Genomic DNA, 56,397 nt, shown 5'->3' with positions numbered 1-56,397 from the left:
GCCACCGCCATGCTGATGGCGGCGGCGCTGGCGGCCGTGGCCGGCCCGCGTCCGGCGCTGGCGCAATCGTCGTCGGCGGTGCTGAGCGACGCCCTGGCGGCCGAGTTGCAGCGGCCGCTGACCCCGCCGGAGGCCTGGGCCGTCACCCAGGCGGTGCGCGACCATGTGGGCCGGCTGCGGGAGGCGCGTCTGGCCCTGGCGGCGCGGGCGGGCGAGGCAGTGGGGCTGGCGGCCGAGACAGTCGTCGACCTGCTGCCGCCCCTCGGCCGCGGCCCGCAGAGCGTCGAGCCGCCGCTCGCCCCGGCCCTGGCCGACCGGCTGGCGCGGGCGCTGTCGCCGGCGGAGCAGGAGGCCGTCGCCGCGGCGGAGGCGGAACGGATGGCTGCCCTCGACCCCCACCGGCGCGATCTCGCCCGCCGTCTGGCCGCCCTCACCGGGGTTCCGGCCGCGCAGGTGCTGCCGCTGCTGCCGGCCTGCGGCCTGTAGCACCGAGTGCAGGCGCCGACGCCCCAGGCGTGCGCGTGGGGCATGCACGGGCGTAAGACCTTTGTGGAAATTTTAGCCGAAATATTGCATGCTGCCGCGCGACGGTAACGGCCGCTGCGGGGGCAGTGGCGCCGGGCGTTTTCGGGCAGGTACAGGGTCATGAAGTCCTTTCTGGCGCGCACGGTCCGCACGCTCAGCATCGGCCAGTTCGTCTTCTTGCTGTCCATGGCGGCAATGGCGCTGGCGGTGGTGGTGGTGCTGGTGATGTCGACCGTGGTCGAACGCCGCGCCGTGGGCGATCTCGCCCAGGAAGAGGCCCGCCAGACCTCGGAACTGATCTTCCAGTCGCTCTATGCCGCCATGCGCAAGGGCTGGACCAAGGACGAGATCGGCGACATCGTCGCCCGCCTGAACGAAAGCCAGCCGGGGACCGAGATCCGGGTGTTCCGCGGCACGCCCGTCATCGCCCAGTACGGCGACCTGCCCGGCGAGGCGCTGCTGCGCGACAACGACCCGCTGGTGGCGGAAGCCTTCCGCACCGCCGAGCCGGTGCTGCGCACGGAAGAACACCACATCCGCTACATCTATCCGGTGCTGGTGCGGGACGAGTGCCTGAGCTGCCATGTGGCCAACATCGGCCAGGTCAACGGGGTGGTGGACATCAGCTATCCCATCACCGACCTGAAGGTTTCCGTCGGCTTCGTCATCAAGTCGGTAATCATCTACTTCACGCTGATCCTGACGACGCTGTTCCTGGCGCTGTACTTCAAGCTGCGGGTCTTCGTCGCCCAGCCCATTTCCGACTTCGTCGGCGTCATCGACGACATCATCGCCCACACCGACCTCAACCGCCGCATCGCCCAGGGCACCCACCTGCGCGAGGTCAACAGCCTGTCGAACCACTTCAACCGGCTGCTCGGCACCATCCAGGAATACCAGGACAAGCTGGAGGAGTTCAGCCAGCGCGACCCGCTGACCAAGCTCTACAACCGCCGCAAGTTCGAGGATTTCCTGCGCATGGAGGTGGCGCGCGCCCACCGCCACGGCCACCAGTTCAGCCTGATCATGCTGGACCTGGACGACTTCAAGGGCATCAACGACACCTACGGCCACCCGGTCGGCGACCTGGCGCTGAAGGAACTGGCGAGCATCCTCGACCGCCGCATGCGCCGCACCGACGTGGTGGCGCGGCTCGGCGGCGACGAGTTCGCGGTGCTGATGCCCGAGACGACGCCCGATCAGGCCCGCATCGCCGCCGAGAACCTGTGCCGCGCCCTGGCCGATACGGTGATCCGCCTGCCGGTGGGGGCGGCCCATGCCCATGCCAGCTTCGGCCTCGTCTCCTACCCCGAGAACGGCTCGACGGTGGAGAAGCTGACCATCGCCATGGACGTCGCCATGTACAAGGCCAAGCGCCTGGGCAAGAACCGGGTGGCGACCCTCGACAGCGGCGAGGAAGATGCCGTCATGGCGGTGTTCCAGAAGGGCCGCATGCTGCAGGAGGCGCTGGCCGCCGATGCCATCGAGCCGGTGTTCCAGCCCATCCACCGGGTCGCCGACGGCGGCCTGTTCGCCCTGGAGGTGCTGGCGCGGGTGCGTACCGCCACCGGGCTCAAGCCGGCCGCCGACTTCATTGAGGCGGCGGACGAGCTGGGGCTGACGCGGGAAATCGACGAGCGGGTGTTCGACAAGGGCCTGCGGGTGCTGGCCGCCCACCCCGACCGCCAGATGAAGATGTTCTTCAACCTGTCCGGCCGCTCCCTGGCCGCCGCCGACTGGATGCAGGCGGTGCCCGACAAGGCCCGCGCCGCTGGGGTGGAGCCGAGCCGCATCGTGTTCGAGATCACCGAGCGCGAGGCGCTGCCGCACTTCGACCGGCTGGTGAAGATCATCGACAGCATGCGCGGCCACAAGGTCGGCTTCGCCCTGGACGACTTCGGCAGCGGCTTCTCGTCGTTCGTCTACCTGAAGTTCCTCGACGTCGACTATGTGAAGATCGAGGGCAGTCTGGTGCGCCACCTGTGCAGCGACCCGCGCGACCGCGTGATGGTGCGCCACATCCACGCCATGGCCAAGGAATTCGGCATCAGCACCATCGCCGAGTTCGTGGAGGATGCCGACACCCTCACGGCGCTGGCGGCGATGGGAATCGATTTCGCCCAGGGCTGGCATATCGGCGCCCCTGATGTGGCTGCCGCGACGTGTGGATGAGAGTTATTTTCAGTCGTTGCGGTACAGTAATCGTGCATCGGCCCCCGGCTGCTTTCGCTATACTGGTGCCATTGTTACGCTTCGTTGTGGCCGCCGTTTCTTTCCATCGTATTTTTGCCTCTCCTTGATCGATCTTATACCAAAGGGTAGTATATTCCCAAATTGCTTTCGGGAATAATAGCTTCGGGTGGGGGAATGAGGCCGATCGCGCCGACGGGGGCGCGGGCGGATGGAACGCTTACGGGGGGCTCCTTCGCAAATGACCGACAGACCTGTCCGGATTCTTATTGCCGACGATCATCCGCTGGTGCGGCGGGCCCTGGGTGCGACGCTGTCGCAACTGGGTAACGTGACGTTGGACGAGGCCGGAACCCTTGATGAAGCCGTGGCGCGGGTGACTGCCACGCCGGACCTTGACCTGGTGGTCTTCGACCTGCGCATGCCCGGGGCCAGCGGCCTGCAGGGCCTGACTCAGGTGCGGACCATCGCGCCGACCGTGCCGGTGGTGGTGCTGACGGCGGATGAAAACCCGCGGCTGGCGCTGAAGGCGCTGGAGCAGGGGGCATCCGGCTTCATTCCCAAGACGGCGCCGGAAGCGGTGCTGCTGGCCGCCATCCGGCTGGTGCTGCAGGGCGGCATCTACATTCCGTCCATGGTGGCGGAGCACGCCGCCCATGCCGACGGCCACGGCGGCCACGGGGCGTCCCGCTCGCCCCGCCACAGCCTGACGGCCCGCCAACGCGACGTGCTGGCCCTGGTGCTGGAAGGCCTGAGCAACCGCGAGATCGCCACCCGCTTCAACCTGTCGGAAGCGACGGTGAAGGCGCACGTGACGGCCATCCTGCGGGCCTACAACGTCACCAGCCGCGCCAAGCTGATCCGCGCCGCCAATGCCGAGGACGGGGCCGACATGATGCTGGGCGAAGGCTGACCGCGCCGCCGGCCCCCCCGGCCGGCTCCGCAAAGACACCGGGCCGCCGGCTCCCCGGCCGGCCCCGCAAACGACACCGGACCGCCGGCCCCGCAAACGACAACGGGCCGCTCCCCAGGAGCGGCCCGTTCCGTTTGCGCGGCGGCGATGCCGGGGCGCTTACTTCTTCACGCTGTCCCAGCCGGCGGTGAAGCCGGAGAGCGAGGCGTCCTCGCCCATCTTCTTGCCGGCGGCGGTGATGAAGTTGACGTTCATCGCCTTGCCGCCCTTCATGCGGCTGATCATCTGGTCGTTCAGCGGCACGATGGCGCGGCACAGGCCCGGCGTGCAGATCTGATAGGGCACGCGCACCTCGCTGCCGCCATCGACGGCGAAGCCGGCACCCGGCGGGATCAGCACGCCGGTCGGCAGGTCGGCGAGGATCGCCGGTTCATTGTTCGGGCCGAAGTAGCCGACCTTCAGCGACATCATGGGGCGGCCGCTCTGGGCGTCCTTGACGTTCTGGAAGATGAAGCATTCGGTGCCGGCGCCGCCGGGCAGCGTTTCGCAGGCCCCGGTCCAGCTGCCGTAGGTCTGCCCGATCTGGGCATTCCCCTGGGCGCCGCCCTGGGTCTGCGCCACGGCAGGCGCAGCGGCAAGCGCCACCCCGAGAATGGCCGCCGCCCCCACGACGGTGGCGCGCATGCTCGGAACACTCAAACGGAAACTCATTCAGGGCTCCTCTCGCCTTGGCGAACGGCCGCTCGGCGCACCCCGCGCCCGGCCGGTATTCTCCCATCTCCCGCCTTCGGTATCCCCACCCGATGGCGGGCCGCCGAAGACGCGGCACCATACCACCAGCAAAGCCAGGATGCACGGGCTGCCTATGACTAGTCCGTGAACATGGCGGATTGAAGGCGGCAGCGGGTGGGGAGCGGGCGCCTCACAGCACCGTCGCCGCCCGCGCCGCCTGGCCGTAGAGGCCGGAAAGGGCGCGCAGCTTGCCGGCCTGTTCGCCGATGGCGCGGGTGTCGAGGCCCATGGTCTGGAAGCTTTCCACCAGGCATTCCTCCCGCACCTGGCGATAGGCGTCGCAGGCGGTGTGGCCGGCCTCGGTGGTGCGGAACCAGGCTTCCTTGCCGCGCTTGGTGCGCTCCACCAGCCCGGCGGCCTCCAGCTTCTTCAGGCTGTAGCTGACCAGGTGGGTGTCCTCCACGTTCAGGGTGAAGCACACGTCGGCCAGCCGCTTGTCGCGGTCGCGATGGTTGACCGAATGCAGCACCAGCACGTCCAGCTGCGACAGGTCGGGGTAGCCGGCTGCCGCCATGCAGCGCACCATCCAGCGCGAGAAGGCGTGGTAGGCGATGATCAGGCCGAACTCGAACTCCGACAGTTCGGCGGCTTTCTCGCTGACCAGATGGGCGGAGGAGACGATGCGGCGCGGCTTGGCGTCCATGGGAACTCCTTTCTGTCGACGGCGGTCGGGGCGGCGAGGGCAGGGCGCCGGCGCCCTTGCTGGTCCATGCCCCGGCTGTTATCTCTCGAACCAGAGATGGAGGACCAGCACCATGTCCAAATCCGCCCTGTATGACCAGGATTTCTATGCCTGGGCCAACGAACAGGCCGCCCTGCTGCGGGCCGGCAAGCTCGCCGCCGCCGACATCGAGCACATCGCCGAGGAAATCGAGAGCATGGGCAAGGCCGAGAAGCGCGAACTGGTCAACCGGCTGACGGTGCTGCTGCTGCACCTGCTGAAGTGGCAGTTCCAGCCGGTGCGGCGGAGCAACTCGTGGCGGGCCACCATCCGCGTCCAGCGCCTGGAACTGGCCCGCCACCTGAGGGACAACCCGAGCCTCAAGCCGAAGGTGCCGGAGGCCATCGCCGACGCCCATGTCACCGCCGTGATCCAGGCCGCCGACGAAACCGGCCTGCCGGAGTCCGCTTTCCCCGCCACCTGCCCCTGGTCGTTCGAGCAGGTCATGGATGCCGAGTTCTGGCCGGACCATTCGTGACGAGCATCCTGCCTCAGGCCCTGGAGGACCAGCACCATGTCCAAATCCGCCCTGTATGACCAGGATTTCTATGCCTGGGCCAACGAACAGGCCGCCCTGCTGCGGGCCGGCAAGCTTTCCGCCGCCGACATCGAGCACATCGCCGAGGAAATCGAAAGCATGGGCAAGGCCGAGAAGCGCGAACTGGTCAACCGGCTGACGGTGCTGCTGCTGCACCTGCTGAAGTGGCAGTTCCAGCCGGTGCTGCAAGGGTTGTCGTGGCAAACCACCATCCGCCTTGAGCGATTTGATATTGCAGACCTGTTGAACGATAACCCGAGCCTGTCAGCTCAGGTCACAGAGGTCATGATGCGCGCCTACAGAAGGGCTCTCGGCGAGGCCCAACTGGAGACCGGCCTGCCGGAAACGACCTTCCCCGCCACCTGCCCCTGGACCTTCGAGCAGATCATGGACGCCGAGTTCTGGCCCGACCCCTCGTGATCCCTGCGGCCCGGCAAGGGAAGGGGCGGCCCGCGAAGGGCCGCCCCGTTTCACGTCAGGCCTTGCCGTAACCGCCGCCGCCCGGCGTCATCACCACCACCACGTCGCCGGGGTGCATCTCGGTCTGGTCGGTGGAGCCCAGCTCCTGGGTGCCGCCGGCCGCCCGCTCGATCAGGGTGCGGCCAGGGGCGCCGGGCTCGCCGCCGTCCATGCCGTAGGGGGCGACCCGCCGGCGGTTGGAGAGGATGGCGACGGTCATCGGCTCCAGGAAGCGCAGCCGCCGCACGGTGCCGTCGCCGCCGCGGAAGCGGCCGGCGCCGCCCGAGTCCTGGCGGATGCCGAAGCTCTCCAGCAGCACCGGATACCGCCACTCCAGCACCTCGGGGTCGGTGAGGCGGCTGTTGGTCATGTGGGTGTGGACGGCGGAGCAGCCGTTGAAGTCCGGCCCCGCCCCGGCGCCGCCGCAGATGGTTTCGTAGTACTGATAGCGCTCGTTGCCGAAGGTGAGGTTGTTCATGGTGCCCTGGGCGGCGCCCATTACCTTCAGCGCGCCATAGAGCGCATCCACCACCACCTGGCTGGTCTCCACGTTGCCGGCCACCACGGCGGCCGGGTAGACGGGGTTGAGCATGCAGCCTTCGGGGATGATCAGCTCCACCGGCTTCAGGCAGCCCTCGTTCATGGGGATGTCGTCGTCCACCAGGGTGCGGAAGACGTACAGCACCGCCGCCCGCGCCACCGAGTTGGGGGCGTTGAAGTTGTTGGGGCGCTGGTCGCTGGTGCCGGTGAAGTCGACGGTGGCGGAGCGGCTGGCCGCATCCACCGAGATCTTCACCCGGATCACCGCGCCGTCGTCCATTTCATAGGCGAAGTCGCCCGAGGTCAGGCGGCCGATGACGCGGCGGACGCTTTCCTCGGCATTGTCCTGCACGTGGCCCATGTAGGCCTTCACCACGTTCAGGCCGAAGTGCTCCACCATGCGCTTCAGTTCATGCAGACCCTTTTCGTTGGCGGCCACCTGGGCGCGCAGGTCGGCGATGTTCTGGTGCGGGTTGCGGGCCGGGTACTTGCCCGACTTGAGGACGGCGGTGATCTCGTCTTCCAGGAAGCGGCCGTCTTCCACCAGCTTCAGGTTGTCGAGCAGCACGCCTTCCTCGTCCACCGTCGTGCTGTCGGGCGGCATGGAGCCCGGCGTGATGCCGCCGATGTCGGCGTGGTGGCCGCGGCTGGCGACGAAGAACAGGATCTCCTCGCCGGCGTCGTCGAACACCGGGGTGATGACGGTGACGTCGGGCAGGTGGGTGCCGCCGTTGTAGGGGGCGTTCAGCACGTAGACGTCGCCCGGCTTGAGCACGGCGCCGTTCTCGCGGATGACGGTGCGCACCGACTCGCCCATGGAGCCCAGGTGCACCGGCATGTGCGGCGCGTTGGCGACCAGATTGCCGCTGGCGTCGAAGATGGCGCAGGAGAAGTCCAGCCGCTCCTTGATGTTCACCGAATAGGCGGTGTTGGCCAGCGTCGCGCCCATCTGCTCGGCGATGGACATGAACAGGTTGTTGAACACCTCCAGCATCACCGGGTCGGCCTCGGTGCCGATGGAGACGCGCTTCGGCCGCGGCGTGACGCGGGTGAGGACGAGGTGGTTGCGGGTGTTCAGCTCGGCCGACCAGCCCGGTTCCACCACCGTGGTGGCGGTGGATTCGATGATGATGGCGGGGCCCATGACGCGGTCGCCGGCGTGCAGGCTTTCGCGCAGGTAGACCGGCGCGGCGTGCCAGGCGCCGCCGCTGTAGATCTTCACCTCGTCGGCGGCGGCGGGCTGCGGCGCGGCGTCGGCGGGGCGGCTGATGACCGGGTCTTCCGCCTGTTCGGTGGCGCCGATGGCCTCGACCGAGACGGCCTCGACGATGAAGCCGCGGCCGGCGATGACGAAGCCGAACTGCTGGCGGTGGTTGTCCTCGAAGGCGGCGATCATGGCGGCCTTGTCGGCGGCCTCCACCACGATGGCGGTGTCGGTGCCTTCATAGCGCAGGTGGACGCGGCGGATGACGGTGGTCTGCCGTTCCTCCACGCCCTGGCCGGCCAGTTCGGCGCGCGCCTCGGCCTCCAGTTCGTCCTGGGTGGCGGCGATGTCGGCCATGGCGGCGTCGGACAGCTTCACCTCCAGCGACCGCTCGCGCATGGCGCGCAGGTCGGCGAGGCCCATGCCGTAGGCCGACAGCACCCCGGCGTAAGGATGGATGAAGACCGAGTTCATGCCGAGCGTATCGGCCACAAGACAGGCGTGCTGGCCGCCGGCGCCGCCGAAGCAGGCGAGCGTGTACTCGCTGACGTCGTAGCCGCGCTGCACCGAGATCTTCTTGATGGCGTTGGCCATGTTCTCGACGGCGATGGTCAGGAAGCCTTCCGCCACCTCTTCCGGCGTGCGCTTTTCGCCCAGCTTGGCCTCGATCTCGGCCGCCAGTTCGGTGAACTTGGCCCGCACCACGTCGCCGTCCAGCGCCTCGTCGGCGTTGGGGCCGAACACCTTGGGGAAGAAGGCGGGCTGGATCTTGCCCAGCATGACGTTGCAGTCGGTGACGGCCAGGCGGCCGCCGCGGCGGTAGCAGGCCGGGCCGGGGTTGGCGCCGGCGCTGTCGGGGCCGACGCGGAAGCGGCTGCCGTCGAAGAACAGGATGGAGCCGCCGCCGGCGGCGACCGTGTGAATGCTCATCATCGGCGCGCGGATGCGCACCCCGGCCACCACCGACTCGAACGAGCGCTCGTAGACGCCGTCGTAGTGCGACACGTCGGTGGAGGTGCCGCCCATGTCGAAGCCGATGATCTTCTCGAACCCGCCCATGGCGGCGGTGCGCACCATGCCGACCACGCCGCCGGCCGGGCCGGAGAGGATGGCGTCCTTGCCCTGGAACAGGCGGGCGTCGGTCAGGCCGCCGTTGGACTGCATGAACATCAGCCGCACGTCGCCCAGCTCGCCGGCCACCTGATCGACATAGCGGCGCAGGATCGGCGACAGGTAGGCATCGACCACGGTGGTGTCGCCGCGGCCGACCAGCTTCATCAGCGGGCTGGCGCCGTGGCTGGTGGAGACCTGGGTGAAGCCGATGCGGCGGGCGAGGTCGGCCACCTGCTTCTCGTGGCTGGTGTAGCGGTAGCCGTGCATGAACACGATGGCGCAGGCGCGGATGCCGGCGTCGTAGGCCGCCTTCAGCTCGGTTTCCGCCTGTTCCAGATCGAGCGCCGTTTCGACGGTGCCGTCGGCGCGCACGCGCTCGTCAATCTCCGCCACCCGCTCGTAGAGCATTTCCGGCAGCTGGATGTTGCGGTCGAACAGCCGCGGCCGCGCCTGATAGCCGATGCGCAGCGAATCGGCGAAGCCGCGGGTGGTGACCAGCAGGGTGCGGTCGCCCTTGCGCTCCAGCAGGGCATTGGTGGCCACGGTGGTGCCCATCTTCACCGCCTCGATGGCCTCCGCCGGCACCGGCGCGGCCGCATCCAGGCCGAGCAGGTCGCGGATGCCCTTTAGCGCCGCGTCCTTGTACTGCTCCGGGTTCTCCGACAGCACCTTGTGGGTCACCACCGAACCGTCCGGCCGGCGCGCCACGATGTCGGTGAAGGTGCCGCCGCGGTCGATCCAGAACTGCCAGCGGCCGGTGGCGGGCGGGGCGGCGACCGGGGCGGCGGCGGACGTGGGGGAGGCGGTCATGACCGGACGGGGCTCCTGCTGATGAGCGGTGGATCGTTGACAGGATCGTCATAAGACGTGGACATTTTGTCAACGATTTCTCATTATGGGCGGGACGCGCAAGAGAGGAAGGCATTTCCACCCATGCACGCAGCGACGTTTCGCGGCGCCGGTTCAGCGGATGAGGAGGGGCAGTTCTGCCGCCTCGTCCCACAGCCATGCGTCGCCGTCCCGCCGCAGCTCGGGGAAATGGCCGGGCACGATGCGGTCGGCCATGTCCAGGATGCGGCGGATGGAGGCGGTGCCGTTCTCGGCGGTGTCGAAGGCCATGTCGCAGCGCCGGGCCATGACCTCCTTCACGTACTTGATGGCGTCGCCGGCCAGCACCACGGTGCCCTTCGAGTCGGTGTCCAGCACCAGCACCTGCAGGCCCGGCGTGTGGCCCGGTGCGGCCATGTGGCGGATGCCGGGGGCCAGTTCGCCGTCGCCGTCGACGAAGTGCAGGTCGTGGCGGCGCAGCTGGTCCTGGATCAGCCAGGGGATGAGGATGTCGTCGGGGTGCGGCGCGGCGGCGTAATCGAACTCGCGCCGGCTGACGATGACGCGGGCCTGCGGGAACAGGTCGATGTTGTTGGCGTGGTCGAAGTGCAGGTGGCTGAGGAACACCACCTTGATGTCGGCCGGCGTCAGCCCCGCCCGCTGCAGGCCCTTCAGCAGACCGATGCGGTTGGAGAAATGGCCGCAATCGAACAGCCACGGGCCGTCAGGGGTGTGGATCAGGGTGACGTTGGCGAGCGCCAGGAAGCCTTCGCGGAGCTTCAGGTTGTTGCCCTTGACGATCACCTCGTAGTCGATGCCGCGCGCCATCGCGTCCGGTCCTTTCAGATCATGTCCTGTCGCTACAAAACCCTAGCATTGACTCGGATATTGCGGGCAGGCGACAGTTTTTTCCACCCCTCTAACATCAGCACAAGAAAGAGGTCGAACATGTGGAGTGCTCTCGCTGGGCGGACCCGGTCGCTGGCCGCCGCCGCTTCCCTTGCTGCCATTCTGGGCGCCGCGCCGGCGCTGGCGCAGTCCGCGTGGGACATGCCGACGCCCTACCCCGACAACAACTTCCACACCCTGAACATCCAGAAGTTCGCCGCGGACGTGGCGGAAAAGACCGGCGGCCAGTTGACCATCAAGGTCCATCCCGCCGGCTCGCTCATCAAGCACCCGGAAATCAAGAACTCGGTGCGCTCGGGCGTGGTGCCCATCGGCGAGTTCCTGATGTCGCAGGCGCAGAACGAGAACCCCATCTTCGGCGTCGACAGCGTGCCCTTCCTCGCCACCGACTATGAACAGTCGGGCAAGCTGTGGGAGGCTGCCCGCCCGGCCATCGAGGACGCGCTCGGCAAGCAGGGCCTGAAGGTGCTCTACACCGTGCCGTGGCCGCCGCAGGGCATCTACTCCAAGCAGCCGCTGGCCCAGATGTCGGACCTCAAGGGCATCAAGTTCCGCGCCTACAACAACGCCACCGAGCGGGTGGCGCTGCTGGCCGGCGCCGTGCCGACCCAGGTGGAGGCGCCCGATCTGGCCCAGGCCTTCGCCACCGGCCGCGTCGATGCCATGATCACCTCGCCGTCCACCGGCGCCAACACCAAGGCGTGGGACTACGTCTCGCACTACTACGACACCCAGGCCTGGCTGCCGCGCAACATCATCGTGGTCAGCGACAAGGCGTGGCGCCGCCTGGACGAAGCCACCCAGAAGGCCGTGCTGGACGCCGCCGCCGAAGCCGAAGCCCGCGGCCTGGAGATGAGCAAGGAAGAGACCGAGGCCAAGACCAAGGAACTGGCCGACAACGGCATGACGGTCGAGGCCCCGTCGGACGCGCTGAAGCAGGGCTTCGCCCACATCGGCGAGACCATGACCTCCGAATGGGCCAAGAGCGCCGGTGCCGACGGCGCCAAGGTGCTGGGCGCCTACCGCGCCAGCAACAACTGACGCCGGCCTGACCGCCGCCGGCCGCGCGCCCGTCCCCCCGGCGCGCGGCCGGTCGGCTCCGGCTGCCGTTCCGGCTTTCCGTTTCCCCGCAGCACAGGACCCCCCGGCCCATGCGCAAGGCCCTGGACACCCTCTATCTCGCAAGCGGCGTGCTGGCGGCGCTGTTCCTCGTGGCGATCGCGCTGGTGGTGCTCGCCCAGGTGGTCGCCAACATCATCAGCAAGCTCAGCCAGTGGATCACCGGCGAGGCGATGGGCCTGCTGGTGCCGTCCTACGCCGACTTCACCGGCTGGTTCCTGGCCGCCTCCAGCTTCCTGGCGCTCGCCTATACCCTGCGGGCCGGCGGCCACATCCGGGTGGAGCTGCTGATCCAGGGCGCCCGCCCGGCGGTGCGCAAGGTGATCGAGCTGTGGTGCTGCACGGTCGGGCTGGTGGCCTCGGCCTATTTCGCCTGGTGGGCGGCCTCGCTGACGCTGGAAAGCTGGCAGTTCGGCGACGTGTCCTTCGGCATGGTGCCGATGCCGCTGTGGATCCCGCAGTCGGGCATGACCCTCGGGCTGATCGTGCTGACCATTTCCTTCGCCGATGAGGTGGTGCGCATCCTCACCGGCCGCATGCCGAGCTTCGATCAGGCGGAGGCGGACCTCGCCGACTCCTTCGACGAAACCCCCGCCGACCGCTGAAGGGCACCGCCTGTCATGAACGAGATTCTCCTGACCCTGTTCCTTGTCGGCGCCCTGTTCGTGCTGCTCGGCTCCGGCGTGTGGGTGGCGCTGTCGCTGCTCGGCGTCGGCTGGATCGGCCTTGCGCTGTTCACCTCCGCCCCGGTCGGCCAGGTGCTGGCGACCACCGTGTGGGGCGCCAGCAATTCGTGGGCGCTGGCGGCGCTGCCCCTGTTCATCTGGATGGGCGAGATCCTGTTCCGCTCCCGCCTGTCGCAGGACATGTTCACCGGCCTGGCGCCGTGGATGAACCGGCTGCCGGGGCGGCTCTTGCACGTCAACGTCATCGGCTGCGGCATCTTCGCCGCCGTGTCGGGATCGTCGGCGGCGACGGCGGCCACCATCGGCAAGATGTCCATCCCCGAGCTGCAGAAGCGCGGCTACGACCCGATGATGACCATCGGCACCCTGGCCGGGTCGGGCACCCTCGGCCTGCTGATCCCGCCGTCGATCATCCTCATCGTCTACGGCGTCGCCATCGACGAGAGCATCGCCCGCCTGTTCATCGCCGGCATCGTGCCCGGCGTGCTGCTGGTCAGCCTGTTCATGGGCTACATCATGCTGTGGGCGCTGGTGAAGCCGTCGAGCGTGCCGCCGCGCGAGCCGTCGCTGCCGTGGCGGGAGAAGCTGCGCCGCACCCTCGGCCTGATGCCGGTGGTGCTGCTGATCGCCGGCGTCATCGGCTCCATCTACGCCGGCCTGGCCTCGCCCACCGATGCCGCCGCCGTCGGCGTGGCGCTGGCGCTGCTCATCGCCTGGCTGAGCGGGTCGCTGACGTGGGAGAGCTTCAAGGATGGCCTGATGGGCGCCACCCGCACCAGCTGCATGATCGCCTTCATCCTGGCCGGCGCCGCCTTCCTGACCGTCGCCATGGGCTTCACCGGCATCCCGGCCAAGCTGGCGGCGTGGATCGGCGGCTTCGGGCTGAGCAAGTTCGAGCTGCTGGCGGCGCTGACGGTGTTCTTCGTGGTGCTGGGCTGCTTCCTCGACGGCATCTCGGTGGTGGTGCTGACCACCGCCGTCATCATGCCGATGGTGCAGCAGGCCGGCATCGACCGCATCTGGTTCGGCGTCTACCTGGTGCTAGTGGTGGAAATGAGCCAGATCACCCCGCCGGTCGGCTTCAACCTGTTCGTGCTGCAAGGGCTGACGGGCAAGAACATCCTCTATGTCGCCAAGGCGGCGCTGCCGTTCTTCCTGCTGCTGGTGCTCGCGGTGGTGCTGGTGGCGGCGGTGCCGGAGATCGCCACCTTCCTGCCCAGCATCATGATGGGCTGACGGGCGCCCCATGGGCAGGCTCGCCGACGTTCTGGTCCGTCAGTCGCGCTGGTTCCTCGCCGGCAGCGTGTTCGCCGGCCTCGCCCTGCCGGACCTGGCGGCGGCCCTGCGGCCGCTGCTGCCGCCGGCGGTGGCGGTGCTGCTGGTGCTGTCCATGCTGCGGATGGACTGGACGGCGGTGCTCGCCTACGGCCGCCGGCCGGGGCGGGTCGGGCTGGCGCTGGCCTGGGTGCTGATCGGCGCCCCGGCGGCGGTGGCCCTGGCGGTGGCGGCGCTGCCCATCTCCCCCGGATTGCAGGCGGCGGTGATCCTGATGGCGGCGTCGGCGCCCATCATGTCGTCGCCGGCGCTGGCGGTGCTGCTCGGCCTTGATGCCTCGCTGGCGCTGGTGGTGGTGGTGGGGTCGACCCTGCTGATGCCGCTGACGGCGCCGTGGGCGGCCGACCTGCTGGCCCACCTGCCGCTCGACATCCCGACGTGGGAGCTGATGGTCCGTCTGGCCGGGCTGGTGGCCGGCAGCGTGGCGGCGGCGCTGGTGCTGCGGCGGCTGCTCGGGCGGGCGCGGCTGGTGGCGTGGGGGGCGGGCATCGACGCCGCCTCCGTCGTCTTCCTGGTGCTGTTCGCCATCGCCATCATGGACGGGGTGACGGCCGAACTGCTGGCCAACCCGGCCCGCACCCTGCTCATCATCCTCGGCAGCTTCGCCGCCAACCTCGGCCTGCAGGCGGCGGGGGCGGTGCTGTTCTGGCGCACCGGCCGGCAGGCGGCGCTGACCGTCGGGCTGGTGAGCGGCAACTGCAACATGGCGCTGCTGCTGGCGGTGCTGCCGGCCGGCGTCGATGCCGACGTGCCGCTCTACTTCGCCCTCGGCCAGTTCCCCATCTACATCCTGCCGGCGCTGCTGACCCCGCTCTACCGCCGGCTGCGGCTGCCTGCCCCTTGACAGCGCCGCCCGGCGACCCTGCATTCGTGGGGAGAGCCCATCGTCCGCAACCACAGGATCGGCAGCCATGGCCTATGCTCCCTCCTACCTCATGCAGGTCGTGATCATCGGCCTGCTGCTGGCCGTGCTAGGCGTGGTCGGGATGGGGGCGTGGTGGTCGGCGGGCGGCGAGGGCAGCCCCCTGCACGCCGATACCGGCAACGCAACGCTGGTGGCGCTGGGCGGCGAGGTCTACGCCACGCACTGCGCCTCCTGCCACGGCGCCAATCTGGAAGGCGAGCCGGAATGGCGCACCCGCAATGCCGACGGCACCCTGCCGGCACCGCCCCATGACGAGAGCGGCCACACCTGGCATCACCCCGACCAGCAGCTGTTCGAGATCACTAAATACGGCATCGAGCACTTCGCCCCCGCCGGCTACCGCTCCAACATGCCGGCCTTCGAGGACGTGCTGAGCGACCGCGAAATCTGGGCCGTGCTCGCCTACATCAAGGCCCAGTGGCCGGAGGAAACCCGCCGCATGCAGGAGGCCCGGAACCGGCAGTAGGGGGGCGTCCATGGGGTCCGCAACTAAAAGGCAAGTATCCTGCGGCATTATGCACGCGCAATTTTTTTCAAGCCTGCTGGAACCGTACCGTGCAGGAAGTGTTTCATTGTCCGCATCCAGGCAGGGGACGCCGTCTGGTCGCAGCGCTCGGGCGGTTCCGTCGCGGTCTCAGGGGAGGCACCGTCGGCCCGGGCGTCATCAACAAAAAACCCAGGCGTCATAAAAGGGTCCCTGTTGCGCGTTATGGTGCGGCAGCAAACCAGCCAAGTCCGGGGAGGACAGTGCCGTGAGTGGGCGTTATGGAAAGGCCGGGACGGAACCGCCGCTGCATGAACTGATGGCCGACGAGGTGGTGCGGCTGGTCATGCGGCGGGATGGTCTTACGCCTGCGATCGTGTGGGCGCATGTGGAATGCGCACAGGCCCGTCTGCGCGCCCGCGAGGCGCGGACGGCGGAGCCGGTGCGCCGCTGCGCCTGACACGCATCGCGCTCAGGATGGCAACGGACAACCGGGTCGGTGTTTCACCGGCCCGGTTTTTCGTCAGTAGTGGGCGTCGCCGGTCACCTTGCCGCGGAACACCCAGTAGGAATAGGCGGTGTAGATCAGCGTCACCGGCACCAGCACCGCCAGCCCGACCAGCACGAAGATCTGCGCCGACGGCGCGCTGGCGGCGTCGTAGATGGTGATGTCGGGCGGAATGACGTAGGGCCACAGGGTGACGCCAAGGCCGTAGTAGCTCGCCAGGAACAGGCCGAGGGTGGCGAGGAAGGGCACCTTGTCGTTGCGGGTGCGGGCGGACCGCAGCAGCACCCCGGCCAGCACCAGCCCGGCCAGCGGCGCCGGCGCCACGAACAGGATGCGCGGCCATTCGAACCAGCGGCCCATGATCCACTCGTGCAGGAACGGCGTCCACAGCGACACCACCACCGCAATCACCAGCACCAGGATGGTCAGCGGCGCCACCAGGGTCCAGGCCCAGTCGCGGGTGATGCCCTCGGTCTTCAGGATGGTCCAGCCGGCGCCGAGCAGCGAATAGCCGCACACCAGACCGACCGCGCACAGGAACGAGAAGGCGGAGAACCAGCCGAAGGCATCGCCGCTGAACTGCCGCCCCGTCACCTCCACCCCCTGGATGAAGGTGCCGAGCACCAGCCCCTGGGCGATGGTCGCCAGCAGCGAGCCGGCAAAGAAGCCGGTGGTCCACCAGCCCTTGGACGGCCCGCCCTGGGCGCGGAACTCGAAGCACACGCCGCGGAAGATGAGCCCGATCAGCATGAGCATGAGCGGGATGTAGAAGGCCGGCAGCAGCACCGCATAGGCCAGCGGAAAGGCGGCCAGCAGGGCGGTGCCGCCCAGCACCAGCCAGGTCTCGTTGCCGTCCCACACCGGCGCCACGCTGTCCATCATCAGGTCGCGGCAGTGCTCCGACGGCGCCAGCGGGTAGAGGATGCCGACGCCCAGGTCGAAGCCGTCCAGCAGCACGTACATGAAGACACCCAGCACCAGGATGCCGGCGGCGATCAGGGTAAGGTCGAGACTGTCCATGATCCGGGCTCCTTTGGCGGGTCAGAAGCCGCCCTTGTGGGGGCGCGAGCTGTCGGCGCCGAAGGCCGCCGGCTGTTTCTGGCCGAACACCGGCGCCTTGCCGAGGGGCTCCAGCTCCGGCGGCGGGCCCTTCACCACCAGCTTGCGGATGAACCAGATGCCGGCCGGGAAGATGACTGCATAGGCGACGATGAACAGCCCGAAGCTGAAGGCGACATCGCCGCCGGTGAGCGTCGGGGTGACGCCATCGGCGGTGCGCATCAGGCCGTAGACCACCCACGGCTGGCGCCCGGCCTCGGTCACCACCCAGCCGGCCAGAATGGCGACGAAGCCGATGGGCAGGCACCACTGCGACAGCGCCAGATACCACCCGGTGCCCCACGGCCCGCGCTTGCCGAAGCGCAGCACGGTGCCGGCGACGGCCATGAAGATCATGAACAGGCCGATGCCGACCATCAGCCGGAATGAAAAGTAGACCAGCGGCACGTAGGGCCAGTCGGTCCGCTCGAACTGGTCGAGGCCGACGACGCTGCCGGTCAGTGAATGGGTGAGGATGATGCTGCCGAGGTAAGGCACCGCCACGTCCCACGCCATGGCGCCGCGCTCCATGTCCGGCCAGCCGAACAGGCTGAGGGACATGGGCTCGCCTTCCGGGTTGGTGTGGAAGTGGCCTTCCATGGCGGCCAGCTTGGCCGGCTGGTGTTCCAGGGTGTTGAGGCCGTGCAGGTCGCCAATCACCGCCTGGGCCGGCGCCAGCACCAGCAGCAGCCACAGGGTCATGGACATCATGGTGCGGCTTTCCGTGACCGATTCCTCGCGCCGCAGCTTCCAGGCCGAGACCGCCATGACGCAGAAGCCGGTGGTCAGCATGGCCGCCGTGACCATGTGCAGCAGGCGGTAGGGGAACGACGGGTTGAAGATCGCCTGCCACCAGTCGGTGACCGCGAAGCTGCCGTCGGGCAGGATCTCGTAGCCGGTGGGCGTCTGCATCCACGAGTTGGCCGCCAGGATCCAGAAGCTCGACGCCAGGGTGCCGAGCGCCACCATGACGGCGGCGAAGGTGAACACCGGCTGCGACACCTTGTTGCGGCCGAGCAGCAGGATGCCGAGGAAGGTCGCCTCCAGGAAGAAGGCGGTCAGCACCTCGTAGGTCAGCAGCGGCCCGAGCACGTTGCCGGTGACGTCGGAGAACCGGCTCCAGTTCATGCCGAACTGGTAGGACATGACGATGCCCGAGACCACGCCCATGCCGAACGACACGCCGAAGATCTTGATCCAGAAGCGCGACAGCCGTCCCCAGACATCCTTGCCGGTGATCAGGTGCAGCACCTCCAGCAGGGCGATGTAGATGGACAGGCCGATGGTGAAGGCGGGGAACAGGATGTGAAACGAGATCACGAAGGCGAACTGGAAGCGCGACAGCAGCAGCGGGTCGAGTTCCATGACGGCTCCTCGGGGCGCACGGCGGGCAAGGCGGGGGCGGAAGCGGGCGGATGACGTTGTCCGATGCCGCAACGCGGGATGGCGCCCGCCGGTTGCAGCGGCAGGGGCGGCCGCGCGCGACAGGCAGCAGCCGCCGCGCCGGCGGCGCCATGCCCCCTCGTCGCGCCGGCGCCCGTGGGTGCGGCATCCCCTTCACCCCGCCGCGCCGGTGGCGCGGCATCCCCTTCACACTGCTGCCGTTTCCAGGCATGATCCGGCCTAGGGCGTAAGCCGATGGGCGAAGGACCTCACGATGAGCCATTCCGGCGAAAAATACCTGCGGCGGATGACCGGGCAGATCCTGGATGCGCTGGTGGCCGGCGTGGTGCCGAAGGCCAAGGACGGCCATGTCGACGTCGCCACCCTGCGGTCGCTGGCCGAGGCGCTGAAATCCAACCCGGAGTTCGACGCCTTCTACCACCAGGCCTATGTCCACCTGGCCGACGAGGTCGAGCGTGACGCGCGGCAGGAACTGCGCCGCAACGCCCTCGGCCGGCTGATGGTGCATCCGCTGGCCGGGCTGTTCAACGACGAACGGCTGGACCGCTCCATCCTTCCCAACCTGTTCCACTTCTTCCAGCTGTCGCTCGGCGAGCAGCTGGAGCATTACGCCGAAACCTGCAGCGAGATCGTCCAGCTGATGAAGCTGGAACGGGGCGAGGACTTCGCCTGGGACCAGTTCTATGCCGATCCGCAGGCGCGGGCCGTGCAGGCCAAGGTGCTGTGGACCATCGTCAAGGCGTTCAAGAACTTCGACGCCCGCCGCGACTGGTTCATCAAGCTGATGCAGTACCACCCGTCGTCCATCAGCCTGGGCGCCCACATGTTCATCGCCGCCCCCAAGCCCATGGGCGGCGAGGCGCCGCCGCCCTTCGGCAACGAGGAATTCTGCACCCTGTTCCACGCCCTGTTCTCGCCGCTGCACGACCTGCCGGCGGAAGAACGGGCCAAGCTCGCCACCATCCTGGACGACTTCGACCAGAAGCGGTTTGACCGCTTCATGCTCGACCTGGCCGCCTGCCGCCTCTGATCGGCTGCAACCGGCGGGCGCGGAAGCCCGTTCTTCCACGCGCATCGCAGCGACGCCCGCGCCGTCGCCTGCGGCGCCGGGAGGAAAGGAGCGCACATGCTGAGCCTGTCCAAGGACATGGTGGCCCTCGGCCGGGCGGCCACCGACAAGGCCGATGCGATCCGTCAGGCGGCGGCGATCCTGGCGGCAGCCGGCAAGGTCGATGCCGCCTATGCCGACAGCATGCTGGCGCGCGAGGCGCAGACCGCCACCTACCTGGGCAACGGCATCGCCATCCCGCACGGCCTGCGCGGCGACGCCGGCATGATCCGCGACACCGCCCTGTGCGTGGTGCAGTTCCCCGCCGGGGTGGAGTGGAACCCGGGCGAGGTGGTGCATCTGGCGGTGGGCATCGCCGCCCGCTCCGACGAACATATCCAGGTGCTTGCCAACCTCACCGACGTGCTGACCGACGAGGCGGCGGCCCGCCGCCTTGCCACCACCAGCGATCCGCAGGACGTGCTCGACCTGCTCAACCGCAGTGGCGACGACGCCTCCGGCGGCGGCGGGGCAGGGGCGGGCGGGGCCGAGGCGGCCCTGGCGGAACTGGCGGGCTACGGCGCCGCCGACAGCGTCACCATCTCCGGCCGCCATGGCCTGCACGCGCGCCCGGCGGCGGTGTTCGCCGGGCTGGCGAAGCAGTTCGCCGCCGACGTGCGGGTGGTCCACGGCGCCAAGGTCGCCAACGGCAAGAGCCTCGCCTCGCTGCTGACGCTCGGGGCCGACAGCGGCGCGTCCATCCGCATCCTGGCCGATGGCGCCGATGCCGAACAGGCGGTGCGGGAACTGGCCCAGGCGGTGCGCCAGGGGCTGGAGGAGGACGAGCCGCCGGCCGATGACGATGCCGGCGCCGCAACGCCGCCGTCGCCCGCCGCGCCACCGGTGGACTTCGCCGGCGACGTGCGGCAGGGCGTCGCGGCCTCGCCGGGGCTGGCCCTCGGGCCGCTCCACCGCCTGCGGCGGGCGGAGATTGCCGTGCGCGACGAAAGCCGCGGTGCCGGCCGCGAGACGGCGGCGCTGGAGGCGGCCATGGCGGAGGCGCGCGGCCAGTTGCAGGCGCTGCACGCGGCGGTGTCGGCCCGCTCCGGCTCCAAGCAGGCGGCGATCTTCCTGGCGCATCAGGAATTCCTCGACGATCCCGACCTGGCGGCGGAGGCGGCGTCGCTGATCGACGGCGGCCAGTCGGCCGGGCGGGCGTGGCAGATCGTCACCGAACGGCGGGCGGCGGAGCTGGCGGCGCTGGGCGATGCCACCCTGCGCGAGCGCGCCAACGACATGCGCGACGTCGGCGCCCGCGTGCTGCGTATCCTGGCCGGCCAGACCGGCGCCCAGACCGCGCAGCCGCTGCCGCCGCATCCGGTGGTGCTGGCGGCGGAGGATCTGGCGCCGTCGGATACCGCCACGCTCGATACCGACCGGGTGCTCGGCATCGCCCTGACAGCCGGCGGCCCCAACAGCCATTCCGCCATCCTGGCGCGGTCGCTGGACATTCCCGCCATTGTCTCGCTCGGTCCGGCGCTGGAGGGCGTCGCCGACGGCACCGAGGTGGTGGTGGACGGCGATCACGGCCTGCTGCTGGTCGCCCCCGACGCCGACGACCGCACCAAGGCCGAAGCCGCCCGCGGCGAGCGTCAGGCGGCGCGGCAGAAAGCCAAGGCGGCCGCCTACCAGCCGGCCTTCACCACCGATGGCGGCCGGGTCGAGGTGGTCGCCAACATCGGCCGCACCGACGAGGCGGCGCGGGCGGTGGAGGCGGGGGCGGAAGGCATCGGCCTGCTGCGCACCGAGTTCCTGTTCCTCGGCCGCGAGGATGCCCCCGGCGAGGACGAGCAGGCCGAGGCGCTGATGCGCATGGTGGAGGCCCTGAACGGCCTGCCGCTGGTGGTGCGCACCATGGACATCGGCGGCGACAAGGACATCCCCTTCCTGCCCATGCCGCCGGAGGACAACCCCTTCCTCGGCCTGCGCGGCATCCGTCTGGCGCTGACCCGGCCGGAGGTGTTCCGGCCGCAGCTGCGGGCCATCCTGCGGGCGGCCAGGGCGGCGCCCGAGGGGGCGGTGAAGGTCATGTTCCCCATGGTCGGCATGGTGGAGGAATTCCGCGATGCCCGCGCCCTGCTGGAGGAGGAACGGGCCGCCCTGGGAGCGCCGCCGGTGGAGGTGGGCATCATGGTGGAGGTGCCGTCCGCCGCCCTGATGGCGCCGGTCTTCGCGCCGGAGGTGGACTTCTTCTCCATCGGCACCAACGACCTGACCCAGTACACCCTGGCCATCGACCGCCTGCACCCGACCCTGACCCGCAAGGCCGACGGCCTGCACCCGAGCGTGCTGCGGCTGATCCGCACGGTGGTGGAGGCGGCGCACGCCCACGGCCGCTGGGTCGGCGTGTGCGGCAACATGGCGGCGGAGCGGGTGGCGGCGCCCATCCTCATCGGCCTTGGCGTCGACGAACTGTCGGTCAGCCCGCCGGCGGTGGCGCCCCTGAAGGCGCAGGTGCGCGGCCTGTCGCTGGCCGAGTGCCGCCGCCTGGCCGAGCGGGCGCTGGCCTGCGCCACCGCCGCCGAGGTGCGCCGCCTGGCCTGACGCAAGGAGTACGCATGTTCACCGCCACCGACCGCGTCTGCACCGTCACCCTGAACCCCGCCATCGACCAGACGGCCGGGCTGAGCGGCTTTCGCCCCGGGCGCGTCAACCGCATCGCCTGGGACCGTGCCGACCCCGGCGGCAAGGGCGTCAACGTTGCCGGCTTCCTGGCCGAGTTCGGCGTCGGCGTCAGCGTCACCGGCCTGATGGGGCAGGAAAACACCCGCTGCTTCACCGACCTGTTCGCCGCCAGACGCATCACCGACCGCTTCGTCGGCCTGCCGGGGCGGGTGCGCACCAACATCAAGCTGGTGGACGAGGCGGCCCATGGCGAAGGGGCGGTGACCGACCTCAACTTCCCCGGCCCCGCCGCCACGCCGGAAAGCCTGGAACAGTTGGGCGCCGCCCTCGACGTGCTGGCGGAGGACCATGCCATCTTCGTGCTGGCGGGCTCGCTGCCGGCGGGGGTGGACGACGACATCTACGGCCGCCTGACAACACGGCTGAAGGCGCGCGGCCGCACGGTGGTGCTGGACGCCAGCGGCGCCGCCCTGCGCCACGGCATCGCCGCCCGGCCGGCGCTCATCAAGCCCAACATCCACGAACTGCGCGATCTGGTCGGCCCGGTGGACGACGAGCCGGCGGCGGTGGCGGCAGCGGCCCGCCGGCTGGTGGGGCAGGGCATCGACTGCGTGGTGGTCTCCCTCGGCGGCGCCGGCGCCGTGCTGGTGGAGGCCGACGAGGCGGTCCATGCCGCCGCCCTGCCGGTGGAGCCGGTGTCGACCGTCGGCGCCGGTGACGCCATGGTGGCCGGGCTGGTGCTCGGCTGGCTGCGGGGCCTCAGCCTCGGGCCACGGGCGCGGCGCGCCACCGCCTGTTCCGCCGCCGCCCTCACCACCCTCGGCCCCCGCCTGCCGCCGCCGGCGCAGGTGGAGGCCCGCATGACCGAAGTCCGCCTGTCGCCCTTGCCTGCCTGATATCCCTGAGGGAGAGCCGTCATGGCCCGCATCGTCGCCGTCACCGCCTGCCCGACGGGCATTGCCCATACCTACATGGCGGCCGAGGCCCTGAAGAAGCAGGCCAGCCTGCTCGGCCATGCCATCGTGGTGGAAACCCGCGGTTCCGGCGGCACCGGCGGCGAGCTGTCGGCAGAGCAGATCGCCGAGGCCGATGCCGTCATCCTGGCCGCCGACATGACCGTGCCCACCGATCGCTTCGCCGGCAAGCCGATCTACGTCAGCTCCACCGCCGCCGCCATCCGCGACCCGCGGCAGGTGATCGAGGCGGCGCTGGGCGAGGAAGCCCACGATGCGCCCCCCCCCCCCCCCCCCCCGGCCCCGCCCCCGAGGGCGCCGCCGCCGCCTCGCCCGCCGCCGGCCGACGAGGCGCGGGCGCAGGTGATGGCCGAGCGGGGCGAGACGCCGGAACCGGTGCCGCCGCCGCCGGCGGGGGAGGGCAGGCGGCTGGTGGCCATCACCGCCTGTCCGACCGGCATCGCCCACACCTTCATGTCGGCGGAGGCGCTGCGCCAGGCGCTGGTCGGCATGGGGCACGGCATCAAGGTGGAGACCCAGGGCTCGGTCGGCGCCAAGAACACCCTGACCGACGAGGACATCGCCGCCGCCGACGCGGTGATCATCGCCGCCGACACCAACGTCACCACAGACCGCTTCGCCGGCAAGCCGCTCTACATGACCTCCACTGCCGCGGCGCTGAAGAACGGCCCGGCGGTCATCGCCGCCGCCCTGCAGACGCCGGCCGGATCGACCGCCGGCGGCGCCGGGGCGGCAGCGGGGGCGGCAGCGGGCGCGACGGCCGGGGGCGCCGGCTATCAGCAGGAGGTGCAGCGGGCCAAGCAGCAGCTGTCGGCGCAACGCTCCGGCCCCTACAAGCACCTGCTGACCGGCGTGTCCTACATGCTGCCGCTGGTGGTGGCGGGCGGCCTGCTGATCGCCCTGTCGTTCGTGTGGGGCATCACCGCCTTCGAGGAGGAGGGCACCATCCCCGCCGCCCTCATGCAGATCGGCGGCGGTGCCGCCTTCGCCCTCATGGTGCCGGTGCTGGCCGGGTTCATCGCCTATTCCATCGCCGACCGGCCGGGGCTGGCGCCGGGGCTGATCGGCGGCATGCTGGCGACGCAGCTGGGGGCGGGGTTCCTGGGCGGCATCATCGCCGGCTTCATCGCCGGGTATTCGTCGCTGTTCCTGCGCGACCGCCTGCGCCTGCCGCAGACCCTGGAGGGGCTGAAGCCGGTGCTCATCATCCCGTTGCTGGCGGGCGGCTTCACCGGCCTGATGATGGTCTATGTGGTGGGCGAGCCGGTGCGGGCGATCATGGATGGTCTGACCGCCTGGCTGAACGGCCTGTCGGGCACCAACGCGGTGCTACTGGGCGTGCTGCTGGGGGCCATGATGGCCTTCGACATGGGCGGGCCGGTGAACAAGGCGGCTTATGCCTTTTCGGTCGGCCTGCTGGGGTCGGACACCTTCGCCCCCATGGCGGCCACCATGGCCGCCGGCATGACGCCGCCGCTCGGCCTGGCGCTGGCGACCTTCATCGCCCGGCGCAAGTTCAATGCCGAGGAACAGGAGGCCGGCAAGGCCGCCGGGGTGCTGGGCATCTGCTTCATCACCGAGGGCGCCATCCCCTTCGCCGCCAAGGACCCGGTGCGGGTGATCCCCTGCATCATGGCCGGCAGCGCGGTGGCCGGGGCGCTGTCCATGTACTTCGGCTGCACCCTGCGGGCGCCGCACGGCGGCGTGTTCGTGCTCGGCATTCCCAATGCGGTGGGCAACCTGGGCATGTACATCGTCGCCATCCTGACCGGCACCCTGGTGACGGCGGCGCTGGTGGCGATCATCAAGCGCCCGGTGGAACGGGTGCAGACCCCGGCCCAGGCGGCGCCGAAGGCGCCCTGAGGAACAGCACCGGCGCCGAAGGCGCCCTGAGGAGCCTGAGGGGAGTGCCGCCGCTCAGGCCGACAGGGCTTCCGGCCGCGAGGCCTCGGTGGCCGGCGCCGCCGGCAGGATGACGCGGAAGGTGGTGCCGTGGCCGGGGCGGCTGTCCACCTCGATGCGGCCGCCCGACTTCACTGCCAGCTCGGCGCACAGCATGAGCCCGAGGCCGGTGCCGCGCTCGCCGCGGGTGCCGGGGGTGGAGTGGCTGCCGTCGACCCGGAACAGGCCGGCCAGCTGCTCCGCCGTCATGCCGACGCCGGTATCGCTGACCGCCAGCATCACGGCGCCGTCGCCGCCCGCCTCGGCGGTGATGCGGATGCTGCCGCCGGGATGGGTGAACTTCACCGCATTGCCGACCAGATTGCGCAGGATGGTATCCACCACCGCCGGATCGGCGCAGGCCGCCAGCGGCCCCGTCGCCTGCTGCAGGCGGATGCCCTTGGTGTCGGCGGCCAGCTGGTGCAGCGCCACGACCTTGGCCGCCACCTCCGCCAGCCGCACCGGCTCCGGCCGGAACTCCACCCGGCCGAGCTGCAGGCGCGACCATTCCAGCAGGTTCTCCAGCAGGTCGAAGGCGGTCTGGCCGCTGTCGTGGATGATCTGCACGTATTCCAGGATCTGTTCGCGCGGCATGGCCGGTGCCCGCTCCAGCAGCAGTTCCGAGAACCCGAGCAGGGCGTTGAAGGGGCTTTTCAGGTCGTGGGCGATGATGGAGAAGAAGCGGTCCTTCTCCGCGTTCAGGCGGGCGAGGTCGGCGTGGGCGCGCTCCAGCTCCACGCCGATGCGCCGCCGCTCGATGGCGTGGGCGATGATCCGCCGCATCATGCTGCCGTCGGTGAAGCCCTTGACCACATAGTCCTGGGCGCCGGCGCGAATCGCCTCAGTGCCCACCGACTCGTCGTCGAGCCCGGTCAGCACCACCACCGGCACCTCCGGCACCGCGGCGACCATGGTCTCCACCGTTTCCAGCCCGGCGCTGTCGGGCAGATGCATGTCCAGCAGCACGGCATCGGGCCTCTGCGCCGCCGCTGCCGCGCGGGCGGCGGCCAGGCTGCCGGCGTGGGTGACCCAATAATGGGCCGCCGCCTCCTCGGCCAGCATCAGCTGGACCAGGCGGGCGTCCATCGGGTTGTCCTCCACCAGCAGGATGCGGATCTCCTGCACATGCCCCTCCACCGGCGTCCATGGCGCACGCCGATATGTCACCCCTTGCACCTTACGGTGATGAACCTTTCGGATCATCGGGTCAATCAACCGCAAGAGATATGCGACTTCAGCACAAGGTCGCGGGGGTCGGTGGCATTTCTTTCGCCATAGAGGACTGGATGGGGGCGGCTGCCGATGACACCTCAGCACGAGGGCCGCCGCCGACGTGCCATCGCAGGCTGTGGCGGGATCAAGTTGTGTCCGGCGAGAGGCTGTTCGTGCGCAATACGTTGGGATCGTGCATGCGACACTTGTGCCTCCGCCCGTTGTTGGATAGCCTGACCGCGCGAGTACAGTATCCGCCGACGTCAAAGGGCCGGCGGCCAGAACAAGAAAAGACAGTGACCAGGCCGGCCAACGGCCGGCAGATCGACCCCAGGGAGGAAATCAATGTTCAACCGTGTAGCAAAGCACGCCGTTGCCGTGGCCGTCGCGGCCGTTGTTGCCGCCGGCACCGTCGGCGCCGCGCAGGCGCAGGAACGGGTGCGCTGGCAGATGACCATGGGCTTCGCCTCGACCCTGCCGGCGCTGGCCGATACGGCCCCCTGGGTGGCCGAGCAGCTGAAGGCCATGTCCGGCGGCAAGATCAACCTTGAGGTGTTCGAGCCGGGCAAGCTGGTGAAGGGCACCGAGGTTTACGACGCGGTCTCGTCGGGCAAGGTCGATTCGGGCTACGTCTGGGCCGGCTACGAAATCGGCAAGCTGCCGTCCTCCGCCCTGTTCGGCGCCGTGCCCTTCGGCATGGAGCCGTGGGAATTCTCCGCCTGGATGCTCGAAAAGGGCGGCCAGCAGATGATGGAGGAAATCTACGCCTCCCATAACATCGTGCCGCTGTTCTGCGGCACCATCAGCCCCGAGGCGGCCGGCTGGTTCCGCTTCCCGCTGGAGAACGTCGATCAGGTCAAGGGCCTGAAGATCCGCTTCGCCGGCCTGGGCGGCGAGATCCTGCAGAAGCTGGGCGCCTCCGTCACCGTGCTGCCGGGCTCCGAGCTGTTCGAGGCGCTGGAGAAGGGCGTCATCGACGCCACCGAGTTCTCGCTGCCGGTGGTGGACGAGCAACTGGGCTTCCACAAGGTGGTCAAGTACTACCACCTGCCGGGCTGGCACCAGCCGTCCACCAACCAGTACCTCTACATCAACAAGGCCAAGTGGGATCGCCTGGACGAGGCCCAGCAGGCCATGTTCCGCACCGCCTGCATCGCCGGCGTGGCGAAGTCGCTCGCCCGCGCCGAAGGCACCCAGGGCGCGGCCCTGAAGCGCCTGACGGAAGAGCACGGCGTCACCGCCGCCAAGGTGCCGGACGACGTGCTGGTGGCGCTCAAGAAGGCCTCCAACGAAGTGATGGCCGACTACTCCGGCCGTGACGCCGACTTCAAGCGCGTCTACGACAGCATGGTCGCCTTCATGGACGAAAGCGCCGACTGGAAGCGCCTCGGCTACCTGCCGCGCGACTGGCGCGACCAGCACCCCGACCTGTACGGTTCGGCCGGCCAGTAAGGCCGCGCCGCCTACGGTTCCTGACGGGCGGGGGCCGCGTGCCCCCGCTCATTTCCCCGACGACCTGACGACGGAGCTTCCATGAGCGCACCGCCCGTGGACCGCACGCCCGACCAGGGCGATGACCTGCCCGCCGACTACAGCCTGCCCCGTACCGCCATCTCCAACGTCCTCGACCGCGGCGTCCGCTGGATCGGCCGCACGAGCGCGTGGCTGTGGGTGGTGCTGGTGGCGGTCATCGTGCTGCAGGTGGTGCTGCGTTACGCCTTCAACATGGGCTCGATCCAGCTTGAAGAGCTGCAGTGGCACATCTATGCCGTCGGCTTCATCCTCGGCCTGTCCTACTGCTTCGTGGAAAACCGCCATGTCCGTGTCGACGTGGTGGCGGAGCGGCTGCGGCCGAAGACCCGCGCCTGGATCGAACTGATCGGCCTTCTCGGCATGCTGCTGCCGTTCCTGATCGTCATCCTGGTGCAGTCCATCCCCTTCATCGAAACCAGCTACCTGCAGAACGAGCGGTCCGGCGCCCCCGGCGGCCTGCCGTACCGCTGGATTCTCAAGTCCTTCATCTTCTGGGGCTTCCTGCTGCTGATCATCGCCGCCACCGCGCGGGTGCTGCGCTGCACCGCAATGCTGTTCGGCGTGCCGCGCCCGATCTGGCCGAAAGAGTAAGGCGGACGAAGGGGAATCATCGTGGAAAGCTACGAAGTCATCGTCGTCATCCTGCTGCTCAGCTTCATCGGCCTCATCTTCACCGGCTTCCCGCTGGCGTGGCTGCTGGGCGGCATTTCGTTCCTGTTCACCATCATCGCCTTCGGGCTGGTGAACTGGTTCGACGTGGACACCTACTTCCTGGACGAGTGGTCGGACTTCGCCGTCATCGTCGACCGCATATACGGCCAGATGTCCAACTGGGTGCTGGTCGCCTTGCCCATGTTCGTGTTCATGGGCCTGATGCTCGACCGCTCCGGCGTCGCCGAGCGGCTGATGAAGAGCTTCGCCAAGCTGTTCGGCGGCCTGCGCGGCGGCCTTGCCATCACCGTCATCGTCATCGGCGTGCTGTTGGCGGCCTCCACCGGCATCGTCGGCGCCTCGGTGGTGCTGCTGTCCATGCTGGCGCTGCCGATCATGATGGAGCAGAAGTACGCCAAGCCGCTGTCGAGCGGCGTGGTGGCCTCCGCCGGCACCCTCGGCATCCTCATCCCGCCGTCGATCATGCTGGTCATCATGGCCGACCAGCTGTCGCTGCCGGTGGGCAGCCTGTTCATGGGCGCCATGATCCCCGGCCTGCTGCTGGGCGTCGCCTACATGGTGTATGTGGTGGCCCTCGGCCTCATCAAGCCGGACGCCATGCCCGCCCCGCCGCGCCACGAACGCATCGGCTGGGCCGACGTGTGGGAGACGGTGAAGGCGGTGCTGCCGCCGCTGGCGCTCATCCTGGCGGTGCTCGGCTCCATCTTCTTCGGCATCGCCACGCCGACCGAGGCCTCGGGCATCGGCGCGCTGGGCGCCACCATCCTCGCCCTGCTCAACCGCCGCCTCAGCATCGACGTGCTGCGTCAGGTCTGCCGCGAGACGGCGCTGACCACGGCCTTCATCTTCGGCATCTTCCTCGGCGCCACCGCCTTTGCGCTGGTCATGCGCTCGCTCGGCGGCGACCAGTTCATCGGCGAGCTGCTGAAGGGCCTGCCGTTCCCGCCGTGGGGCGTGGTGATGTTCATCCTGTTCATCGCCTTCATCGCCGGCTTCTTCCTCGACTGGCTGGAAATCAGCCTGATCATCCTGCCGCTGGTGGCGCCGGTGGTGAAGGAACTGGGCTACGACCTGGTGTGGTTCACGGTGATGTTCGCCGTCTGCCTGCAGACCAGCTTCCTCACCCCGCCGGTCGGATTCTCGCTGTTCTACCTGAAGGGCGTGGCACCACCTGGAATAACCATCCAGCACATCTACCGCGGCGTCGTGCCGTTCGTGCTGGTGCAGCTGCTCATCCTCGCCTCGGTCTTCCTGTGGGATGACCTGGTGCTGTGGCTGCCGGCGCAGATGTACCGCTGACGCCCCGGCGTAGTCGGCCCGGTTCCGCCCATGCCCCTCCCTGTCCGTCGGGGAGGGGCATTTCCTTGCGTGGGGCCAGCCCTGCACGAAACGCTTGACAGCACATTTTCCTCTTGCTTGAGGCGGGGGGCTTTCTGTGTATAGTGGCGCGCACCTTACGAACCCCTGGAGGTGCCATGAACTTCCCCGAAGCCCTGACCTTCGACGATGTGCTGCTGGTGCCGGGTGCATCCAGCGTGCTTCCCGCCGAAGCGCAGACCCGCACCCGCCTGACCCGCGGTGTGGAGCTGAACATCCCGCTGGTCTCCGCCGCCATGGACACGGTGACGGAAAACCAGCTGGCCATCGCCATGGCGCAGACGGGCGGCCTTGGCGTCATCCACAAGAACATGGAGATCGACGCCCAGGCGGAGGAAGTGCGCCGGGTGAAGCGTTTCGAGTCGGGCATGGTGGTCAACCCGCTGACCATCACCCCGGACGCCACGCTGGCCGATGCCCTGCAGATGATGGCCGACAACCGCATCTCCGGCATTCCGGTCACCGAGCGCGGCACCGACAAGCTGGTCGGCATCCTCACCAACCGCGACGTCCGCTTTGCCAGCGACATGGCGCAGCCGGTCGCCAGCCTGATGACCCACGAAAACCTGGTGACGGTGCGTGAAGGCGTCACCCAGGACGAGGCCAAGCGGCTGCTGCACAAGTACCGCATCGAGAAGCTGCTGGTGGTCGACGAGGCCTACCGCTGCATCGGCCTGGTGACGGTGAAGGACATCGAGAAGGCCACCACCTATCCCAACGCCTGCAAGGACGCCAGCGGCCGCCTGCGCGTCGCCGCCGCCACCGGCGTCGGCAAGGACGGCATCGCCCGCGCCGAGGCGCTGATCGCCGCCGGCGTCGACGTGGTGGTGGTGGATACCGCCCACGGCCATTCCCGCGGCGTGATCGAGGCGGTGCGCGAGATCAAGCGTTTCGCCCCGGCGGCGCAGATCATCGCCGGCAACATCGCCACCCCGGAAGGCGCCAGGGCGCTGATCGAGGCCGGCGCCGACGGCGTCAAGGTGGGCATCGGCCCCGGCTCCATCTGCACCACCCGCATCGTGGCCGGCGTCGGCGTGCCGCAGCTGTCGGCCATCATGGAAGTGGTGGAAGAGGCGCGGAAGCACGACGTGCCGGTGATCGCCGACGGCGGCATCAAGTTCTCCGGCGACTTCGCCAAGGCCATCGCCGCCGGGGCGGACTGCTGCATGGTCGGCTCCCTGCTGGCCGGCACCGACGAGGCGCCGGGCGAGGTGATCCTCTACCAGGGCCGCAGCTACAAGTCCTACCGCGGCATGGGGTCCGTCGGCGCCATGGCGCGCGGCTCGGCCGACCGCTACTTTCAGCAGGAAGTGCGCGACAACCTGAAGCTGGTGCCGGAAGGCATCGAGGGCCGCGTCCCCTACAAGGGCCCGGCCAGCGGCGTCATCCACCAGCTGCTGGGCGGCCTGAAGGCGGCCATGGGCTACACCGGCAACGGGACGATCCCCGAGATGCAGCGCAACTGCAAGTTCCGCCGCATCACCAACGCCGGCCTGCGTGAAAGCCACGTCCACGACGTCGCCATCACCGCCGAGGCCCCCAACTACCGCATCAGCACCTGATCGACCGCAAGAAAGCGCGCAGCCCCTGGACAACCTGGGGCTGCGTTTGCTATGGCTTCCATCCGTAGGGGCGACGGGGGAGGCGGCGGATGGCATCTGGCGGCGAGGGCAAGACCTGGGCCGATGTGGGCCTCGCCATCGTGGACTTTGCTCGCCACGATCCGCTGGTGTTTTGCGGGGTAACCGGCTTCATCGCCCTGATCCTCTGGATTCTGGCACCGCGGGCGCGATATCTTCGGGGGGAACGCCTCCGGCGCCGCCTTGAAGATCACGACCGCCAGCTCGATCTACCCCTGGATACGAAAGACAGGAAGGAGGATGCCGATGCATGAGGGCTTGCAGATGCTGCTCTGGCTCGGTGCCATCCTCATCGCCTATGCCTTCCTCGGCAACCGGCTGCTGCGCGCTACCGATCCGCTGCGCGAGAAGGCCGGGCGCATGGCGCTGGAGCTGCTGCGCGACGACCGCCTGCCGGTGCGTTTCAAGCGCGCCCTGGCCCGGGGCACCGAAGACCTGATGAACCCCTGGCGGGCATGGTACATCGTGCTGACGGTTCCCTATTTTGCCGTCGTCGCAAGGGGCCGCCGCGATCCTCTCGACGAGATCGGCGACACTGCCTTGCGCCGGCAGGTCCGGACCACCGTCGGGCTCATTACGCTGGCGGTGGTGACCAACAGCGTGGCCGCCACGGCCCTGTTGCTCCTGCAGGCGGTCGTGGCGATCCTGTTCGCCGTGCCCATCGCCAAGACGCTGGACCTTGTGGCGGCGGCGGCCGATGGCCGGCGCAGCACGCGGCACGCCTGACCGGCCATCGCGGGGTTCCTTCCGGCCGCGAACCACGGTATACCTCGCGGCTTTCCTGTTGCGAGACTCGGACGATCCATGCACGACGCCGCCCGCCTGCAAGCCGCCATCGAACTGCTGACGGAGATTGAGGCCGTGCCGCGGCCGGCCGATGGTACCGCCTCGGCCTATTTTCGGGATCGGCGCTATATCGGCTCCAAGGATCGCCGGGCCATTGCCGATCGCGTGTGGGGCGTGCTGCGGCGGTGGGCGAAGCTGACGTGGTGGCTGCACTGGGGCGGCAGCCGCACCGGGCGCGACATCAAGATCTCCGCCCGCCAGCGGGTCATCGCCGACCTGATGATCACCGACCACATGAAGGCCGACGACCTGCCGCCCCTGTTCACCGGCGAGCGTCACTGCCCTGATCGCCTGTCCAACGGCGAACTGGCCATCGCGCGCGCCATCCAGGGCCGGCCGCAGTGGTCCAAGGACATGCCGCCGGCGGTGCGGTTCGAGGTGCCGGACTGGATCTGGAGCCGTTTCGCCGACCTTTTCGGCGAGGATGCCGAGCGCGAACTGACCGCCATGCTGGAGGAAGCGCCGCTCGACCTTCGCGTCAACACCCTGAAGGGCGACCGCGACGCCGCCATGGCCGCCCTGGAGGCGGAAGGCGTGCGCAGCGAGCCGGCGCGGCTGTCGCCGGTCGGCCTGCGGCTGCGCGGCGGGCGGGTCAATCTGGCCGGCCTCAAGGTGTTCAACGACGGTCTGGTGGAGGTGCAGGACGAGGGCTCGCAGCTGGTCGCCCTGCTGGCCGACGCGCGGCCCGGCATGGCGGTGGTGGACTTCTGCGCAGGCGCCGGCGGCAAGACCCTGGGCCTCGCCGCCGCCATGGACAACAAGGGCCGGCTGGTGGCCTGCGACGTCTCCGAGGGGCGGCTGGAACGCTCGGCGGTGCGGCTGAAGCGGGCCGGCGCCCACAACGTCACCCGCCGCACCCTCACCAGCGAGCATGACAAGTGGGTGAAGCGGCAGGCCGGCACCTTCGACCGCGTGCTGGTAGACGCCCCCTGCACCGGCACCGGCACCTGGCGCCGCAACCCCGACGCCCGCTGGCGCCTGAAGGACGAGCATCTGGAAGACCTCAAGGGCCGGCAGGCGAGCATCCTTGACAGCGCGGCGCGGCTGGTGAAGCCGGGCGGGCGGCTGGTCTATGCCACCTGCTCGCTGCTGCCGGAGGAGAACCAGGGCCAGATCGACGCCTTCCTCGGCCGCCACGGCGAAGCCTTCCGCCTGAAGCCGGTGGCGGAGGTGTGGGCGGAGGTGATCGGCTCGCCGCCGTGCCCGGCCGGCGGCGACACCCTGCGCCTGACCCCGGCCCGCCACCACACCGACGGCTTCTTCGTCGCCGTGCTGGAGCGCGCCGCCGCCTGACCGCTTCCCTTCGCCCCCGGCGCCGCCCATGATGGCGGCGTCGCGCCGGGCAGGGGGAGCGTGCCGTGAGTGATTTCGCCTATCGTCTGAAGACCACTGAGATCGGCGCCATCGTGCTGGCCGCCGACCTGACCGTGCGGGCGGTCAGCGGCTCGGTGGCGGCGCTGTTGCGGGTGGCGGCGGACCGGCTGGTCGGGCGGCCGCTGCTCGACATGCACCCCGGCGAGGCGCGGGCGCGGGTGGAACTGCTGCTCGCCCAGGCACGGCAGGCGCGCGAGGCGGCGGCGTCGATGATGGTGCCCTATCCCGGCCGCACCATCCATGTGCGGGTCTGCCCGCTGGCCGGCGGCGACGACGGGTTCGTGGTGGTGCTGCACGGGCTGGACGACGGCCCGCAGGCGCGCCCCACCGATCCGCAGCCGGGGCGGTTCCTGCTCAAGCTGCCGGTGGAGAGCGGCGGCGTCACCCTGTTCCTCGACCCCGACACCGCCTTCTACCTGCAGGCCGACGGCCATTACAGCCGCGTCCATGCCGCCTCCGGCAGCCATTTCTGCGCCCTGCCGCTGGCCGACCTGGAGCGACGGCTGGACCCGGCGGTGTTCTTCCGGCCGCATCGGTCGTATCTGGTCAACCTGCGCCATGTGGGCGGTTTCCGCCGCCGCGACACCGGCGCCGAGCTGGTGATGGCGCGGCCGGAGGGTCATGCGGTGCCGGTCAGCCGCTCGCGGGTGGCGGCGCTGAAGGACGTGCTGGCGGTGTAGGCGCCGCCGTTCGTGCGCCGCAGCCGCCGCTCGCGCAGCCGTCCGGCCGCTGGTGCGGCGGCGTCTTGCGGCGGGGCGGCCGGTCCGTAAGGTGGCGGTGGCCCCCGCCGGCTCATCCTCACCAGGGATCGCGGACCCATGACCATATCGACGGACGTCTCTGCCACCGACCGCTATGTCAGCTTCTCCGGCATCGATTGCGAGGGCAACACAGCGCGGCTGCTGGCGCGGGTGTTCCACCACATCGACGACCCGCTGAAATCCAACGCCTTCTGGGACAAGTTCCGGGCCGAGGTGGCGGCGGCGGAGGACATTCACGCCCGCAAGTTCGACGGCCTGTGCCTCGTGTGCGCCCGCGTCGGCATCATCGCCGAGCTGTTCGAGCAGTACGACGACACCGAAGGCCTGGCGCTGCTGGAGCAGATCGAGAACGAGTGCTGCTGACCGGCCCCTCAGCCGCCCGCCGCCAGTAGCCGCTGCACGAAGGCATCCAGGTCGCCGTCAGTATAAAGATGCCCGGCGATGCCGGCGGCGGCGGCGGCGTCCAGGTCGCGCTGCTTGTCGCCGATGAGGAAACTGCGGCCGCGGTCCACCGGCCACGCCGCCAGCAGACGGGTGAGCATGCCGGGCTTGGGCTTGCGGCAGTCACAGTCGACGGCATAGGCGGCGACGCTGCCGGTCTTCAGGTGCGGGCAGTGCTCCCACCCATCCACATGGGCGCCGACGGCGGCCAGTTCGGCGTCGATGCGGGCGTGCAGGGCGCGCATGTCGTCCTCGGTATACATGCCGCGGGCGATGCCGGACTGGTTGGTGACCACGAACACCAGGAACCCGGCCTCGTTCAGCCGCCGCACCGCCTGGGGCGCGCCCGGCATCCACTCCCAGTCCTGCCAGCGGTGGACATAGCCGTGATCGACGTTGAGCACGCCGTCGCGGTCGAGGAAGGCGGCGGGGCGCGGGGCGGCGGCGGGGGCGGCGGTCATCGGGCGGGCTCCGGGGCAGGGCGGCGCAGACGGTCGTGGTGGTAGTGGCGGAGGTTGTAGCGGGCGGCGGCGGGGCTGTGCAAGCCGCCCCGCCGAACTGGGGCCGGGGCAGGGGCGTTCGACTCTTCGGCAATCCCCGGTGCGTCGGAGGCGCGAACACCCATGGCCGCCCGTCCCTACTGGAAAGGTCACATCCGCCTGGCGCTGGTGTCGTTCCCCGTGCGGCTCTATGCCGCCGTCACCGGCTCCAGCAAGATCAGCCTGCACCGCTATCACCGCGACACCGGCGAGCGGGTGCGCAACCAGCTCTACGTGCCCGACCACGGCCCCATCGACAGCGACGAGGTGGTCATGGGCGCCGATGCCGGCGACGGCTTCGTGCCCATCGAGAAGGAAGACATCGACGGGCTGAAGGTGGACTCCAAGCACACCATCGACCTGTCCCACTTCGTCGATGCCGCCGATGTGGACGCCATCTACTACGACAAGCCCTATTTCCTCACCCCCGACGGCGACATCGCCAACGAGGCCTATGTCACCATCCGCGATGCCCTGCGCGGCGCGAAGAAGATGGCGCTGGGCCAGATCGTGCTGGCGGGCAAGGAGCACATCGTCGCCATCCGCCCCTGCGGCAAGGGCATGCTGCTGGAAACCCTGCGCTATTCCGACGAACTGCGCGAGGCGGAGGAGTTCTTCGCCGACGTCCAGGACGTCAAGCCCGACAAGGAACAGGTGAAGATGGCGCAGCAGCTGATCGAAAGCCGCGCCGGCGAGTTCCGCCCCGATACCTTCACCGACCACTACCAGGCCGCCCTGAAGGAACTGATCGACGAACGCATGCACGGCCACGAGCCGCCGCCGGGCAAGGGCAAGCCGAAGCCCAAGGGGCAGGTCATCAACCTGATGGACGCGCTGAAGAAATCCATCGCCGACGACGGACCGGCCGCCGCCGCCGAGCCGGCGAAGAAGCGCAAGACGGCCGCCAAGGCCAAGACCGCCTCGACCACGGCCACCACCGCCGCCGGCAGCAGCGGTCGCGGCAGCCGCCGCAAGACCGGCTGAGGCCGGCGCCATGCCGCGCAATGGCCGGTCTTCCCCCACCCCGTCGCCGCCGACGGAGGCGCCGGCCGTGCGCGCCGCCGACGCCCTGGCGGCCTACGTCGCCAAGCGCGACTTCTCGAAAACGCGGGAGCCGCCGGCCAGCGCGCCGAAACGGCGGCGCAAGGGCGATGCGCCCATCTTCGTGGTCCAGAAGCACGACGCCACCCGCCTGCACTGGGATTTCCGGCTGGAGATGAACGGCGTGCTCGCCTCGTGGGCGGTGACGCGGGGGCCGTCGCTCGACCCCGCCGACAAGCGGCTGGCGGTGCATACCGAAGACCACCCCATGGACTACGCCGGCTTCGAGGGTGCCATCCCCAAGGGCCAGTACGGCGGCGGCACCGTCATGCTGTGGGACGGCGGCACCTGGGAGATGCTGGAAGGCGACGACCCGGTGGCGCAGGTGGAAAAGGGCAAGCTCGACTTCCTGCTGCACGGCCAGCGCATGCAGGGGCGGTGGGCGCTGGTGCGCATGGGCGGGCGCAAGGCCTCCGACAAGGGCAAGGACAACTGGCTGCTGATCAAGAAGAAGGACGACTTCTCCCGCCCCGGCGAGGGCGAGGCACTGGTGCGCACCTTCATGACCAGCGCCGTCACCGACCGCAGCATGGAAACCATCGCCCGCGAGGAAGGCGCCGCGCCGCCCGATCCGGCCCCCGCCAATAAGGCCCCCGCCAGGAAAGCCGCCGCCAAGGCCGCCCCCGCCCGGCGCGGCGGCGCGGCGCTGCCGGCCTTCGTGGCGCCACAGCTGGCGACCCGCGAGCCGCGCCCGCCGGCCGGCGCCGACTGGCTGCATGAAATCAAGTTCGACGGCTATCGCATGATCGGCCGGGTGGAGGGCGGCAAGGCGCGGCTGCTCACCCGCTCCGGCAAGGACTGGACGCCGCGGTTCAAGGCCCTGGCGGCGGCGCTGGCGGCGCTGCCGGCTGACAGCCTGATGGTGGACGGCGAGATCGTGGTGCAGGACGAGGCCGGCGCCAGCGACTTCGGGCTGCTGCAGCAGGCCATCGCCGACAAGCAGACCGACGCCATCCTGTTCCACCTGTTCGACTGCCTGTTCCTGGACGGCGAGGATCTGCGCGACCAGCCGCTCGTCGCCCGCAAGGACCGCCTGCGCGCCCTGCTGGAGGCGGCCGACCTGCCGCCCGACGCCCTGCTGCGCTACTCCGACCACATCGACGGCGCCGGGCCGCGGGTGTGGGAAAAGGCCTGCGGCATGCGGCTGGAAGGCGTCATCTCCAAGCGCCGCGACGGGCCCTATCGCTCCGGCCGCGGGCGTGACTGGGTGAAGTCCAAGTGCATCGAGCGGCAGGAGTTCGTCATCGGCGGCTTCACCGAGCCCACCAAGGGCGGCCCCGGCATCGGCGCGCTGGCGGTCGGTTACCACGATGCCCATGGCGCCCTGGCCTACGCCGGCAAGGTCGGTACCGGCTATACCGAGGCGGTCGGCCGGTCCCTGCGCAAGGCGCTGGAGGCGCGGCTGCGCAAGACCTGCCCGTTCACCGAAGGCGGCGCCAAGACGGAACGCGACATCCGCTGGGTGAAGCCCGATCTGGTGGCGGAGGTGGAATACGGTGCCTGGACGCGCGAGGGCATCCTGCGCCACGCCGCCTTCAAGGGCCTGCGCGAGGACAAGGACGCCCGTGACGTGGTGCTGGAACCGCCCGCCGCCACCCCGGCCGGCGAAGGCTACGCCGAGACGGTGGCGACGGAGCCGGAGCCCGACCCTGAGCCCGAGCCGGCTCCCGCGCCCGCCCCCAAACGCCGCCCCGCCGCCGCCAGGGCGGCCGGCAAGGCGGAGGCGCCGAGCTTCCGCGGTGTGCGCATCACCAGCCCGGAGCGGGTGGTCTACCCCGGCCAGGGCCTCACCAAGGGGGAGATCGCCGCCTACATGGACGCGGTGGCCGACCACATGCTGCCCTATGTCGCCGACCGGCCGCTCGGGCTGGTGCGCTGCCCGGAGGGGCGCGGCGACAGCTGCTTCTTCCAGCGCCACCCCGGCATGGGGCTGGCGAAGTCGGTCAGCGGCGTGCCGGTGACCGAGAAGGGCAAGACCAAGACCCACGTGATGATCACCGATGCCGCCGGGCTGATCGGGCTGGCGCAGTCGGGCGTCATGGAAATCCACCCCTGGGGGGCGCGGGCCGACGATCTCGCCCACCCCGACGTGATGATCCTCGACCTCGATCCCGACCCTAGCGTCGCCTTCGCCACCGTGCGGGCGGCGGCGCAGGAGGTGCGCCAGCGGCTGGCCGATCTGGGGCTGGTCAGCTTCGTCAAGACCACCGGCGGCAAGGGCCTGCACGTGGTGGTGCCGCTGCCGCAGCGGCGCAACGACTGGGCGGAGGTGAAGGGCTTCTCGCAGGCGCTGGCGCGGCAGATGGCGGCCGACGATCCCGGCGCCTACGTGGCGGTCATGACCAAGGCCAAGCGGACGGGGCGCATCTTCATCGATTACCTGCGCAACGGCCAGGGCGCCACGGCCATCGCGCCGTTCTCCACCCGCTCGCGCGAGGGGGCGCCGGTGGCGGTGCCGGTGACGTGGGAGGAACTGCCCCGGCTGGCCTCCGGCGCCCGCTGGACGGTGGAAACCCTGCCGGCCCGCCTCAAACGGCTGAAGGCCGACCCGTGGGAGGGCTATTTCCAGCTGCGCCAGTCGCTGACCCGCAAGGCGCTGAAGGCGATGGGTCTCGGTTGAATTGCGGCTGACTTCGGCCGACGCATGCGCTAAACCGGCCGGAACCGTCACGCCGACTGCGGAGGAAGCCATGTCGCTGCCCGATCTCGCCGCCCTTGCCGAAGCCCTGCGGCCGATCATGCGCCGCGCCGGCGAAGCGACGCTGGAGATCTACCGCACCGACTTCGAAGTCTTCCGCAAGGAAGACGCGAGCCCGGTGACCGCTGCCGATGCGGCGGCGGAGGAAATCATCCTCTCCGCCCTGGGGGCGCTGACGCCCGACATTCCGGTGGTGGCCGAGGAACAGGCCGCCATCGGCAACATCCCGGAGATCGACCAGGCGCCGTTCTGGCTGGTCGACCCGCTGGACGGCACCAAGGAATTCATCAACCGCCGCGACGAGTTCACCGTCAACATCGGCCTCATCGCCGACCGCCGGCCGGTGCTCGGGCTGGTGTACTGCCCGGTGCTCGACCAGCTGTACGTTGGCCACGGCGCCGGCACCGCCACCCGCGAGGTGGCCGGCGTGCGCGAGGACATCCGCGTCCGCCGCCCCGACGGCGACGGGCTGATCGTGCTGTCCAGCCGCAGCCACGCCAATTCCGAGGCGCTGGCGGCCTTCCTCCAGGGCCAGCCGGTGAAGCAGGTGATCGACGCCGGCAGCTCGCTGAAGTTCTGCCGGCTGGCGGAAGGGCAGGCGGACATCTACCCCCGCTTCGGGCCGACCTGCGAATGGGACACCGCCGCCGCCCATGCGGTGCTGGAGGCGGCGGGCGGCAGCGTCACCCTGACTGACGGTGGCGCCTTCCTCTACGGCAAGCCGGGCTTCCTCAACCCCCACTTCATCGCCCGCGGGGCCGCCGCATGAGCCGCATCCTGCCGGCCGCCGATCCCGCCACCCTGGCGGAAGCGGGGGCGCTGCTGCGGACCGGGCGGCTGGTGGCCTTCCCGACCGAGACGGTCTACGGCCTCGGCGCCGATGCCACCGACGATGCCGCCGTCGCCTCCATCTTCGAGGCCAAGGGACGGCCGCGCTTCAACCCGCTGATCGTGCATGTGCCCGACCTGGCGGCGGTGGTGCCGCTGGCGGTGCTGGACGACCGGGCGCGGGCGCTGGCCGCCGCCTTCTGGCCGGGGCCGCTGACCCTGGTGCTGCCGCGCCGGGCCGACTGCCGCCTGTCGCTGCTGGTGTCGGCCGGGCTCGACAGCGTGGCGGTGCGGGTGCCGGCCCATCCGGTGGCCCATGCCCTGCTGTGGGCGGCGGGGCGGCCGGTGGCGGCGCCCTCGGCCAACCGCTCCGGCTCCATCAGCCCGACGCGGGCGGCGCATGTGGCGGAAAGCCTGGGCGACCGGGTGGCGCTGATCGTCGACGGCGGCGCCTGCACCGTGGGCGTTGAGTCGACCGTTGTTGACCTGACCGGACCGCAGCCCGCCATCCTCCGCCCCGGCGGCATCACGCGGGAGCAGGTGGAGGCGGTGATCGGCCCGGTGACGGAAAGCGCCGGCGACCCCGACGCCCCCAAAAGCCCCGGCCAGCTGCTCAGCCACTACGCACCCGACCGGCCGGTGCGGCTGAACGCCGCCGACCGGCAGCCGGGGGAGGCGCTGCTCGGCTTCGGCGGCACGGCGACGGCGGACCTCGACCTGTCGGCATCCGGGGATCTGACGGAGGCGGCGGCCAACCTGTTCGCCCACCTGCGGGCGCTCGACCGGGCGCCGTTCACCGGCATCGCGGTGGCGCCGGTGCCCGACCGCGGCCTCGGCCACGCCATCAACGACCGCCTCCAGCGCGCCGCCGCCCCAAGGGGCGCCGGTTAAAATAAACCTTTCATGAATGACCCGGTCATGAACCGTTCATGACCCCGGCTCATATCTCTTCGAAGCGCCCGGCATCGGGGCCCGGCGCAGGCAGAAGAGGTGAACGGTGGGCAACGGAACGGTTCATGCGGCCCAGGGTGGACAGATGGCGGCGGCGGCGCATCCCAGCAAGGCGCCGCCGTGGTTCGGGCCGGCCTTCGCCCTGCCGCCGGCCATTGCCGCCCTGCTGTTCGCGCTGCTGCTGCCGACCGTTTCCGGCGGCACCGCCCATGAATGGACGCTCGCCTGGGCGCCGGAGCTGGGGGTGGAACTGGCCTTCCGGGTCGACGGCCTGTCGCTGCTGTTCGCCCTGCTGGTGACCGGCATCGGCGCCGCCACCATGCTCTATGCCGGCGTGTACATGAAGGAGCATCCGCGCATCGGACGCTTCTTCCTGTACCTGACGCTATTCATGATCTCCATGCTCGGGCTGGTGCTGGCCGATGATGCCATCGCCCTGTTCGTGTTCTGGGAACTGACGACGATCACGTCGTTCCTGCTGATCGGCTTCACCCACGACGACCCCACCTCGCGCCGTAACGCCCTCCAGGCCCTGCTGGTGACCGGCGGCGGCGGCCTCGTGCTGCTGGCCGGCCTGCTGCTGCTGGGGATGGAAGCCGGCACCCTGCGGCTGTCGCAGATGGATGGCGCGGCGGTGCAGGCCTCGGCGCTCGGCACCGCCATGGCGGTTCTGGTCATCATCGGCTGCTTCACCAAGTCGGCGCAGTTCCCGTTCCATTTCTGGCTGCCCAACGCCATGAGCGCGCCGACGCCGGTGTCGGCCTACCTGCACTCGGCCACCATGGTGAAGGCCGGCGTCTATCTGATGGCCCGTTTCGCGCCGGTGTTCGGCGACATGGCGGTGTGGGTGTGGAGCCTGACCGTCGCCGGTGCGCTCACCGCCGTCATCGGTGCCCTGTGGGCGCTGCGCCAGACCGACCTGAAGCAGATGCTGGCCTGGACCACGGTCATGGCGCTCGGCACCCTGACGCTGCTGCTGGCGGGGTCGGAATCGGTCAGCATCGCCGCCGCCATGACCTTCCTGGTCGTCCATGCGCTGTACAAGGCCACCCTGTTCCTGGTGGTCGGCATCCTCGACCACGACGCCGGCACCCGCGACCGCCGCCAGCTGTCGGGCCTGCTGAAGGCCATGCCGCTGACGGCGGCGGCGGCCATGCTGGCGGCCGGGTCCATGGCCGGCTTCCCGCCCTTCCTCGGCTTCATCGGCAAGGAACTGACCTATGAAGGCGCGCTGGCGCTGACGGCGCTGCCGTGGCTGTCGGCGGTCGGGCTGGTGCTGGCCAGCGCCTGCATGGTGGCGGTGGCGGGCATGATCGCCCTCGGCCCCTTCCTCGGCCGTGAGCGGCGTTCGGTGGCGGAGCATCCGCACGATCCGCCCTTCGGCATGCTCATCGGCCCGATCCTGCTGGCCGCCATGGGCCTCGCCTTTGGCCTGGCGCCGGCGCTCATCTCCGGCAGCATCGTGCAGCCGGCGGTTGTGGCGGTGATGGGCGGCCCGGCGGAGGTCAAGCTGGTGCTGTGGCACGGCGTCAACGTGCCGCTGATGCTCGGCCTGCTCACCTTCGCCATTGGCATCGGCCTGTATGTCTTCCGCCATCGCGCCATCGCGGCGGTGGATGCCGTCGTCACCCGCCTGCCGACCACCGGCGATGCCGTCTACGACCGCAGCCTGACTGGCCTCAAGTGGCTGGCGGCGGCGCAGACGGCGGTGCTCCAGTGCGGCCGGCCGCGGGTCTATCTGGCAGCGACCGTCGCGGTGGTGGCGGTGGCGGTGCTGGCGACGCTGGTGGTCGGCGGCGGCCTGCGCTGGCCGGCCGGCAACCCGACGCCCGACCTGCTCGGCGTTGCCGCCGTGGTGGTGGCGGCGGCGGGCACCGTGCTGGTGGTGCTGACGCCGTCGCGGCTGGCCGCCATCGGCGGGCTCGGCATGGTCGGCACCGCCATTGCCGTGCTGTTCCTCATGCACGGCGCCGTCGACGTGGCGACCACCCAGTTCCTGGTCGAGACCCTGGTGGTGGTGCTGCTGGCCGTCGCCATGCTGCGCCTGCCGCCGCTCACCCGCCTGCCGCCGCGGCCGCGCGGCACGGCGGTGCGCGACGGGCTGATCGCCGGCGCCGCCGGGCTGATGGTCACCTGCGTGCTGCTGGCCGTGCTGGCCGAGCCCTTCGACCGCCGCGTCACCGACTTCTTCGAGGCCGCCAGCTGGCCCGAGGCCTATGGCCGCAACATCGTCAACGTCATCCTGGTCGACTTCCGCGCCCTGGATACCTTCGGCGAGATCGCTGTGGTGGCGGTGGCCGGCCTGGGCGCCTATGCCCTGCTGCGCAACGACCGCGTGGTGCCGAAGGCGCCCGCCGACAGCCTGATCCTGCGCACCGCCCTGCGCGGGCTGGCGGCGCTGCTGCTGGTGTTCGCCCTGTTCATGCTGCTGCGCGGCCATAACGAGCCCGGCGGCGGCTTCATCGCCGGCCTGATCGCCGCCACCGCCTTCGCCCTGGTCACCCTTGGCCATGGCGTCGACAAGGCGCGGCGGGCGGTCGGCGCGACGCCGCGGGCGGTGGCGCTGGGCGGCCTCGCCCTCGCCCTGGCGGCGGGTCTCGCGGGCCTGTTCAGCGGCGGCGCGCCGTTCGAGGGCCTGTGGATGTTCCTCGGCGGTGACCCCGCCGCCGGCGACAAGGGCACCCCGCTGTCGACCGTGCTGCTGTTCGACATCGGTGTGTTCCTGGTGGTGGTCGGATCGGTGCTGGCCATCGTGTTTGCCCTGGAAGAGGAGGCCTGAGGCCGTGGACGTTCTGCTCGCCCTGCTCGCCGGCCTGCTGACCGCCGCGGCGGTATGGCTGCTGCTCGACCGCTCGTTGGTGCGGGTGCTGTTCGGGCTGGCGTTGCTCGGCAATGCCGCCAACCTGGTGATCTTCTCCGCCGGCCGGCTCACCGCCGGGGCGCCGCCCATCGTGCCCGTGGGGGCCGAGGCGCCGCTGGAGACGGTCGCCAACGCCCTGCCGCAGGCCCTCATCCTGACCGCCATCGTCATCAGCTTCGGCCTGTTCGCCTTTGCCCTGGCGCTGGTCCACCGGGCCCACAAGGATCTCGGCACCGCCGACATCGACGCCCTGCACGACGCCGAGCCAAGCCCCCACGCCGACCCGCACCATTCCACCCCGGAGACCGGCCGATGAGCCCCGCCATGCTTCTCACCCTGCCGATCGCGGTGCCGTTGGCGGCGGCCATCGCCGCCTTCTTCGTCGGCCGCGCCGGCGGGCCGCAGGCGGCGCGCTGGGTGTCGGTGGCCGGCAGCGCCGCGCTGCTGGTGGTGTCGCTGGCGCTGATGGCCGAGGTCTGGGCCGTCGGCCCCATCGCCGCCCAGATGGGCGGCTGGGCGGCGCCCTTCGGCATCACCCTGGTCGCCGACGTGCTGGGGGCGGTGATGGTGGTCATCACCGGCCTGTCGGGGCTGGCGGTGGCGCTCTATGCCGTTGCCGACATCGACCCGGCGCGGTCGCGCCTCGGCTGGCATCCGCTTTACATGGTGCTGCTGGCCGGCGTGTCCGGCGCCTTCCTCACCGGCGACCTGTTCAACCTCTACGTCTGGTTCGAGGTCATGCTGATCGCGTCGTTCTGCCTGCTGGTGCTGGGCGGCGACCGCGAGCAGCTGGACGGCGGCCTGCGCTATGTGTTCCTGAACCTGGTGGCGACGGTGATGTTCCTCAGCGCCGTCGGCCTGCTCTACGGCCTGACCGGCACGCTGAACATGGCCGACCTGCACGTCGCCCTGAAGCAGGTGGACAGCCCGGCGCTGGTGACCACCATCGCCATCCTGTTCGTCGGCGCCTTCGGCATCAAGTCGGCGGTGTTCCCGCTGTTCTTCTGGCTGCCGGCGTCCTACCACACGCCGCCGGTGGCGGTGTCGGCCATCTTTGCCGCGCTGCTGACCAAGGTGGGCGTCTATGCGCTGATCCGCATGTTCACCCTGGTGTTCACCCAGGACGTCGACTACACCCACGGCCTGCTGCTGGTGATCGCCGGCCTGACCATGGTCACCGGCGTGCTGGGGGCGGCGGCGCAGACGCAGATGCGCAAGATCCTGTCGTTCCACATCATCAGCCAGATCGGCTACATGGTGATGGGCCTGGCGCTCTATACCCCGCTGGCGCTGCTGGGGGCAGTGTTCTACCTGGTCCACCACATCATCGTGAAGGCCAACCTGTTCCTGGTCAGCGGCGTCGCCAAGCGGATGACCGGGTCGTTCGAGCTGGAGCGCATCGGCGGCCTGTACCGGGCCAAGCCGTGGCTGGCGGTGCTGTTCCTCATTCCGGCGCTGTCGCTGGCCGGCATCCCGCCGCTGTCGGGGTTCTGGGCCAAGCTGGTGCTGGTGCGCGCCAGCCTGGAGGTGGAAAGCTGGCTGATCGCCGCCACCGCCCTGGTGGTCGGCCTGCTGACCGTGTTCTCCATGAGCAAGATCTGGGTGGAGGCGTTCTGGAAGCCCCACCCGGACGGCGACGCCGCCGTGACCGTGACGGCGCCGACGCGGCTGGAGACGGTGATGCTGGTGACGCCCATCGTGCTGCTGGCGGCGGTGACGGTGATCATCGGCGTGGTGCCGCAGCCCTTCCTCGACCTCGCCGCCCGCTCCGCCGCCGAGCTGATGGCGCCTGAAGCCTATGTCCGCACCGTTCTGGGAGCCGCGCCATGATCCTGTTCATGCTCAACCTGTGCCTGGCGGTCGGCTGGGGCTTCCTGTGGAGCGACTTCAGCCTGTCCAACCTGCTGGCCGGCTTCGGCGCCGGCTATCTGGCGCTGCTGGCCAGCCGGCCGCTCTATGGCCACAGCCGCTATTTCGGCACCGTCTGGCGGGCCCTGGCGCTGGCCGTCTACTTCCTGTGGGACCTGCTGCGGTCGAGCATCAAGGTGGCGTGGGACGTGGTCACCCGCCGCCACCTCAGCCGGCCGGGCATCGTCGGCGTGCCGCTGGACGCCCGTACCGACGGCGAGATCCTGCTGACCGCCAACCTGATCTCGCTGACGCCGGGCACCCTCAGCCTTGATGTCTCCGGCGACCGCAAGACGCTGTGGGTGCATGCCATGTTCATCGACGACCCCGATACGCTCCGCCGTGACCTGAAGAACGGCATGGAGCGCCGGGTGCTGGAGGTGCTGCGATGATGATCCTGCCGTCGGTGGCGGAAATCGGCCCCCTGGTCGCCTTCGCCGCCATCCTCTGCGCGCTGATGCTGGGGGCGGCCATGCTGCTGACCCTGTGGCGCATCGCCCGTGGGCCGAGCCTGCCCGACCGTGTCGTCGGCCTCGACCTGGTGGCCCTGCTGGCGGTCAGCGTCATCGGCCTGCTGGCCCTGGTCCACCACGAGGCCGCCTTCCTGGATGCCGCCCTGGCGCTGGCGCTGGTGGCCTTCCTGAGCACCATCGCGCTGGCCCGTTACGCCGTGCAGCGCCCGCGCAGCGGCAGCCGGCCGGAGCGGCCGGAGGAGGAGCAGCCATGAGCATCACCCTGTCGGACGTCGTCGTCGCCTTCCTGCTGCTGTCCGGCGGCTTCTTCTCGCTGGTGGCGGCGCTCGGGGTCGTGCGCCTGCCCGACGTGTTCATTCGCATGCATGCTTCGACAAAGGCCGGTACATTGGGCGGCGGCCTGATCATGGCGGCGGTGGCGGTGGAACTGTGGGATGCGGGGGTGACGGCGCGGGTGATCGCCATCATCGCCTTCCTGCTGCTGACGGCGCCCATCGCCGCCCATATCATCGGCCGCGCCGCCTATCGCATCGGGGTGCCGCTGTGGGAGGCCAGTGTGGTGGACGAGTGGCGCGGCCGCGAGGACCCGGCGCCGCCCGAGGAGCTGGATACCGGACCGCAGCGGCCGACGCAGCCGCTGCCGCCGCCGGCATCCGGGAGTGTGCAAGGATGAGGTCTGACATGCGCGTGCTGATCGTCGAAGACGAAACCTTCCTCCGCGAGACGCTGGAGCAGACCCTGCGGGGCGCCGGCTTCATCGTGGAAGGCTGTGACGATGGTCTGGTGGCGGAGCGCCTGGGCCTGTCGGAACCTTGGGATGCGGTGGTGCTCGACCTCGGCCTGCCCGGCCATGACGGCGTCAGCGTGCTGCGCCGCTGGCGGGACGAGGGCATCACCGCGCCGGTGCTGATCCTGACGGCGCGCAGCCGCTTCAGCGACAAGATGGCCGGCTTCGCCGCCGGCGCCGACGACTACCTGACCAAGCCGTTCGAGCCCGAGGAAGTGGTGGTGCGGCTGCGGGCGCTGATCCGCCGCGCCGCCGGCCATGCGACCTCGGTCCTCAGCTGCGGTCCGGTGCAGCTGGATACGGCCGGCGGACGGGTCACCGCCAACGGCGTGCCGCTGCACCTGACGGCGCAGGAATTCCGCATCCTCAGCTACATGATGCACCACCAGGGGCGGGTGATCACCCGCTCCACCCTCATGGCCCATGTCTACGACCATGCCTCCAGCCGCGAAAGCAACGTGGTCGACGTGCTGCTGAGCCGCATCCGGCGCAAGCTGCCGGTCAACATCATCCAGACCGTGCGCGGCCAGGGCTATCGCCTGGCCATGCCGTCCGGCTGAGCGGCAGGAGGGCCGCCGCCATGGCGCCGCCGCGCCTGTCCCTGACCAGCCGCCTGGTGGCGGCGGCGGTACTGTGGATCATCGTCGGCTGCGCCGCCGGCGCGGTGGCCCTCGACCATGCCTTCCGCGAGGCCCAGGCCCACCGCCTGACCGGCAAGCTGGAACTGGCGGCGCGGCTGATCGCCGGCGGCCTGACCCTGACCCCGGCGGGCGACCTCAGCCTCGAAGGTGTCGGCCTGCGCGAGACCGAGAACGGCACCTGGTACTGGCAGGTGGTGCTGGAGGACGGCCGCATGCTGCGCTCCCCCTCCCTCGGCGCCACCATCCTGCCGCAGGACAGCATCTCCGCCCCGCCCGGCGAGGTGATGGCGGGCGGCTACACCGTCGGCCCCCTGGGCGAGGCGGTGGTGACGGCGGAGACCTCCACCGAACTGCCCGGCGGCATCACCGCCCACGTCAAGGTGGCGCTGGCCGACCGCGAGATACGGGTGGCGCTGGCCCGCTTCCGCTCCATCCTGGCGACCATCATGGTGACCCTGAGCGTCGGCCTCGCCGCCGCCATCGTCCTGCAGGTGCGCTGGGACCTGTCGCCGGTGCGGCGGGTGCAGGCCGACCTGCAGCGGGTGGCGGAAGGCGAAGGCTCGCGCCTGAACGAGGACGTGCCGCGCGAGCTGCGGCCCCTGGTGGCCGCCTTCAATGACGTGCTCGACACCAACCGGCGGACGGTGGAACGTTCGCGCAATCTGGCCGGCAACCTCGCCCACGCCCTGAAGACCGAGATCGCCGTCCTGCGCAGCGAGGTGGCGCGCATGGGCAGCGACGCCCGCAAGGTGGTGGAGCGTCGGCTGGCCACCATGACCGACCTGATCGAGCGCCACCTGGGGCGCGGCGGCCTCGCCCGCGGCAATGGCGCCGGCGCCGCCCGCACCGATACCGCCGGCGTGCTGGGGGAGGTGGCGGCCATGCTGTCCAAGGTCTACGGCCCCCACGGCATCACCGTGCAGCTGGAAACCCTGGGCGCCCCCGACTTCCGCGGCGACCGCGACGACTTCGTGGAGATGACCGGCAATCTGGTCGAAAACGCCTGCAAGCACGCCGGCGCCCTGGTGCGGGTGATCGCCGAGCCACGCGGCGACCGCCTGGTGGTGCGGGTGGAGGACGACGGCCCCGGCCTGCCGGCGGAGCGACGGGCGGAGGCGCTGAAGCGTGGCACCCGCCTGGACGAACAGGTGCCGGGCAGCGGCCTCGGCCTCGCCATTGTCGCCGATCTGGTGGAGGACTACGGCGGCGCCTTCGCCCTCGGCGATGCGCCGCTGGGCGGCCTGTCGGCGGAACTGGTGCTGCCGGCGGCACCGCCGCAGGTGCGGCCGCCGACGCCCCATCACGCCGCCGCCGACGCCTAGGCCGCGACCGCCCGACGCGCCCGCCGGCCCTGTCCGGCGCGGGTGAGGGCAGGGATGGCGAGGAAGATGATCCACTGCGGCATGGTCCAGACGGTGCCGAGCCGGGTCAGGCCGTAGAACAGGAACAGCCCGGCAAAGCCAAGCTGGATGCCGCTCAGCACCGCCTCAAGCAGCGGGTCGTCGTGCTGCGCCAGTCGCCACAGGCCGAGGGCCAGCACCGCCAGGACCACCGTCACCGCATGCCACAGCACGGCGGCAATGGCCGCCAGCGGCGGATCGGTGAGGATGGTCTGCAACGGCTCGTGGACCTCCGGCCCGCCGGCGAAGACGTGGATGCACAGGGTAAGGGCCATCAGGGCGCTGGCGAGGCGGGTGAGGATCATGATGGGACGCTCCATACGGTTCAGTATGGTCTAGGCGAGCGGCTTGATCCTGTCAATACGCCGGCGTATGGTGGCGCACGATGAGCGATGCGGCAAAACCCAGACTGAGCGCCGAGGACTGGCTGATGGCCGGGTTCCGGGCGCTGGCCCGGTCCGGCCCGTCGGCCTTGCGGGCCGAGGCCCTGGCCCGCGACCTGGGCGCCACCAAGGGCTCGTTCTACTGGCATTTCAAGGACTTGCCCGATTACCTCAGCCGCCTTCTCGGGCTGTGGGAGGAGCGGGCGTTCGACGGCGTGATCGCTGGGCTCGACCCCGCCCTGCCGCCGCGGGCGCGGCTGGAGCAATTGTGCATGCTGGCGGTGGAGTTCCGCGATCCCGTCTACGGCGGGGCACAACTGGAACCGGCCCTGCGCGCCTGGGCCCTCTCCAACGCCGAGGTGGCGCAGGCGGTGGCCCGCATGGATGCGCGCCGGGTCGCCTATGTGGCGGCACTGTGCCGCGAGGCCGGCATCACCGCCCCGGCGGCGCCGGTCATGCTCTACGCCCTGGCGGTGGGGCTGGAGATCATGGGCGAGGGCGAGCGGGAGGCCGGCGCCGCCATGGCGGAGATGCTGCGGCGGCTTTAGCTAGGCCGGGGCGCCGGCGTCCTGATCCGCCAGCATGTCGGCGCAGCGCCACTGGCCGCGGCCGGACCGCTTGGCGTCGTACATGGCCTGGTCGGCCAGGGCGAGCAGGTGGTCGAGGCCGCTGCGGTCGTCCGGCCCGCAGACGGTGACGCCGATGGAACAGCCGATCTCCACCGGCCGCCCGTCGGCCAGATGGAAGGGCAGGGCGAGGCACTGGACGATGCGGTCGGCGATCTCCGCCGCCTGATCCTCGCGCTGGACGGCGCACAGCACCACGAACTCGTCGCCGCCGACGCGCGACACCACATCGCTGTCGCGCACCGCCTGGGTCATGCGGTCGGCTGCCTGGCGCAGCACCAGGTCGCCGGCATCGTGGCCGTAGGTGTCGTTCACCGGCTTGAAGCGGTCGAGGTCCACCACCATGGCCGCCACCCGCAGGCCGTCCGCCTGGGCGCGGGCCATGATGCCGCGGGCGCGGGTGGCGAAGGACAGCCGGTTGGGTAGGCCGGTGAGCACATCGTGATGGGCGAGATGGCTGATGCGGCCGTGCATGCGCGCCACCGCCCGCGCCACCGATCCGATCTCGTCCCGCCGCCGCACCGGCAGGCCGGCGGCCTCGGTCTCCTGGCCGTCGCCGAGGCGCGCCACCGCCTGCTTCAGGGCCAGCAGCGGCCGCACGATCAGCACCTGCAGGGTCACCCCCAGCAGCCCGACGATGGCCAGGATGGCGGTGACGGCGATGCCCCAGGCGGTGTTCAGCGTCTCCCGCGCCGCCGCCATCAGGTCGCGCGGCTGCCGCGCTTCCAGCACCAGGGCGGGACGGCCGCGGATGTCGCGCAGGGCGACCGTGGTGGTGATGGTGCGGTCGTCGACGATGGTGACCTGCACGTCCTCCACCGGCGCGCTGCGGCTGCCGGCGGTGGAGCCGGCGCCTTCCGGCAGTCGCAGGGCGGTGAGGTTGAGGCGCAGGCGGGCGGCCAGGGCCTCCACCACCGTCTCGTCGAGCCGCCGGGCCATGACGATGGCCCCCTGCGGCGGCAGGGTTTCGGTGGTGTCGGTGATGGGGCGGGTGGCGACCAGCATCACCTCCCCCTGCCAGCGCCACAGCCCGATCACCCGGCTGCCGACCCGCGGCACATGCACCAGCGCCGGCTGTGCCACCGGCAGGCCGATGGGCAGGCCCTCGGCCGGCAGCAGCTCGTCGCCGTCGTCGCCGGCCAGGCGGCCGCTCCAGATCACCCGGCCGTCGGCATCGGTGAACAGCATCAGGTCGATGCCGAGCACGTGCAGGGCGCTCGGCTGCAGGTTGGCCTGGGCGTAGGCGTCGTTCCATTCGCGGGCGAAGGCGACGCTGTCGTCCCACGAGGCCCAGTCGCGCACCAGCTTGTCCAGGCTGTCCAGTTCCGCCCGCACCGCCTCGCCGACACGGGCGCCGGCCAGTTGCGCCTCGCGCCGTTCCAGGCGGGAGAAGGTGGGCTCGACCACCGCCGACAGGATGGTCGCAAGGGTCAGGATCAGGGCCAGCAGTCCGGCAAAGAACAGGGTGGCCGCCCGCGCCTGGATGGTGTTCAGGAGTGAGAGCAAGATTTCGGTATCTCCCCAGGCGCCCGGTGGGAGGGGCGTTCCCGTGTCATGGTTGCCCACGATCTTGTGGATGGGTTCACGCCCACTCTACGCCGGGTGCGCGGGAACGTTCCTGGGAATATGGGATGCGGCGGAATACCCTTTGGTCTATTCGTCGCGAGTCGGATACACCTGTGCCGTGGCAGAACTACTTGCTGGGACTGGTGTTCACTCGCCAGCATTATCCGGCCGAAGAAGGTTAGGAGCGGTGAAGTCTTATCACCTTTTTCCATCTTCCTTTTCTAATGCGCCTGAGTTCTCCAGCCGGAGGTGGGCAGAGGGAGTTTTTCTTACGGAGGTTGCTGCCATGCCAGCCAAGGGGCTCCATCCGACGGAGAGTCTTATGGCGGTATGATTATCTTAATGGGACCTTCGTATCATCCGTTCTATGCAATAGGCCATACGTCCGGCGCTTTTGCTTCGACGGGTCAAAGTTGACTGTTAAGGTTGGCCGAAACGCACCCGAGTGCCGACTACTCCTGATGAACAACCTGCCGCCCGTTCCATGCGGTGCGGCCTGCGGTGAGCCATGGATCGTCCGGTGTCCGCGCCGTCCACATTCCCTGTCGGCCGTCATGCGCCGTCCCTGCGGGCGGCGGTCCGTCGCCGGCTGCCCCTGCTGACGCTGCTTCTGTGCCTTGTGGTCGGCGGGGCGCTGACCGAATGGGTCACCAACCTGGCCGAGGAGCGGGTGGAGGAACAGCGGGCGGCCGCCGCCAGCCTGTTCCTCAGCGGCGTGCGGGCGCGGCTGGAAGGGGCGGTCGGGCTGGTGGAGACGGTGGGCGAGCAGGTGGCCAACGCGGTGCGCCAGCGGCCCTTCCTCACCCAGGACGATTTCGTCACCGTGGCGGCGGAGGCCCGCAAGGCGGTGCCGCTGATCCGCCACATGGCGCTGGCGCCCGACAACGTGGTCAGCATGGTGCATCCGCTGGCCGGCAACGAAAGCGCCCTCGGCCTGCGCTACCAGGACGTGCCGGACCAGTGGGCGACGCTGGAGGAAGCGCGCGATCTGGCCCGCAACGTCCTCAGCGATCCGGTGCGGCTGGTGCAGGGCGGGTCCGCCTTCATCCTGCGCATTCCCATCTTCGTCCGCCGGCTGCCCTACCACCCCGATTTCCCCATGCGCTACTGGGGCGTGCTGTCGGTGGTGGTCGAGCATGATGCCCTGGTGGCGGTGGCCGGGCTGGCCGATCATGCCCTGCCGCTCGACATCGGCTGGCGCAGCGAGGGGCACTTCGGCCACCCCGACGGCATCATCGACGGCCCGCCGGAAGCCTTCGGGCCCGGCGCCATCACCCTGCCGGTGCGCATCCCCGGCGGTGCCTGGACGCTCGCCGCCCGGCCGCAGGCGGTGGGGGCGCCGGAGGCGATGCTGGTGCGGCTGGTGGGGTGGAGCGTGACGGCGCTGGTGGCGGCGCTGTTCTTCGTCGCCCTGCGCGCCCATCGCCAGGCCGCCGACCTCGCCCTGCGCGACCACCTGACCGGCCTGCCCAACCGCCGCCTGCTGCTGGAACGGCTGGAACAGCTGGTCGCCCTCAGCGACCGCACCGGCACGCGCTTCGCCGTGTTCTACTTCGACCTCGACGGCTTCAAGCCGGTCAACGACCGCCATGGCCACCGCGCCGGCGACCAGCTGCTGATCGAGGTCGGCGCCCGCATCAACGGCGTCATCCGGCGGTCCGACACCCTGGCGCGGGTGGGCGGCGACGAGTTCGTGCTGGTGTCGGCCGAAACCGCCACGGTGGCCGAGGCGCGCCTGCTCACCGGTCGTATCCGCGGCGCCATTGCCGAGCCCTTCCGCATCGAGGGCGACGACATCCGCCTCGGCACCAGCGTCGGCTGCGTCATCTACCCCACCGACGCCGACAGCATCCACGCCCTGCTGGAAGAGGCCGACGCCCGCATGTATGCCGACAAGGCTGCCCGCAGCGGCGCCGCCGCCGTAACCGGCCGCCACGACGCCGGCGCCGCCGCCTGAGCCGCCGTCACAGCCAGCCGCGGCGGCGGAAGTAGCCGATGGGCAGCACCGCCGACAGCACCATCAGGCCGAGCGCGAAGGGGTAGCCGAAGGGCCACGACAGTTCCGGCATGATCTCGAAGTTCATGCCGTAGATGCTGGCGATCAGCGTCGGCGGCATGAAGGCCACGGCCACCACCGAGAAGGTCTTCACGATGTTGTTCTGCTCGATGTTGATGGCGCCGAGCGTCGCATCCAGCAGGAACCCCACCCGCGCCGCCTGGAAGTTGTCGTGTTCGGCCAGCGACTGGATGTCGCGCTGCAGGGTCTTGAGGGTGCGCTTCTGCTCGCCGCTGAGGTCGGGCCGCGTCGCCATCACATAGGCCACCACCCGCGACAGGCCGGCGAGGCTGTCACGCACCTTGCCGGCCAGGTCGCCGGCCTTGCCGATGCCGCGCAGCACCTCCTGCAGGTCGCGTTCGGCGGGCGGGCGGCGGCGGTCCTTGCGCGGGGCCTTGCTTTCCTGCGGCCAGGCGCGGTCGAAGATGTCCTGCGACAGCCGTTCCAGCCGCTGGGCGATCTGTTCCAGCACGTCGGCGGTGCGGTCGATGAGGGTGTCGAGCAGCCCGATCAGCACCGCCACCGGGCTGCCGCCCAGTTGCGGCGCCCGGTGCAGGCGGTCGGTGAAGATGCCGATGGACTTGGGCTCGACATAGCGCAGCGTCACCAGCGCCTGCGGCGCCAGCACCAGGGTGAGCACGCCGGCCTCCGGCGCCTCGGTCTCGGCATAGGCGACGACGCTGGTGGTCATGTACAGGCTGCCGCCGTCCTCGTAGAGCCGGCTGGAGGCCTCGATCTCCACCATGTCCTCGTGGGTCGGCAGGTCGATGCGCAGGGCAGCCGCCAGGGCGGCCCGTTCCTCCGGCGTCGGGTGGAGGACGTCGATCCAGGTGGCGCCTTCGGGCAGCGGGTCGCCCGGACCCATGATGCGCCGGTGGATGGCGCCGGCGCGGAAACAATAGGCGACGATCACGGTAGCGGAAACCTCCGGTCCTGCAGGTGCTCCAGGATGACCGTGCGGCCGTCCGGGAGCAAGCTGCAAGGCCGTGACCGCCGCCTGCCTGCCGTCGCCGGGTCAGGCGGCGCGGCTGTAGGTCTTGCCGCCGGCGATCTCCTCCGCCAGGGCGTCGACGAAGGCGGGGATGTCGTCGGGCTTGCGGCTGGTGACGATGCCCTGGTCCACCACCGCCTCGGCGTCCTCCACCTGCGCGCCGGCGTTCTTCAGGTCGGTGCGGATGGACTGGTAGCTGGTCATGCGCCGGCCCTTGGCGATGCCCGCCTCGATCAGCATCCACGGGCCGTGGCAGATCGCGCCGATGGGCTTGCCGGAGCGGTTGAAGGCCTGCACGAACTGCACCGCCTTGGGCTCCGCCCGCAGCAGGTCGGGGTTGATCTGGCCGCCGGGGATGACCAGCGCGTCGTAGTCGTCGGGCTTCACGTCGTCGAGCAGCTTGTCGACCGCCACCGACTTGCCCCAGTCGTCCTTGTCCCAGCCGCGCAGCTCGCCGGACTTCAGTGACACCACATGGACGGTGGCGCCGGCCTCCTTGAACTTCGCCCGCGGTTCCAGCAGTTCCGATTGCTCGAAGCCGTCCATGGACAGGATGGCGATGGTCTTGCCGTTGAGCGTCCGCATGCGGATCCTCCTTTGGTGTTGGATCGGATGTGCGGGGTCAACGCGCCCCCGCCGGGCGGCGTTCAGGCCGCTTCCCTGGTGACAACGGCGGCCGGCGCGGTAAAACTGCCTGCGACCAACGTGTGGGAGGCTGCCTTGAACGGATTGCAGAGCGGCTACTGGCAGGACCTGACGACCGAGGACTTCGCCACCGTCGACCCGGAGCGGGTGATCGCCCTGCTGCCGGTGGCGGCCATCGAACAGCACGGGCCGCACCTGCCGCTCTACACCGATGCCTGCCTGAACGAGGGCATCGTCGCCCGCATGCTGGAACTGCTGCCGGAAACCCGCACGGTGCTGGTGCTGCCCACCCTGCCGGTCGGCCATTCCATCGAACACGCCGGCTTTCCCGGCACCCTGACCCTGTCGGCCGAGACGCTGATCGCCCTGTGGACGGAGATCGGCGCCAGCGTCGCCCGCACCGGCATCCGCAAGCTGATCCTGTTCAACACCCACGGCGGCCAGGGGCAGATCGTCGACATCGTCGCCAGCCGCCTGCGCGACCGCTTCCGCATGCTGGTGGTGCGGGCCAACTCCTACCGCCTGGGGGTGCCGCCCGACCTCTTCCCCGAGGAGGAACTGACATTCGGCATCCACGGCGGCGGCGTCGAGACCAGCATGATGCTGCACCTGCGCGCCGATCTGGTGCGGACCGAGTTCGTCGCCCGTTTCCCCTCGCTGGCCGAGGACCTGGCCGCCGACTGCGAGCAGCTGCGGTCCGACAAGCCGGTGGGCTTCGCCTGGGCGGCGCAGGATCTCAACCCGGAAGGGGCCATGGGCGACGCCGAGGATGCCGATGCCGAGCGCGGCGCCCTGCTGGTGGACCATATCGCCCGGGGGCTGGTCGAGCTGGTGGCGGATGTGGAGGCCTTTCCGCTCCACCAGTTGCGGGTCGGCCCGGCGGAAATCGCCTGATTCCGCTCACGCCCCCTGTCGCCGGCGGCGCAGCAGCCACAGGGTGTCGAGGGTGAAGCTCAGCAGCAGCGTCAGCACCGCCGTGCCGGCCAGCAGCAGGGCCGCCTGCACCGGCAGCGCCGGCGGCGGCGCCAGGGCGGCGAACAGCAGCGCGGCAGACAGGGCGCAGTCCCGCCGCCGCCGCGACGACGCCGGCAGCGCCGGCGGCAGGCGGCTCAGCAGCAGGGCGGCGGCGACGCCGGCATAGCGGGCGAG

The 56,397-nt window shown here is 70.2% G+C and carries 52 protein-coding genes (1 of these 52 only partly in view); 39 read left to right on the top strand and 13 right to left on the bottom strand.

The features are described 5' to 3' along the window. From ABD056_RS13300 to ABD056_RS13290, 3 genes are all read left to right on the top strand, one after another. Positions 1 to 486, top strand: the 3' portion of a protein-coding gene (locus ABD056_RS13300; protein WP_343867324.1) for a hypothetical protein. Its footprint begins 108 nt before the window's first position; the window shows 486 of its 594 coding nt (coding positions 109-594); its start codon lies beyond the left edge, outside the window; its stop codon occupies positions 484 to 486. 159 nt (positions 487 to 645) lie between these two features. Next, positions 646 to 2,697, top strand: a complete 2,052-nt coding sequence (locus tag ABD056_RS13295; protein WP_343867323.1) for a putative bifunctional diguanylate cyclase/phosphodiesterase — start codon at positions 646 to 648, stop codon at positions 2,695 to 2,697. A 259-nt stretch (positions 2,698 to 2,956) separates the two neighbouring features. After that, positions 2,957 to 3,628 carry a response regulator transcription factor gene (locus ABD056_RS13290; RefSeq protein WP_343867322.1) on the top strand — a complete coding sequence of 224 codons (672 nt, stop codon included), beginning with the start codon at positions 2,957 to 2,959 and terminating at the stop codon, positions 3,626 to 3,628. A gap of 159 nt (positions 3,629 to 3,787) precedes the next feature. On the opposite strand, the gene ABD056_RS13285 is transcribed toward ABD056_RS13290, so the two are convergent. Both ABD056_RS13285 and ABD056_RS13280 read right to left on the bottom strand, forming a co-directional pair. After that, positions 3,788 to 4,312, bottom strand: a complete 525-nt coding sequence (locus ABD056_RS13285; protein ID WP_343867321.1) for an invasion associated locus B family protein — start codon at positions 4,310 to 4,312, stop codon at positions 3,788 to 3,790. Positions 4,313 to 4,550: 238 nt separating this feature from the next. Beyond that, on the bottom strand, positions 4,551 to 5,063 hold the full coding sequence (locus ABD056_RS13280; protein WP_343867320.1) for a winged helix DNA-binding protein: 513 nt from the start codon (positions 5,061 to 5,063) through the stop codon (positions 4,551 to 4,553). Positions 5,064 to 5,175: 112 nt separating this feature from the next. Between ABD056_RS13280 and ABD056_RS13275 the strand changes: the two genes are divergently transcribed. Beyond that, on the top strand, positions 5,176 to 5,619 hold the full coding sequence (locus ABD056_RS13275) for a DUF29 domain-containing protein (protein ID WP_343867319.1): 444 nt from the start codon (positions 5,176 to 5,178) through the stop codon (positions 5,617 to 5,619). A 36-nt stretch (positions 5,620 to 5,655) separates the two neighbouring features. Continuing rightward, on the top strand, positions 5,656 to 6,099 hold the full coding sequence (locus tag ABD056_RS13270) for a DUF29 domain-containing protein (protein WP_343867318.1): 444 nt from the start codon (positions 5,656 to 5,658) through the stop codon (positions 6,097 to 6,099). A 55-nt stretch (positions 6,100 to 6,154) separates the two neighbouring features. On the opposite strand, the gene ABD056_RS13265 is transcribed toward ABD056_RS13270, so the two are convergent. Together ABD056_RS13265 and ABD056_RS13260 are read right to left on the bottom strand one after the other, a co-directional pair. Then, entirely contained in the window at positions 6,155 to 9,805 is a 3,651-nt protein-coding gene (locus ABD056_RS13265) for a hydantoinase B/oxoprolinase family protein (RefSeq protein ID WP_343867317.1), read from the bottom strand. A 153-nt stretch (positions 9,806 to 9,958) separates the two neighbouring features. Then, positions 9,959 to 10,651 (bottom strand): N-acyl homoserine lactonase family protein, encoded by a 693-nt coding sequence (locus tag ABD056_RS13260; RefSeq protein WP_343867316.1) that lies wholly within the window; start codon positions 10,649 to 10,651, stop codon positions 9,959 to 9,961. 120 nt (positions 10,652 to 10,771) lie between these two features. On the opposite strand from ABD056_RS13260, the gene ABD056_RS13255 reads away from it, so the two are divergent. From ABD056_RS13255 to ABD056_RS13230, 6 genes are all read left to right on the top strand, one after another. Next, positions 10,772 to 11,773, top strand: coding sequence for a TRAP transporter substrate-binding protein (locus ABD056_RS13255; RefSeq protein ID WP_343867315.1), 1,002 nt, complete (start codon positions 10,772 to 10,774; stop codon positions 11,771 to 11,773). Positions 11,774 to 11,883: 110 nt separating this feature from the next. Further along, positions 11,884 to 12,456, top strand: a complete 573-nt coding sequence (locus tag ABD056_RS13250; RefSeq protein WP_343867314.1) for a TRAP transporter small permease — start codon at positions 11,884 to 11,886, stop codon at positions 12,454 to 12,456. A gap of 15 nt (positions 12,457 to 12,471) precedes the next feature. Beyond that, a complete protein-coding gene (locus ABD056_RS13245; RefSeq protein WP_343867313.1) occupies positions 12,472 to 13,773 on the top strand; it encodes a TRAP transporter large permease in 1,302 nt (433 codons plus the stop codon). 10 nt (positions 13,774 to 13,783) lie between these two features. After that, positions 13,784 to 14,716 (top strand): hypothetical protein, encoded by a 933-nt coding sequence (locus tag ABD056_RS13240; RefSeq protein WP_343867312.1) that lies wholly within the window; start codon positions 13,784 to 13,786, stop codon positions 14,714 to 14,716. Between the two features lie 67 nt (positions 14,717 to 14,783). Continuing rightward, a complete protein-coding gene (locus ABD056_RS13235) occupies positions 14,784 to 15,263 on the top strand; it encodes a c-type cytochrome (RefSeq protein WP_343867310.1) in 480 nt (159 codons plus the stop codon). 286 nt (positions 15,264 to 15,549) lie between these two features. Then, positions 15,550 to 15,741 (top strand): hypothetical protein, encoded by a 192-nt coding sequence (locus tag ABD056_RS13230; RefSeq protein ID WP_343867308.1) that lies wholly within the window; start codon positions 15,550 to 15,552, stop codon positions 15,739 to 15,741. A 63-nt stretch (positions 15,742 to 15,804) separates the two neighbouring features. Here the strand turns inward: ABD056_RS13230 and cydB are convergent, their stop codons facing one another. Together cydB and ABD056_RS13220 are read right to left on the bottom strand one after the other, a co-directional pair. After that, on the bottom strand, positions 15,805 to 16,809 hold the full coding sequence (cydB, locus tag ABD056_RS13225; RefSeq protein ID WP_343867307.1) for a cytochrome d ubiquinol oxidase subunit II: 1,005 nt from the start codon (positions 16,807 to 16,809) through the stop codon (positions 15,805 to 15,807). Positions 16,810 to 16,830: 21 nt separating this feature from the next. Beyond that, positions 16,831 to 18,252, bottom strand: a complete 1,422-nt coding sequence (locus tag ABD056_RS13220) for a cytochrome ubiquinol oxidase subunit I (RefSeq protein ID WP_343867306.1) — start codon at positions 18,250 to 18,252, stop codon at positions 16,831 to 16,833. A 292-nt stretch (positions 18,253 to 18,544) separates the two neighbouring features. Between ABD056_RS13220 and ABD056_RS13215 the strand changes: the two genes are divergently transcribed. The 4 genes from ABD056_RS13215 to ABD056_RS13200 all read left to right on the top strand — a co-directional run bounded on the left by ABD056_RS13215 (position 18,545) and on the right by ABD056_RS13200 (position 24,861). After that, a complete protein-coding gene (locus ABD056_RS13215) occupies positions 18,545 to 19,321 on the top strand; it encodes a hypothetical protein (RefSeq protein ID WP_343867304.1) in 777 nt (258 codons plus the stop codon). Positions 19,322 to 19,417: 96 nt separating this feature from the next. Next, positions 19,418 to 21,943, top strand: a complete 2,526-nt coding sequence (gene ptsP / locus ABD056_RS13210) for a phosphoenolpyruvate--protein phosphotransferase (protein WP_343867302.1) — start codon at positions 19,418 to 19,420, stop codon at positions 21,941 to 21,943. A gap of 14 nt (positions 21,944 to 21,957) precedes the next feature. Further along, positions 21,958 to 22,920: a 1-phosphofructokinase gene (pfkB, locus tag ABD056_RS13205; protein WP_343867300.1), complete on the top strand. Its 963-nt coding sequence runs from the start codon at positions 21,958 to 21,960 to the stop codon at positions 22,918 to 22,920. Between the two features lie 21 nt (positions 22,921 to 22,941). Beyond that, a complete protein-coding gene (locus tag ABD056_RS13200) occupies positions 22,942 to 24,861 on the top strand; it encodes a PTS fructose-like transporter subunit IIB (protein WP_343867298.1) in 1,920 nt (639 codons plus the stop codon). Between the two features lie 54 nt (positions 24,862 to 24,915). On the opposite strand, the gene ABD056_RS13195 is transcribed toward ABD056_RS13200, so the two are convergent. Next, positions 24,916 to 26,106, bottom strand: a complete 1,191-nt coding sequence (locus ABD056_RS13195) for an ATP-binding response regulator (RefSeq protein ID WP_343867296.1) — start codon at positions 26,104 to 26,106, stop codon at positions 24,916 to 24,918. Between the two features lie 390 nt (positions 26,107 to 26,496). Between ABD056_RS13195 and ABD056_RS13190 the strand changes: the two genes are divergently transcribed. The 9 genes from ABD056_RS13190 (at position 26,497) to cowN (ending at position 34,717) form a co-directional block, all read left to right on the top strand. After that, positions 26,497 to 27,603, top strand: coding sequence for a TRAP transporter substrate-binding protein (locus ABD056_RS13190; protein WP_343867295.1), 1,107 nt, complete (start codon positions 26,497 to 26,499; stop codon positions 27,601 to 27,603). Between the two features lie 81 nt (positions 27,604 to 27,684). Continuing rightward, on the top strand, positions 27,685 to 28,275 hold the full coding sequence (locus ABD056_RS13185) for a TRAP transporter small permease subunit (protein WP_343867294.1): 591 nt from the start codon (positions 27,685 to 27,687) through the stop codon (positions 28,273 to 28,275). Between the two features lie 21 nt (positions 28,276 to 28,296). After that, the gene (locus tag ABD056_RS13180) at positions 28,297 to 29,655 is read left to right on the top strand and encodes a TRAP transporter large permease (protein ID WP_343867292.1); all 1,359 of its coding nucleotides are present in this window, start codon (positions 28,297 to 28,299) and stop codon (positions 29,653 to 29,655) included. A gap of 176 nt (positions 29,656 to 29,831) precedes the next feature. Then, a complete protein-coding gene (gene guaB, locus ABD056_RS13175; protein WP_343867290.1) occupies positions 29,832 to 31,295 on the top strand; it encodes an IMP dehydrogenase in 1,464 nt (487 codons plus the stop codon). Positions 31,296 to 31,384: 89 nt separating this feature from the next. Further along, entirely contained in the window at positions 31,385 to 31,627 is a 243-nt protein-coding gene (locus ABD056_RS13170) for a hypothetical protein (protein WP_343867288.1), read from the top strand. Continuing rightward, positions 31,614 to 32,099, top strand: a complete 486-nt coding sequence (locus ABD056_RS13165) for a hypothetical protein (RefSeq protein ID WP_343867286.1) — start codon at positions 31,614 to 31,616, stop codon at positions 32,097 to 32,099. The genes ABD056_RS13170 and ABD056_RS13165 overlap by 14 nt, the downstream gene beginning before the upstream one ends. A gap of 78 nt (positions 32,100 to 32,177) precedes the next feature. Further along, entirely contained in the window at positions 32,178 to 33,512 is a 1,335-nt protein-coding gene (locus ABD056_RS13160; RefSeq protein WP_343867285.1) for an RsmB/NOP family class I SAM-dependent RNA methyltransferase, read from the top strand. Positions 33,513 to 33,577: 65 nt separating this feature from the next. Next, entirely contained in the window at positions 33,578 to 34,273 is a 696-nt protein-coding gene (locus tag ABD056_RS13155; RefSeq protein WP_343867284.1) for a PAS domain-containing transcriptional regulator, read from the top strand. A 138-nt stretch (positions 34,274 to 34,411) separates the two neighbouring features. Next, a complete protein-coding gene (gene cowN / locus ABD056_RS13150; protein ID WP_343867282.1) occupies positions 34,412 to 34,717 on the top strand; it encodes a N(2)-fixation sustaining protein CowN in 306 nt (101 codons plus the stop codon). An 8-nt stretch (positions 34,718 to 34,725) separates the two neighbouring features. Here cowN and ABD056_RS13145 read toward each other — a convergent pair whose 3' ends face one another. Then, complete coding sequence (locus ABD056_RS13145) at positions 34,726 to 35,256, bottom strand: D-glycero-alpha-D-manno-heptose-1,7-bisphosphate 7-phosphatase (RefSeq protein WP_343867280.1); 531 nt, start codon at positions 35,254 to 35,256, stop codon at positions 34,726 to 34,728. Positions 35,257 to 35,418: 162 nt separating this feature from the next. Between ABD056_RS13145 and ku the strand changes: the two genes are divergently transcribed. The 12 genes from ku (at position 35,419) to ABD056_RS13085 (ending at position 48,903) form a co-directional block, all read left to right on the top strand. Beyond that, positions 35,419 to 36,318: a non-homologous end joining protein Ku gene (gene ku / locus ABD056_RS13140; RefSeq protein ID WP_343867279.1), complete on the top strand. Its 900-nt coding sequence runs from the start codon at positions 35,419 to 35,421 to the stop codon at positions 36,316 to 36,318. A 10-nt stretch (positions 36,319 to 36,328) separates the two neighbouring features. Further along, complete coding sequence (ligD, locus tag ABD056_RS13135) at positions 36,329 to 39,055, top strand: DNA ligase D (protein WP_343867277.1); 2,727 nt, start codon at positions 36,329 to 36,331, stop codon at positions 39,053 to 39,055. Positions 39,056 to 39,125: 70 nt separating this feature from the next. Further along, positions 39,126 to 39,902 carry a 3'(2'),5'-bisphosphate nucleotidase CysQ gene (gene cysQ / locus ABD056_RS13130; protein WP_343867275.1) on the top strand — a complete coding sequence of 259 codons (777 nt, stop codon included), beginning with the start codon at positions 39,126 to 39,128 and terminating at the stop codon, positions 39,900 to 39,902. Next, positions 39,899 to 40,852, top strand: a complete 954-nt coding sequence (locus ABD056_RS13125; protein ID WP_343867273.1) for an L-threonylcarbamoyladenylate synthase — start codon at positions 39,899 to 39,901, stop codon at positions 40,850 to 40,852. The genes cysQ and ABD056_RS13125 overlap by 4 nt, the downstream gene beginning before the upstream one ends. A 106-nt stretch (positions 40,853 to 40,958) precedes the next feature. Further along, on the top strand, positions 40,959 to 43,691 hold the full coding sequence (gene mbhE, locus ABD056_RS13120; RefSeq protein WP_343867271.1) for a hydrogen gas-evolving membrane-bound hydrogenase subunit E: 2,733 nt from the start codon (positions 40,959 to 40,961) through the stop codon (positions 43,689 to 43,691). 4 nt (positions 43,692 to 43,695) lie between these two features. Further along, positions 43,696 to 44,088 (top strand): Na+/H+ antiporter subunit C, encoded by a 393-nt coding sequence (locus ABD056_RS13115; protein ID WP_343867270.1) that lies wholly within the window; start codon positions 43,696 to 43,698, stop codon positions 44,086 to 44,088. Next, positions 44,085 to 45,602: a Na+/H+ antiporter subunit D gene (locus ABD056_RS13110; protein WP_343867268.1), complete on the top strand. Its 1,518-nt coding sequence runs from the start codon at positions 44,085 to 44,087 to the stop codon at positions 45,600 to 45,602. The genes ABD056_RS13115 and ABD056_RS13110 overlap by 4 nt, the downstream gene beginning before the upstream one ends. Continuing rightward, the gene (locus ABD056_RS13105) at positions 45,599 to 46,072 is read left to right on the top strand and encodes a Na+/H+ antiporter subunit E (RefSeq protein WP_343867266.1); all 474 of its coding nucleotides are present in this window, start codon (positions 45,599 to 45,601) and stop codon (positions 46,070 to 46,072) included. The genes ABD056_RS13110 and ABD056_RS13105 overlap by 4 nt, the downstream gene beginning before the upstream one ends. Next, positions 46,069 to 46,407 carry an MrpF/PhaF family protein gene (locus tag ABD056_RS13100; RefSeq protein ID WP_343867264.1) on the top strand — a complete coding sequence of 113 codons (339 nt, stop codon included), beginning with the start codon at positions 46,069 to 46,071 and terminating at the stop codon, positions 46,405 to 46,407. The genes ABD056_RS13105 and ABD056_RS13100 overlap by 4 nt, the downstream gene beginning before the upstream one ends. Next, positions 46,404 to 46,826: a monovalent cation/H(+) antiporter subunit G gene (mnhG, locus tag ABD056_RS13095; protein WP_343867263.1), complete on the top strand. Its 423-nt coding sequence runs from the start codon at positions 46,404 to 46,406 to the stop codon at positions 46,824 to 46,826. Before ABD056_RS13100 ends, mnhG begins: the two co-directional genes overlap by 4 nt. 8 nt (positions 46,827 to 46,834) lie before the next feature. After that, entirely contained in the window at positions 46,835 to 47,500 is a 666-nt protein-coding gene (locus tag ABD056_RS13090) for a response regulator transcription factor (RefSeq protein WP_343867262.1), read from the top strand. A 20-nt stretch (positions 47,501 to 47,520) separates the two neighbouring features. After that, positions 47,521 to 48,903, top strand: a complete 1,383-nt coding sequence (locus ABD056_RS13085; RefSeq protein WP_343867260.1) for an ATP-binding protein — start codon at positions 47,521 to 47,523, stop codon at positions 48,901 to 48,903. On the opposite strand, the gene ABD056_RS13080 is transcribed toward ABD056_RS13085, so the two are convergent. After that, the gene (locus ABD056_RS13080; protein ID WP_343867259.1) at positions 48,900 to 49,286 is read right to left on the bottom strand and encodes a hypothetical protein; all 387 of its coding nucleotides are present in this window, start codon (positions 49,284 to 49,286) and stop codon (positions 48,900 to 48,902) included. The two genes, ABD056_RS13085 and ABD056_RS13080, sit on opposite strands and share 4 nt — an antisense overlap. 125 nt (positions 49,287 to 49,411) lie before the next feature. Here ABD056_RS13080 and ABD056_RS13075 point away from each other — a divergent pair, with 125 nt between their 5' ends. Then, a complete protein-coding gene (locus tag ABD056_RS13075; protein ID WP_343867257.1) occupies positions 49,412 to 49,912 on the top strand; it encodes a TetR/AcrR family transcriptional regulator in 501 nt (166 codons plus the stop codon). Here ABD056_RS13075 and ABD056_RS13070 read toward each other — a convergent pair whose 3' ends face one another. After that, on the bottom strand, positions 49,913 to 51,496 hold the full coding sequence (locus ABD056_RS13070) for a diguanylate cyclase domain-containing protein (protein ID WP_343867256.1): 1,584 nt from the start codon (positions 51,494 to 51,496) through the stop codon (positions 49,913 to 49,915). 580 nt (positions 51,497 to 52,076) lie between these two features. On the opposite strand from ABD056_RS13070, the gene ABD056_RS13065 reads away from it, so the two are divergent. Then, positions 52,077 to 53,513, top strand: a complete 1,437-nt coding sequence (locus tag ABD056_RS13065) for a diguanylate cyclase domain-containing protein (RefSeq protein WP_343867254.1) — start codon at positions 52,077 to 52,079, stop codon at positions 53,511 to 53,513. A 7-nt stretch (positions 53,514 to 53,520) separates the two neighbouring features. Here ABD056_RS13065 and ABD056_RS13060 read toward each other — a convergent pair whose 3' ends face one another. Continuing rightward, a complete protein-coding gene (locus ABD056_RS13060; protein WP_343867253.1) occupies positions 53,521 to 54,525 on the bottom strand; it encodes a magnesium transporter CorA family protein in 1,005 nt (334 codons plus the stop codon). Positions 54,526 to 54,627: 102 nt separating this feature from the next. Next, a complete protein-coding gene (locus tag ABD056_RS13055; protein WP_343867251.1) occupies positions 54,628 to 55,188 on the bottom strand; it encodes a type 1 glutamine amidotransferase domain-containing protein in 561 nt (186 codons plus the stop codon). Positions 55,189 to 55,323: 135 nt separating this feature from the next. On the opposite strand from ABD056_RS13055, the gene ABD056_RS13050 reads away from it, so the two are divergent. After that, entirely contained in the window at positions 55,324 to 56,142 is an 819-nt protein-coding gene (locus ABD056_RS13050; protein ID WP_343867249.1) for a creatininase family protein, read from the top strand. Between the two features lie 6 nt (positions 56,143 to 56,148). Here ABD056_RS13050 and ABD056_RS13045 read toward each other — a convergent pair. Continuing rightward, positions 56,149 to 56,397, bottom strand: a 249-nt coding sequence (locus ABD056_RS13045; RefSeq protein WP_343867248.1) for a hypothetical protein, incomplete at its 5' end; no start/stop codon positions are given.

The sequence above is a fragment of the Caenispirillum bisanense genome, from assembly GCF_039523075.1.
GTDB classification, from domain to species: Bacteria; Pseudomonadota; Alphaproteobacteria; order Rhodospirillales; family Rhodospirillaceae; genus Caenispirillum; species Caenispirillum bisanense.
This window is presented reverse-complemented; position numbering and strand designations above follow the sequence as displayed.

Bases quoted from the DNA above. Each gene is read 5' to 3' on its own strand.
- ABD056_RS13295 (WP_343867323.1), top strand. From the start codon at position 646: ATGAAGTCCTTTCTGGCGCGCACGGTCCGCACGCTCAGCATCGGCCAG.
- ABD056_RS13290 (WP_343867322.1), top strand. From the start codon at position 2,957: ATGACCGACAGACCTGTCCGGATTCTTATTGCCGACGATCATCCGCTG.
- ABD056_RS13285 (WP_343867321.1), bottom strand. From the start codon at position 4,312: ATGCGCGCCACCGTCGTGGGGGCGGCGGCCATTCTCGGGGTGGCGCTT.
- ABD056_RS13280 (WP_343867320.1), bottom strand. From the start codon at position 5,063: ATGGACGCCAAGCCGCGCCGCATCGTCTCCTCCGCCCATCTGGTCAGC.
- ABD056_RS13275 (WP_343867319.1), top strand. From the start codon at position 5,176: ATGTCCAAATCCGCCCTGTATGACCAGGATTTCTATGCCTGGGCCAAC.
- ABD056_RS13270 (WP_343867318.1), top strand. From the start codon at position 5,656: ATGTCCAAATCCGCCCTGTATGACCAGGATTTCTATGCCTGGGCCAAC.
- ABD056_RS13265 (WP_343867317.1), bottom strand. From the start codon at position 9,805: ATGACCGCCTCCCCCACGTCCGCCGCCGCCCCGGTCGCCGCCCCGCCC.
- ABD056_RS13260 (WP_343867316.1), bottom strand. From the start codon at position 10,651: ATGGCGCGCGGCATCGACTACGAGGTGATCGTCAAGGGCAACAACCTG.
- ABD056_RS13255 (WP_343867315.1), top strand. From the start codon at position 10,772: ATGTGGAGTGCTCTCGCTGGGCGGACCCGGTCGCTGGCCGCCGCCGCT.
- ABD056_RS13250 (WP_343867314.1), top strand. From the start codon at position 11,884: ATGCGCAAGGCCCTGGACACCCTCTATCTCGCAAGCGGCGTGCTGGCG.
- ABD056_RS13245 (WP_343867313.1), top strand. From the start codon at position 12,472: ATGAACGAGATTCTCCTGACCCTGTTCCTTGTCGGCGCCCTGTTCGTG.
- ABD056_RS13240 (WP_343867312.1), top strand. From the start codon at position 13,784: ATGGGCAGGCTCGCCGACGTTCTGGTCCGTCAGTCGCGCTGGTTCCTC.
- ABD056_RS13235 (WP_343867310.1), top strand. From the start codon at position 14,784: ATGGCCTATGCTCCCTCCTACCTCATGCAGGTCGTGATCATCGGCCTG.
- cydB (WP_343867307.1), bottom strand. From the start codon at position 16,809: ATGGACAGTCTCGACCTTACCCTGATCGCCGCCGGCATCCTGGTGCTG.
- ABD056_RS13220 (WP_343867306.1), bottom strand. From the start codon at position 18,252: ATGGAACTCGACCCGCTGCTGCTGTCGCGCTTCCAGTTCGCCTTCGTG.
- ABD056_RS13215 (WP_343867304.1), top strand. From the start codon at position 18,545: ATGAGCCATTCCGGCGAAAAATACCTGCGGCGGATGACCGGGCAGATC.
- ptsP (WP_343867302.1), top strand. From the start codon at position 19,418: ATGCTGAGCCTGTCCAAGGACATGGTGGCCCTCGGCCGGGCGGCCACC.
- pfkB (WP_343867300.1), top strand. From the start codon at position 21,958: ATGTTCACCGCCACCGACCGCGTCTGCACCGTCACCCTGAACCCCGCC.
- ABD056_RS13200 (WP_343867298.1), top strand. From the start codon at position 22,942: ATGGCCCGCATCGTCGCCGTCACCGCCTGCCCGACGGGCATTGCCCAT.
- ABD056_RS13190 (WP_343867295.1), top strand. From the start codon at position 26,497: ATGTTCAACCGTGTAGCAAAGCACGCCGTTGCCGTGGCCGTCGCGGCC.
- ABD056_RS13185 (WP_343867294.1), top strand. From the start codon at position 27,685: ATGAGCGCACCGCCCGTGGACCGCACGCCCGACCAGGGCGATGACCTG.
- guaB (WP_343867290.1), top strand. From the start codon at position 29,832: ATGAACTTCCCCGAAGCCCTGACCTTCGACGATGTGCTGCTGGTGCCG.
- ABD056_RS13170 (WP_343867288.1), top strand. From the start codon at position 31,385: ATGGCATCTGGCGGCGAGGGCAAGACCTGGGCCGATGTGGGCCTCGCC.
- ABD056_RS13165 (WP_343867286.1), top strand. From the start codon at position 31,614: ATGCCGATGCATGAGGGCTTGCAGATGCTGCTCTGGCTCGGTGCCATC.
- ABD056_RS13160 (WP_343867285.1), top strand. From the start codon at position 32,178: ATGCACGACGCCGCCCGCCTGCAAGCCGCCATCGAACTGCTGACGGAG.
- cowN (WP_343867282.1), top strand. From the start codon at position 34,412: ATGACCATATCGACGGACGTCTCTGCCACCGACCGCTATGTCAGCTTC.
- ABD056_RS13145 (WP_343867280.1), bottom strand. From the start codon at position 35,256: ATGACCGCCGCCCCCGCCGCCGCCCCGCGCCCCGCCGCCTTCCTCGAC.
- ku (WP_343867279.1), top strand. From the start codon at position 35,419: ATGGCCGCCCGTCCCTACTGGAAAGGTCACATCCGCCTGGCGCTGGTG.
- ligD (WP_343867277.1), top strand. From the start codon at position 36,329: ATGCCGCGCAATGGCCGGTCTTCCCCCACCCCGTCGCCGCCGACGGAG.
- cysQ (WP_343867275.1), top strand. From the start codon at position 39,126: ATGTCGCTGCCCGATCTCGCCGCCCTTGCCGAAGCCCTGCGGCCGATC.
- ABD056_RS13125 (WP_343867273.1), top strand. From the start codon at position 39,899: ATGAGCCGCATCCTGCCGGCCGCCGATCCCGCCACCCTGGCGGAAGCG.
- ABD056_RS13110 (WP_343867268.1), top strand. From the start codon at position 44,085: ATGAGCCCCGCCATGCTTCTCACCCTGCCGATCGCGGTGCCGTTGGCG.
- ABD056_RS13105 (WP_343867266.1), top strand. From the start codon at position 45,599: ATGATCCTGTTCATGCTCAACCTGTGCCTGGCGGTCGGCTGGGGCTTC.
- ABD056_RS13100 (WP_343867264.1), top strand. From the start codon at position 46,069: ATGATGATCCTGCCGTCGGTGGCGGAAATCGGCCCCCTGGTCGCCTTC.
- mnhG (WP_343867263.1), top strand. From the start codon at position 46,404: ATGAGCATCACCCTGTCGGACGTCGTCGTCGCCTTCCTGCTGCTGTCC.
- ABD056_RS13090 (WP_343867262.1), top strand. From the start codon at position 46,835: ATGCGCGTGCTGATCGTCGAAGACGAAACCTTCCTCCGCGAGACGCTG.
- ABD056_RS13085 (WP_343867260.1), top strand. From the start codon at position 47,521: ATGGCGCCGCCGCGCCTGTCCCTGACCAGCCGCCTGGTGGCGGCGGCG.
- ABD056_RS13080 (WP_343867259.1), bottom strand. From the start codon at position 49,286: ATGATCCTCACCCGCCTCGCCAGCGCCCTGATGGCCCTTACCCTGTGC.
- ABD056_RS13075 (WP_343867257.1), top strand. From the start codon at position 49,412: ATGGCCGGGTTCCGGGCGCTGGCCCGGTCCGGCCCGTCGGCCTTGCGG.
- ABD056_RS13055 (WP_343867251.1), bottom strand. From the start codon at position 55,188: ATGCGGACGCTCAACGGCAAGACCATCGCCATCCTGTCCATGGACGGC.